Annotated in this window: 41 protein-coding genes, 8 tRNA genes and 6 rRNA genes (1 of these 55 running past the window's edge); 33 read left to right on the top strand and 22 right to left on the bottom strand. The window is 53.1% G+C overall.

Features of this window, described 5'->3' with window-relative positions; all coding sequences use genetic code 11:
* The 9 genes from ACXAD4_RS28775 to ACXAD4_RS28815 form a co-directional block, all read left to right on the top strand.
* Positions 1-588, top strand: a 16S ribosomal RNA gene (locus tag ACXAD4_RS28775); the annotation flags it as partial.
* Positions 589-904: 316 nt separating this feature from the next.
* Positions 905-3,791 (top strand): 23S ribosomal RNA (locus ACXAD4_RS28780).
* Positions 3,792-3,875: 84 nt separating this feature from the next.
* Positions 3,876-3,991, top strand: a 5S ribosomal RNA gene (gene rrf, locus ACXAD4_RS28785).
* Between the two features lie 383 nt (positions 3,992-4,374).
* Positions 4,375-5,927, top strand: a 16S ribosomal RNA gene (locus ACXAD4_RS28790).
* Positions 5,928-5,998: 71 nt separating this feature from the next.
* Positions 5,999-6,075: transfer RNA gene (locus ACXAD4_RS28795), tRNA-Ile, on the top strand.
* 44 nt (positions 6,076-6,119) lie between these two features.
* Positions 6,120-6,195: transfer RNA gene (locus tag ACXAD4_RS28800), tRNA-Ala, on the top strand.
* A gap of 261 nt (positions 6,196-6,456) precedes the next feature.
* Positions 6,457-9,343, top strand: a 23S ribosomal RNA gene (locus ACXAD4_RS28805).
* An 84-nt stretch (positions 9,344-9,427) separates the two neighbouring features.
* A 5S ribosomal RNA gene (gene rrf, locus ACXAD4_RS28810) occupies positions 9,428-9,543 on the top strand.
* 42 nt (positions 9,544-9,585) lie between these two features.
* A tRNA-Asp gene (locus tag ACXAD4_RS28815) sits at positions 9,586-9,662 on the top strand.
* A gap of 258 nt (positions 9,663-9,920) precedes the next feature.
* Here the strand turns inward: ACXAD4_RS28815 and ACXAD4_RS28820 are convergent.
* Positions 9,921-11,126, bottom strand: a complete 1,206-nt coding sequence (locus ACXAD4_RS28820; protein ID WP_475245707.1) for a Rossmann-fold NAD(P)-binding domain-containing protein — start codon at positions 11,124-11,126, stop codon at positions 9,921-9,923.
* Between the two features lie 20 nt (positions 11,127-11,146).
* The gene (ilvY, locus tag ACXAD4_RS28825; protein ID WP_475245708.1) at positions 11,147-12,025 is read right to left on the bottom strand and encodes an HTH-type transcriptional activator IlvY; all 879 of its coding nucleotides are present in this window, start codon (positions 12,023-12,025) and stop codon (positions 11,147-11,149) included.
* A gap of 131 nt (positions 12,026-12,156) precedes the next feature.
* Between ilvY and ilvC the strand changes: the two genes are divergently transcribed.
* A complete protein-coding gene (ilvC, locus tag ACXAD4_RS28830) occupies positions 12,157-13,641 on the top strand; it encodes a ketol-acid reductoisomerase (protein ID WP_475245709.1) in 1,485 nt (494 codons plus the stop codon).
* A gap of 72 nt (positions 13,642-13,713) precedes the next feature.
* On the opposite strand, the gene ubiK is transcribed toward ilvC, so the two are convergent.
* The 4 genes from ubiK to ACXAD4_RS28850 all read right to left on the bottom strand — a co-directional run bounded on the left by ubiK (position 13,714) and on the right by ACXAD4_RS28850 (position 18,954).
* Entirely contained in the window at positions 13,714-13,983 is a 270-nt protein-coding gene (gene ubiK / locus ACXAD4_RS28835) for a ubiquinone biosynthesis accessory factor UbiK (protein WP_317525318.1), read from the bottom strand.
* Between the two features lie 131 nt (positions 13,984-14,114).
* Entirely contained in the window at positions 14,115-17,234 is a 3,120-nt protein-coding gene (locus ACXAD4_RS28840) for a multidrug efflux RND transporter permease subunit (RefSeq protein WP_475245710.1), read from the bottom strand.
* A 12-nt stretch (positions 17,235-17,246) separates the two neighbouring features.
* Positions 17,247-18,353 carry an efflux RND transporter periplasmic adaptor subunit gene (locus ACXAD4_RS28845; RefSeq protein ID WP_475245712.1) on the bottom strand — a complete coding sequence of 369 codons (1,107 nt, stop codon included), beginning with the start codon at positions 18,351-18,353 and terminating at the stop codon, positions 17,247-17,249.
* Between the two features lie 34 nt (positions 18,354-18,387).
* On the bottom strand, positions 18,388-18,954 hold the full coding sequence (locus tag ACXAD4_RS28850) for a TetR/AcrR family transcriptional regulator (RefSeq protein WP_222939658.1): 567 nt from the start codon (positions 18,952-18,954) through the stop codon (positions 18,388-18,390).
* A gap of 185 nt (positions 18,955-19,139) precedes the next feature.
* Here ACXAD4_RS28850 and rep point away from each other — a divergent pair, with 185 nt between their 5' ends.
* On the top strand, positions 19,140-21,155 hold the full coding sequence (rep, locus tag ACXAD4_RS28855) for a DNA helicase Rep (protein ID WP_475245714.1): 2,016 nt from the start codon (positions 19,140-19,142) through the stop codon (positions 21,153-21,155).
* An 80-nt stretch (positions 21,156-21,235) separates the two neighbouring features.
* Here rep and ACXAD4_RS28860 read toward each other — a convergent pair whose 3' ends face one another.
* The gene (locus tag ACXAD4_RS28860; protein ID WP_475245715.1) at positions 21,236-21,646 is read right to left on the bottom strand and encodes a c-type cytochrome; all 411 of its coding nucleotides are present in this window, start codon (positions 21,644-21,646) and stop codon (positions 21,236-21,238) included.
* A 290-nt stretch (positions 21,647-21,936) separates the two neighbouring features.
* Here ACXAD4_RS28860 and ACXAD4_RS28865 point away from each other — a divergent pair.
* The 11 genes from ACXAD4_RS28865 (at position 21,937) to hemB (ending at position 30,389) form a co-directional block, all read left to right on the top strand.
* Positions 21,937-22,013, top strand: a tRNA-Arg gene (locus ACXAD4_RS28865).
* 34 nt (positions 22,014-22,047) lie between these two features.
* A tRNA-His gene (locus ACXAD4_RS28870) sits at positions 22,048-22,123 on the top strand.
* A 61-nt stretch (positions 22,124-22,184) separates the two neighbouring features.
* Positions 22,185-22,261, top strand: a tRNA-Pro gene (locus tag ACXAD4_RS28875).
* Positions 22,262-22,270: 9 nt separating this feature from the next.
* Positions 22,271-22,346: transfer RNA gene (locus ACXAD4_RS28880), tRNA-His, on the top strand.
* A gap of 44 nt (positions 22,347-22,390) precedes the next feature.
* Positions 22,391-22,467, top strand: a tRNA-Pro gene (locus ACXAD4_RS28885).
* A 573-nt stretch (positions 22,468-23,040) separates the two neighbouring features.
* A complete protein-coding gene (locus ACXAD4_RS28890) occupies positions 23,041-24,759 on the top strand; it encodes an ABC transporter ATP-binding protein (RefSeq protein WP_475245716.1) in 1,719 nt (572 codons plus the stop codon).
* A gap of 101 nt (positions 24,760-24,860) precedes the next feature.
* The gene (locus ACXAD4_RS28895; protein WP_475245717.1) at positions 24,861-26,417 is read left to right on the top strand and encodes an ABC transporter substrate-binding protein; all 1,557 of its coding nucleotides are present in this window, start codon (positions 24,861-24,863) and stop codon (positions 26,415-26,417) included.
* Positions 26,418-26,503: 86 nt separating this feature from the next.
* Positions 26,504-27,481 (top strand): ABC transporter permease, encoded by a 978-nt coding sequence (locus tag ACXAD4_RS28900; RefSeq protein ID WP_475245718.1) that lies wholly within the window; start codon positions 26,504-26,506, stop codon positions 27,479-27,481.
* A 3-nt stretch (positions 27,482-27,484) separates the two neighbouring features.
* Positions 27,485-28,426, top strand: coding sequence for an ABC transporter permease (locus ACXAD4_RS28905; RefSeq protein WP_475245719.1), 942 nt, complete (start codon positions 27,485-27,487; stop codon positions 28,424-28,426).
* Positions 28,427-28,489: 63 nt separating this feature from the next.
* Positions 28,490-29,287, top strand: a complete 798-nt coding sequence (gene tatD / locus ACXAD4_RS28910) for a 3'-5' ssDNA/RNA exonuclease TatD (RefSeq protein ID WP_475245720.1) — start codon at positions 28,490-28,492, stop codon at positions 29,285-29,287.
* 49 nt (positions 29,288-29,336) lie between these two features.
* Positions 29,337-30,389: a porphobilinogen synthase gene (gene hemB / locus ACXAD4_RS28915; protein ID WP_475245721.1), complete on the top strand. Its 1,053-nt coding sequence runs from the start codon at positions 29,337-29,339 to the stop codon at positions 30,387-30,389.
* A gap of 96 nt (positions 30,390-30,485) precedes the next feature.
* Here hemB and asnC read toward each other — a convergent pair whose 3' ends face one another.
* The gene (gene asnC, locus ACXAD4_RS28920; RefSeq protein ID WP_107300322.1) at positions 30,486-30,947 is read right to left on the bottom strand and encodes a transcriptional regulator AsnC; all 462 of its coding nucleotides are present in this window, start codon (positions 30,945-30,947) and stop codon (positions 30,486-30,488) included.
* 137 nt (positions 30,948-31,084) lie between these two features.
* On the opposite strand from asnC, the gene ACXAD4_RS28925 reads away from it, so the two are divergent.
* The 3 genes from ACXAD4_RS28925 (at position 31,085) to ACXAD4_RS28935 (ending at position 35,603) form a co-directional block, all read left to right on the top strand.
* Positions 31,085-34,216, top strand: a complete 3,132-nt coding sequence (locus tag ACXAD4_RS28925; RefSeq protein ID WP_475245722.1) for an EAL domain-containing protein — start codon at positions 31,085-31,087, stop codon at positions 34,214-34,216.
* Between the two features lie 60 nt (positions 34,217-34,276).
* The gene (locus ACXAD4_RS28930) at positions 34,277-35,047 is read left to right on the top strand and encodes a class I SAM-dependent methyltransferase (RefSeq protein WP_475245723.1); all 771 of its coding nucleotides are present in this window, start codon (positions 34,277-34,279) and stop codon (positions 35,045-35,047) included.
* 82 nt (positions 35,048-35,129) lie between these two features.
* Entirely contained in the window at positions 35,130-35,603 is a 474-nt protein-coding gene (locus tag ACXAD4_RS28935; RefSeq protein WP_475245724.1) for a hypothetical protein, read from the top strand.
* 349 nt (positions 35,604-35,952) lie between these two features.
* Here ACXAD4_RS28935 and ACXAD4_RS28940 read toward each other — a convergent pair whose 3' ends face one another.
* Genes ACXAD4_RS28940 through hemC form a run of 4 tightly spaced genes read right to left on the bottom strand, consistent with a single transcriptional unit; the run spans position 35,953 to position 40,070 of the window.
* Complete coding sequence (locus tag ACXAD4_RS28940) at positions 35,953-37,140, bottom strand: heme biosynthesis HemY N-terminal domain-containing protein (RefSeq protein WP_475245725.1); 1,188 nt, start codon at positions 37,138-37,140, stop codon at positions 35,953-35,955.
* On the bottom strand, positions 37,137-38,378 hold the full coding sequence (gene hemX, locus ACXAD4_RS28945; protein WP_475245726.1) for a uroporphyrinogen-III C-methyltransferase: 1,242 nt from the start codon (positions 38,376-38,378) through the stop codon (positions 37,137-37,139). Before hemX ends, ACXAD4_RS28940 begins: the two co-directional genes overlap by 4 nt.
* Positions 38,371-39,138: a uroporphyrinogen-III synthase gene (locus tag ACXAD4_RS28950; protein ID WP_317525027.1), complete on the bottom strand. Its 768-nt coding sequence runs from the start codon at positions 39,136-39,138 to the stop codon at positions 38,371-38,373. Before ACXAD4_RS28950 ends, hemX begins: the two co-directional genes overlap by 8 nt.
* On the bottom strand, positions 39,138-40,070 hold the full coding sequence (gene hemC, locus ACXAD4_RS28955; protein ID WP_475245728.1) for a hydroxymethylbilane synthase: 933 nt from the start codon (positions 40,068-40,070) through the stop codon (positions 39,138-39,140). The genes ACXAD4_RS28950 and hemC overlap by 1 nt, the downstream gene beginning before the upstream one ends.
* A gap of 411 nt (positions 40,071-40,481) precedes the next feature.
* Here hemC and ACXAD4_RS28960 point away from each other — a divergent pair, with 411 nt between their 5' ends.
* Complete coding sequence (locus ACXAD4_RS28960) at positions 40,482-43,040, top strand: class I adenylate cyclase (protein WP_475245730.1); 2,559 nt, start codon at positions 40,482-40,484, stop codon at positions 43,038-43,040.
* An 83-nt stretch (positions 43,041-43,123) separates the two neighbouring features.
* Here the strand turns inward: ACXAD4_RS28960 and cyaY are convergent, their stop codons facing one another.
* Positions 43,124-43,435 (bottom strand): iron donor protein CyaY, encoded by a 312-nt coding sequence (cyaY, locus tag ACXAD4_RS28965; RefSeq protein WP_475245731.1) that lies wholly within the window; start codon positions 43,433-43,435, stop codon positions 43,124-43,126.
* Positions 43,436-43,513: 78 nt separating this feature from the next.
* Between cyaY and lptM the strand changes: the two genes are divergently transcribed.
* The 6 genes from lptM to yigB are packed head-to-tail and all read left to right on the top strand — an operon-like array spanning position 43,514 to position 48,117.
* The gene (gene lptM / locus ACXAD4_RS28970; protein ID WP_107300312.1) at positions 43,514-43,633 is read left to right on the top strand and encodes an LPS translocon maturation chaperone LptM; all 120 of its coding nucleotides are present in this window, start codon (positions 43,514-43,516) and stop codon (positions 43,631-43,633) included.
* Positions 43,634-43,659: 26 nt separating this feature from the next.
* On the top strand, positions 43,660-44,913 hold the full coding sequence (lysA, locus tag ACXAD4_RS28975; RefSeq protein WP_475245733.1) for a diaminopimelate decarboxylase: 1,254 nt from the start codon (positions 43,660-43,662) through the stop codon (positions 44,911-44,913).
* A 14-nt stretch (positions 44,914-44,927) separates the two neighbouring features.
* Positions 44,928-45,758 (top strand): diaminopimelate epimerase, encoded by an 831-nt coding sequence (dapF, locus tag ACXAD4_RS28980; RefSeq protein ID WP_107300310.1) that lies wholly within the window; start codon positions 44,928-44,930, stop codon positions 45,756-45,758.
* Positions 45,755-46,459 carry a DUF484 family protein gene (locus ACXAD4_RS28985; RefSeq protein WP_475245734.1) on the top strand — a complete coding sequence of 235 codons (705 nt, stop codon included), beginning with the start codon at positions 45,755-45,757 and terminating at the stop codon, positions 46,457-46,459. The genes dapF and ACXAD4_RS28985 overlap by 4 nt, the downstream gene beginning before the upstream one ends.
* A complete protein-coding gene (xerC, locus tag ACXAD4_RS28990) occupies positions 46,456-47,367 on the top strand; it encodes a tyrosine recombinase XerC (RefSeq protein ID WP_475245736.1) in 912 nt (303 codons plus the stop codon). Before ACXAD4_RS28985 ends, xerC begins: the two co-directional genes overlap by 4 nt.
* A gap of 27 nt (positions 47,368-47,394) precedes the next feature.
* Positions 47,395-48,117, top strand: coding sequence for a 5-amino-6-(5-phospho-D-ribitylamino)uracil phosphatase YigB (yigB, locus tag ACXAD4_RS28995; RefSeq protein WP_475245737.1), 723 nt, complete (start codon positions 47,395-47,397; stop codon positions 48,115-48,117).
* Between the two features lie 183 nt (positions 48,118-48,300).
* Here the strand turns inward: yigB and ACXAD4_RS29000 are convergent, their stop codons facing one another.
* The 5 genes from ACXAD4_RS29000 to ACXAD4_RS29020 are packed head-to-tail and all read right to left on the bottom strand — an operon-like array spanning position 48,301 to position 50,951.
* The gene (locus ACXAD4_RS29000; RefSeq protein ID WP_317525036.1) at positions 48,301-48,756 is read right to left on the bottom strand and encodes a DoxX family protein; all 456 of its coding nucleotides are present in this window, start codon (positions 48,754-48,756) and stop codon (positions 48,301-48,303) included.
* On the bottom strand, positions 48,750-49,526 hold the full coding sequence (locus tag ACXAD4_RS29005; protein WP_475245739.1) for an HvfC/BufC family peptide modification chaperone: 777 nt from the start codon (positions 49,524-49,526) through the stop codon (positions 48,750-48,752). The genes ACXAD4_RS29000 and ACXAD4_RS29005 overlap by 7 nt, the downstream gene beginning before the upstream one ends.
* Positions 49,507-50,352 (bottom strand): MNIO family bufferin maturase, encoded by an 846-nt coding sequence (gene bufB, locus ACXAD4_RS29010; RefSeq protein ID WP_475245805.1) that lies wholly within the window; start codon positions 50,350-50,352, stop codon positions 49,507-49,509. Before bufB ends, ACXAD4_RS29005 begins: the two co-directional genes overlap by 20 nt.
* A 24-nt stretch (positions 50,353-50,376) precedes the next feature.
* Positions 50,377-50,637 (bottom strand): BufA1 family periplasmic bufferin-type metallophore, encoded by a 261-nt coding sequence (locus ACXAD4_RS29015; RefSeq protein ID WP_475245740.1) that lies wholly within the window; start codon positions 50,635-50,637, stop codon positions 50,377-50,379.
* A 47-nt stretch (positions 50,638-50,684) separates the two neighbouring features.
* Positions 50,685-50,951 carry a BufA1 family periplasmic bufferin-type metallophore gene (locus tag ACXAD4_RS29020; protein ID WP_475245742.1) on the bottom strand — a complete coding sequence of 89 codons (267 nt, stop codon included), beginning with the start codon at positions 50,949-50,951 and terminating at the stop codon, positions 50,685-50,687.
* Positions 50,952-51,290: 339 nt separating this feature from the next.
* Here ACXAD4_RS29020 and uvrD point away from each other — a divergent pair, with 339 nt between their 5' ends.
* The gene (uvrD, locus tag ACXAD4_RS29025) at positions 51,291-53,462 is read left to right on the top strand and encodes a DNA helicase II (protein ID WP_475245743.1); all 2,172 of its coding nucleotides are present in this window, start codon (positions 51,291-51,293) and stop codon (positions 53,460-53,462) included.
* An 81-nt stretch (positions 53,463-53,543) separates the two neighbouring features.
* On the opposite strand, the gene ggt is transcribed toward uvrD, so the two are convergent.
* The 4 genes from ggt to rarD form a co-directional block, all read right to left on the bottom strand.
* Positions 53,544-55,310 (bottom strand): gamma-glutamyltransferase, encoded by a 1,767-nt coding sequence (gene ggt / locus ACXAD4_RS29030; protein ID WP_475245745.1) that lies wholly within the window; start codon positions 55,308-55,310, stop codon positions 53,544-53,546.
* A gap of 117 nt (positions 55,311-55,427) precedes the next feature.
* Positions 55,428-56,087, bottom strand: coding sequence for a LysE family translocator (locus ACXAD4_RS29035; RefSeq protein WP_475245806.1), 660 nt, complete (start codon positions 56,085-56,087; stop codon positions 55,428-55,430).
* A 125-nt stretch (positions 56,088-56,212) separates the two neighbouring features.
* Positions 56,213-57,007 (bottom strand): helix-turn-helix domain-containing protein, encoded by a 795-nt coding sequence (locus tag ACXAD4_RS29040; RefSeq protein WP_475245746.1) that lies wholly within the window; start codon positions 57,005-57,007, stop codon positions 56,213-56,215.
* A 124-nt stretch (positions 57,008-57,131) separates the two neighbouring features.
* Positions 57,132-57,671 carry the 3' portion of an EamA family transporter RarD gene (rarD, locus tag ACXAD4_RS29045; RefSeq protein WP_475245748.1) on the bottom strand. It continues 372 nt past the right edge of the window, so 540 of the gene's 912 nt are visible here — the last part of the coding sequence; its start codon lies off the right edge, out of view; its stop codon occupies positions 57,132-57,134.

Here is a 57,671-nt window from a genome sequence, read left to right on the forward strand (position 1 = left end):
TTAATTCGATGCAACGCGAAGAACCTTACCTACTCTTGACATCCAGAGAACTTTCCAGAGATGGATTGGTGCCTTCGGGAACTCTGAGACAGGTGCTGCATGGCTGTCGTCAGCTCGTGTTGTGAAATGTTGGGTTAAGTCCCGCAACGAGCGCAACCCCTATCCTTGTTTGCCAGCGCGTAATGGCGGGAACTCCAGGGAGACTGCCGGTGATAAACCGGAGGAAGGTGGGGACGACGTCAAGTCATCATGGCCCTTACGAGTAGGGCTACACACGTGCTACAATGGCGTATACAGAGGGCGGCCAACTTGCGAGAGTGAGCGAATCCCAGAAAGTACGTCGTAGTCCGGATTGGAGTCTGCAACTCGACTCCATGAAGTCGGAATCGCTAGTAATCGTGGATCAGAATGCCACGGTGAATACGTTCCCGGGCCTTGTACACACCGCCCGTCACACCATGGGAGTGGGCTGCACCAGAAGTAGATAGCTTAACCTTCGGGAGGGCGTTTACCACGGTGTGGTTCATGACTGGGGTGAAGTCGTAACAAGGTAGCCCTAGGGGAACCTGGGGCTGGATCACCTCCTTAACGATATGACTGCGTTTTATGCAGTGTCCACACAGATTGCTTGGTGAAATGGTTTTAGAAATAGCAAAAGTGCTAATGAATAACGTCAGTTATTGATTAACGCTTTTGCGTTATGCTCTTTAACAATCTGGAAAGCTGACTAGTAAATTGAATTCTTCGAATTCAATACTAATAGTTTCATCGAAAGATGAAACGAGTTCTCAAGCAACACACATTCAAGTGTCTTGTGTAAGAGTCCGGCGAAACACAGTCCATCAATACTCAGATGGACAACCTTGGTTGTTGAGCCATACGAACAGACCCCTTGGGGTTGTATGGTTAAGTGACTAAGCGTACACGGTGGATGCCTGGGCAGTCAGAGGCGATGAAGGACGTGCTAACCTGCGATAAGCCAAGAGAAGATGGTAAGAATCACAATACTCTTGGATTTCCGAATGGGGAAACCCAGCTGCATAAGCAGTTATCGTAACGTGAATACATAGCGTTGCGAGGCGAACCGGGGGAACTGAAACATCTAAGTACCCCGAGGAAGAGAAATCAACCGAGATTCCGGCAGTAGCGGCGAGCGAACCCGGATTAGCCCTTAAGCTAGTTTTGCGACAGGTGAATGAGCTGGAAAGCTCAGCGATACAGGGTGATAGCCCCGTAACCGGTAGCGCATTTCGAGTGAAATCGAGTAGGACGGGACACGTGATATCCTGTCTGAACATGGGGGGACCATCCTCCAAGGCTAAATACTCCTGACTGACCGATAGTGAACCAGTACCGTGAGGGAAAGGCGAAAAGAACCCCTGTGAGGGGAGTGAAATAGAACCTGAAACCGTGTACGTACAAGCAGTAGGAGCCCTTCGGGGTGACTGCGTACCTTTTGTATAATGGGTCAGCGACTTAATTTTAGTAGCAAGGTTAACCGTTTAGGGGAGCCGTAGGGAAACCGAGTCTTAACTGGGCGTTCAGTTGCTAGGATTAGACCCGAAACCAGGTGATCTAGCCATGGGCAGGTTGAAGGTGAGGTAACACTTACTGGAGGACCGAACCGACTAATGTTGAAAAATTAGCGGATGACTTGTGGCTAGGGGTGAAAGGCCAATCAAACCTGGAGATAGCTGGTTCTCCCCGAAAGCTATTTAGGTAGCGCCTCGGACGAATACTACTGGGGGTAGAGCACTGTTAAGGCTAGGGGGTCATCCCGACTTACCAACCCTTTGCAAACTCCGAATACCAGTAAGTACTATCCGGGAGACACACGGCGGGTGCTAACGTCCGTCGTGGAGAGGGAAACAACCCAGACCGCCAGCTAAGGTCCCAAAGTTATAGCTAAGTGGGAAACGATGTGGGAAGGCTCAGACAGCCAGGATGTTGGCTTAGAAGCAGCCATCATTTAAAGAAAGCGTAATAGCTCACTGGTCGAGTCGGCCTGCGCGGAAGATTTAACGGGGCTAAGCTATACACCGAAGCTGCGGCAATGCCTTTTAGGTATTGGGTAGGGGAGCGTTCTGTAAGCGGTTGAAGGTGCATCGTAAGGTGTGCTGGACGTATCAGAAGTGCGAATGCTGACATGAGTAACGATAAAGGGAGTGAAAAACTCCCTCGCCGGAAGACCAAGGGTTCCTGTCCAACGTTAATCGGGGCAGGGTGAGTCGACCCCTAAGGCGAGGCCGAAAGGCGTAGTCGATGGGAAACGGGTTAATATTCCCGTACTTCTTACTATTGCGATGGGGGGACGGAGAAGGCTAGGTGGGCCTGGCGACGGTTGTCCAGGTTCAAGGGTGTAGGCTGTAATCTTAGGCAAATCCGGGATTACACTAGGCTGAGACCCGATGTCGAGGCACTACGGTGCTGAAGTCATTGATGCCATGCTTCCGGGAAAAGCCTCTAAGCTTCAGATAGTAAGGAATCGTACCCCAAACCGACACAGGTGGTCGGGTAGAGAATACCAAGGCGCTTGAGAGAACTCGGGTGAAGGAACTAGGCAAAATGGTACCGTAACTTCGGGAGAAGGTACGCTGCCGGCGGTGAAGAGACTTGCTCTTGGAGCTGCTGGCAGTCGCAGATACCAGGTGGCTGCAACTGTTTATTAAAAACACAGCACTGTGCAAAATCGAAAGATGACGTATACGGTGTGACGCCTGCCCGGTGCCGGAAGGTTAATTGATGGGGTTAGACTTCGGTCGAAGCTCTTGATCGAAGCCCCGGTAAACGGCGGCCGTAACTATAACGGTCCTAAGGTAGCGAAATTCCTTGTCGGGTAAGTTCCGACCTGCACGAATGGCGTAATGATGGCCACGCTGTCTCCACCCGAGACTCAGTGAAATTGAAATCGCAGTGAAGATGCTGCGTACCCGCGGCTAGACGGAAAGACCCCGTGAACCTTTACTACAGCTTGGCACTGAACATTGACCCTACATGTGTAGGATAGGTGGGAGGCTTTGAAACCGAGTCGCTAGATTCGGTGGAGCCGTCCTTGAAATACCACCCTTGTAGTGTTGATGTTCTAACGTCGCCCCGTTATCCGGGGTGCGGACAGTGCCTGGTGGGTAGTTTGACTGGGGCGGTCTCCTCCCAAAGCGTAACGGAGGAGCACGAAGGTGGGCTAATCACGGTCGGACATCGTGAGGTTAGTGCAATGGCATAAGCCCGCTTGACTGCGAGACTGACAAGTCGAGCAGGTGCGAAAGCAGGTCATAGTGATCCGGTGGTTCTGTATGGAAGGGCCATCGCTCAACGGATAAAAGGTACTCCGGGGATAACAGGCTGATACCGCCCAAGAGTTCATATCGACGGCGGTGTTTGGCACCTCGATGTCGGCTCATCACATCCTGGGGCTGAAGTCGGTCCCAAGGGTATGGCTGTTCGCCATTTAAAGTGGTACGCGAGCTGGGTTTAGAACGTCGTGAGACAGTTCGGTCCCTATCTGCCGTGGGCGTTGGATGATTGAGAGGGGCTGCTCCTAGTACGAGAGGACCGGAGTGGACGAACCTCTGGTGTTCGGGTTGTGTCGCCAGACGCATTGCCCGGTAGCTAAGTTCGGAATCGATAACCGCTGAAAGCATCTAAGCGGGAAGCGAGCCTCAAGATGAGTCATCCCTGAACCTATAAGGTTCCTGAAGGGTTGTTGGAGACTACGACGTAGATAGGCAGGGTGTGTAAGCGTTGTGAGGCGTTGAGCTAACCTGTACTAATTGCCCGTGAGGCTTAACCATACAACACCCAAGGGGTTTTAGCGGACTCCACGAACACTTGGATGAGTGTTGAGAACATCAGCTTTTTAGATTGTAACGAATTTGCTTGGCGACCATAGCATTATGGACCCACCTGATCCCATGCCGAACTCAGTAGTGAAACGTAATAGCGCCGATGGTAGTGTGGGGCCTCCCCATGTGAGAGTAGGACATCGCCAGGCTTTGATTTATAGGAAGCCCGCTGGGTACAGCGGGCTTTTCTTTCGCTCCGACTGATTGCAATGTGAGCGACGTCAACAGAAGGTTTTTACTTTTTCGCCAGTTGCGAAAAAAGATGAAAATTTTGTCTTGACTGGATATCAGAAACGCGTATTATACGCCTCCTGACTTGCTGAAGCGCACAGCGCCAAGGCATTGAAAGTCAACGTTCTTTAACAATTTGACCATGCAATCTGTGTGGGCACTCGTGAAATGATAGTCAACAAAAGCATTATCAATGAAACTGAGTGACCAATACAAATTTTAAGTTTACTTATTATTTGGCACAGTCAATTCAATCATTACTTCGGTAATGGTTTAACAGTATTTCATTGAGCCAAAACTTTAATTGAAGAGTTTGATCATGGCTCAGATTGAACGCTGGCGGCAGGCCTAACACATGCAAGTCGAGCGGCAGCGACATAAACAATCCTTCGGGTGCGCTTATGGGCGGCGAGCGGCGGACGGGTGAGTAATGCCTGGGAATATGCCCTGATGTGGGGGATAACCATTGGAAACGATGGCTAATACCGCATAATCTCTTCGGAGCAAAGAGGGGGACCTTCGGGCCTCTCGCGTCAGGATTAGCCCAGGTGAGATTAGCTAGTTGGTGAGGTAAGAGCTCACCAAGGCGACGATCTCTAGCTGGTCTGAGAGGATGATCAGCCACACTGGAACTGAGACACGGTCCAGACTCCTACGGGAGGCAGCAGTGGGGAATATTGCACAATGGGGGAAACCCTGATGCAGCCATGCCGCGTGTGTGAAGAAGGCCTTCGGGTTGTAAAGCACTTTCAGTCGTGAGGAAGGCATATGCGTTAATAGCGCATGTGTTTGACGTTAGCGACAGAAGAAGCACCGGCTAACTCCGTGCCAGCAGCCGCGGTAATACGGAGGGTGCGAGCGTTAATCGGAATTACTGGGCGTAAAGCGCATGCAGGCGGCTTGTTAAGCCAGATGTGAAAGCCCGGGGCTCAACCTCGGAATAGCATTTGGAACTGGCAGGCTAGAGTCTTGTAGAGGGGGGTAGAATTTCAGGTGTAGCGGTGAAATGCGTAGAGATCTGAAGGAATACCGGTGGCGAAGGCGGCCCCCTGGACAAAGACTGACGCTCAGATGCGAAAGCGTGGGGAGCAAACAGGATTAGATACCCTGGTAGTCCACGCCGTAAACGATGTCTACTTGGAGGTTGGTGTCTTGAACACTGGCTTTCGGAGCTAACGCGTTAAGTAGACCGCCTGGGGAGTACGGTCGCAAGATTAAAACTCAAATGAATTGACGGGGGCCCGCACAAGCGGTGGAGCATGTGGTTTAATTCGATGCAACGCGAAGAACCTTACCTACTCTTGACATCCAGAGAACTTTCCAGAGATGGATTGGTGCCTTCGGGAACTCTGAGACAGGTGCTGCATGGCTGTCGTCAGCTCGTGTTGTGAAATGTTGGGTTAAGTCCCGCAACGAGCGCAACCCCTATCCTTGTTTGCCAGCGCGTAATGGCGGGAACTCCAGGGAGACTGCCGGTGATAAACCGGAGGAAGGTGGGGACGACGTCAAGTCATCATGGCCCTTACGAGTAGGGCTACACACGTGCTACAATGGCGTATACAGAGGGCGGCCAACTTGCGAGAGTGAGCGAATCCCAGAAAGTACGTCGTAGTCCGGATTGGAGTCTGCAACTCGACTCCATGAAGTCGGAATCGCTAGTAATCGTGGATCAGAATGCCACGGTGAATACGTTCCCGGGCCTTGTACACACCGCCCGTCACACCATGGGAGTGGGCTGCACCAGAAGTAGATAGCTTAACCTTCGGGAGGGCGTTTACCACGGTGTGGTTCATGACTGGGGTGAAGTCGTAACAAGGTAGCCCTAGGGGAACCTGGGGCTGGATCACCTCCTTAACGATATGACTGCGTTTTATGCAGTGTCCACACAGATTGCTTGGTTAATAGTAAAAGAACGTGAAAGACTTGGGTCTGTAGCTCAGGTGGTTAGAGCGCACCCCTGATAAGGGTGAGGTCGGTGGTTCAAGTCCACTCAGACCCACCACTTTCTCTCCCAGAGGAAGTGAGTGTGAAGTCTTTCGAATCGTTGGGGCTATAGCTCAGCTGGGAGAGCGCCTGCCTTGCACGCAGGAGGTCAGCAGTTCGATCCTGCTTAGCTCCACCACTCTCTAAGGTTTCTTCCTTAAGAATCTTTAGAAAGTGGTTATCTGACGATAAACACATGCTCTTTAACAATCTGGAAAGCTGACTAGTAAATTGAATTTTCGAATTCAATAACTAATAGTTTCATCGAAAGATGAAACGAGTTCTCAAGCAACACACATTCAAGTGTCTTGTGTAAGAGTCCGGCGAAACACAGTTCATCAATACTCAGATGAACAACCTTGGTTGTTGAGCCATACGAACAGACCCCTTGGGGTTGTATGGTTAAGTGACTAAGCGTACACGGTGGATGCCTGGGCAGTCAGAGGCGATGAAGGACGTGCTAACCTGCGATAAGCCAAGAGAAGATGGTAAGAATCACGATACTCTTGGATTTCCGAATGGGGAAACCCAGCTGCATAAGCAGTTATCAATGCGTGAATACATAGCGCATTGAGGCGAACCGGGGGAACTGAAACATCTAAGTACCCCGAGGAAGAGAAATCAACCGAGATTCCGGCAGTAGCGGCGAGCGAACCCGGATTAGCCCTTAAGCTAGTTTTGCGACAGGTGAATGAGCTGGAAAGCTCAGCGATACAGGGTGATAGCCCCGTAACCGGTAGCGCATTGCGAGTGAAATCGAGTAGGACGGGACACGTGATATCCTGTCTGAACATGGGGGGACCATCCTCCAAGGCTAAATACTCCTGACTGACCGATAGTGAACCAGTACCGTGAGGGAAAGGCGAAAAGAACCCCTGTGAGGGGAGTGAAATAGAACCTGAAACCGTGTACGTACAAGCAGTAGGAGCCCTTCGGGGTGACTGCGTACCTTTTGTATAATGGGTCAGCGACTTAATTTTAGTAGCAAGGTTAACCGTTTAGGGGAGCCGTAGGGAAACCGAGTCTTAACTGGGCGTTCAGTTGCTAGGATTAGACCCGAAACCAGGTGATCTAGCCATGGGCAGGTTGAAGGTGAGGTAACACTTACTGGAGGACCGAACCGACTAATGTTGAAAAATTAGCGGATGACTTGTGGCTAGGGGTGAAAGGCCAATCAAACCTGGAGATAGCTGGTTCTCCCCGAAAGCTATTTAGGTAGCGCCTCGGACGAATACTACTGGGGGTAGAGCACTGTTAAGGCTAGGGGGTCATCCCGACTTACCAACCCTTTGCAAACTCCGAATACCAGTAAGTACTATCCGGGAGACACACGGCGGGTGCTAACGTCCGTCGTGGAGAGGGAAACAACCCAGACCGCCAGCTAAGGTCCCAAAGTTATAGCTAAGTGGGAAACGATGTGGGAAGGCTCAGACAGCCAGGATGTTGGCTTAGAAGCAGCCATCATTTAAAGAAAGCGTAATAGCTCACTGGTCGAGTCGGCCTGCGCGGAAGATTTAACGGGGCTAAGCTATACACCGAAGCTGCGGCAATGCCTTTTAGGTATTGGGTAGGGGAGCGTTCTGTAAGCGGTTGAAGGTGCATCGTAAGGTGTGCTGGACGTATCAGAAGTGCGAATGCTGACATGAGTAACGATAAAGGGAGTGAAAAACTCCCTCGCCGGAAGACCAAGGGTTCCTGTCCAACGTTAATCGGGGCAGGGTGAGTCGACCCCTAAGGCGAGGCCGAAAGGCGTAGTCGATGGGAAACGGGTTAATATTCCCGTACTTCTTACTATTGCGATGGGGGGACGGAGAAGGCTAGGTGGGCCTGGCGACGGTTGTCCAGGTTCAAGGGTGTAGGCTGTAATCTTAGGCAAATCCGGGATTACACTAGGCTGAGACCCGATGTCGAGGCACTACGGTGCTGAAGTCATTGATGCCATGCTTCCGGGAAAAGCCTCTAAGCTTCAGATAGTAAGGAATCGTACCCCAAACCGACACAGGTGGTCGGGTAGAGAATACCAAGGCGCTTGAGAGAACTCGGGTGAAGGAACTAGGCAAAATGGTACCGTAACTTCGGGAGAAGGTACGCTGCCGGCGGTGAAGAGACTTGCTCTTGGAGCTGCTGGCAGTCGCAGATACCAGGTGGCTGCAACTGTTTATTAAAAACACAGCACTGTGCAAAATCGAAAGATGACGTATACGGTGTGACGCCTGCCCGGTGCCGGAAGGTTAATTGATGGGGTTAGACTTCGGTCGAAGCTCTTGATCGAAGCCCCGGTAAACGGCGGCCGTAACTATAACGGTCCTAAGGTAGCGAAATTCCTTGTCGGGTAAGTTCCGACCTGCACGAATGGCGTAATGATGGCCACGCTGTCTCCACCCGAGACTCAGTGAAATTGAAATCGCAGTGAAGATGCTGCGTACCCGCGGCTAGACGGAAAGACCCCGTGAACCTTTACTACAGCTTGGCACTGAACATTGACCCTACATGTGTAGGATAGGTGGGAGGCTTTGAAACCGAGTCGCTAGATTCGGTGGAGCCGTCCTTGAAATACCACCCTTGTAGTGTTGATGTTCTAACGTCGCCCCGTTATCCGGGGTGCGGACAGTGCCTGGTGGGTAGTTTGACTGGGGCGGTCTCCTCCCAAAGCGTAACGGAGGAGCACGAAGGTGGGCTAATCACGGTCGGACATCGTGAGGTTAGTGCAATGGCATAAGCCCGCTTGACTGCGAGACTGACAAGTCGAGCAGGTGCGAAAGCAGGTCATAGTGATCCGGTGGTTCTGTATGGAAGGGCCATCGCTCAACGGATAAAAGGTACTCCGGGGATAACAGGCTGATACCGCCCAAGAGTTCATATCGACGGCGGTGTTTGGCACCTCGATGTCGGCTCATCACATCCTGGGGCTGAAGTCGGTCCCAAGGGTATGGCTGTTCGCCATTTAAAGTGGTACGCGAGCTGGGTTTAGAACGTCGTGAGACAGTTCGGTCCCTATCTGCCGTGGGCGTTGGATGATTGAGAGGGGCTGCTCCTAGTACGAGAGGACCGGAGTGGACGAACCTCTGGTGTTCGGGTTGTGTCGCCAGACGCATTGCCCGGTAGCTAAGTTCGGAATCGATAACCGCTGAAAGCATCTAAGCGGGAAGCGAGCCTCAAGATGAGTCATCCCTGAACCTATAAGGTTCCTGAAGGGTTGTTGGAGACTACGACGTAGATAGGCAGGGTGTGTAAGCGTTGTGAGGCGTTGAGCTAACCTGTACTAATTGCCCGTGAGGCTTAACCATACAACACCCAAGGGGTTTTTACGGACTCCGCAAACACTTGGATGAGTGTTGAGAACATCAGCTTTCAAGATTGTAAGAATTTTGCTTGGCGACCATAGCATTATGGACCCACCTGATCCCATGCCGAACTCAGTAGTGAAACGTAATAGCGCCGATGGTAGTGTGGGGCCTCCCCATGTGAGAGTAGGACATCGCCAGGCTTCCAATTTAGATTATCGCAGTGAACGTGCGGTGATTTGAGTGGAGCGGTAGTTCAGTTGGTTAGAATACCGGCCTGTCACGCCGGGGGTCGCGGGTTCGAGTCCCGTCCGCTCCGCCACTTATTAAGAAGCCTCGTCGAAAGACGGGGCTTTCTTGTATCTGACGCTCCCGAAAGTGCTGTGTACTTTGGTCGCGTACGGAAGCCCGGCGCGTTGAGTCCCGGTAGTGCGCGACCCCGGCTCTCCGTCACTTATACTAAGCCCAAGCAGAAATGCTTGGGCTTTTTACGTTTCAGGCCAGAGGGCTAATGGCTTGGGGTGAGAGGTAGAGAACAGGGCTCTTGGAGGTGCAGGACCCAGGATCCAGGACCGCTTCCCTACTGATAATTATAAAAGTGCCTTAACCAGTGCTCGGCGATAGCAGTCTCGTCATTCTCACTCAAAGGCTGGATACCTGATTTGAATCTTTCTGGCTGGCAGAGCAACTGAAGCCCTGCCAGCATATGTGCTGCCTCAAACAGATACAGGGTTGGATCCCCCATCCCTGTTTTGAATGGTGTATTGGCCGATTCGCCGCCGGCCAATAGATAGAGGCGATGGCCCTTTCTGGTTTGGTATTCTCGGATCAGCTTATTACCTCCTACCTCAGTGAGCGCCCCATTGGCAATCAAGGTGGGTAGGTTAAGCTCATCGTCAGCTGAGGTCACAGTGGCAATAAAGCTATTATCACTGATGGTATCGAGCAGGTGCTCCGGAATAGCACCATTACCTGTACAGCAATAGATGAGGTTGCATTCTCGAACTAAGCGCTCTATTGAACAAACTTGAACACCGTTGCGGGGAAACTGGGTTAGCCTCCTTGGGTCGAGGTCGGCGACATAAATGTTACCTATAGCTTTGCCTTTTAGGTACTGGATCACCCCACAGCCGAGATTTCCAGCCCCAATCACTCCAACCTTGAGAAACCCATCATTATTGAGCTTGAGACCAAACTCTTCACGTAGGATCTGATCAGAATAGTGAACAATGCACTCCGAAGCTTCATAGTCGGCAGGCGCTTTGATACTAAGGTGGGAAACAGTCACCAGTGGATGGTTCATCGCTCGGTTAAGGTATTTGTACAAACCATTGGCGGTAAGCTCGGTGATACCGATGAGCTGTTCTTGGAAAACACTGCCGAGATGTTCGATGGCATGGGAGAAATATCCGCCATGATCGAGCAATAGGAATTTGCTGTCTGCTGTTATGTGTTGGCGAATAAAGGCTTCTGCGAAAAGAGGATCACGCAATTGTTCTTTGGTAACGGTATCGTTGGCTATCGTGCAGCTTGGCAACTTTTCTATGGTCTTTTTGATGGTGCTGTTGCCACTGGCGGTTGCGCCCTTTGGAACAAATATGAGTTGATGGGCAAGCTCTGCCAGTACGTTGATATAAGGCAAGGAGCCTTCGTAGCAATGCATGACTGAAAAAATAATTAGGTTTGGCGGAGTGCGGTAGCTCTGCGCGACTTGTTTTAGAAAGTCATAGCCCTTGGCTGCGTAAAAATCAGAGTAGTACGAATGAGTTAAGATTGGTTGAGGCATTATTATTATTCCATTGAAAATTAATTGCAGCCAAACAGATTGAGTAGCGCATAGAGTAACGGCTCATTTTGTCGGCTTTGTTTACAACACAGCCCTAATTGCATCGGATGCACTTTTTCTTTTTCTAGCCGCTTGACCTTGTTTCCTACCGGGCTGTTTTCTATCACCACATCAGGGGCTATACCGATACCACAGCCCAGCGCGACCATACTGACAATCGCTTCGTGGCCACCGACCTGGGCATAAATTTGTGGCTTTATTTTTTTTGTTTTTAGCCATTTGTCGGCTTTATCTCTTGCCGTCCCGGACTCTGGCAAAATAAAAGGTAGGCTGGCCCAGTTAGGTGGGTCTGCTAAGGCTTTTTGTAAGCTCGGTGGCGGTAGTAGAGGTGTGATAACCGACATCGAGACATTGTCGAGCTCTGTATAGGCGAGCTTGCCCGGCAAGGTGTCAGGTTTGGCTGCAATTGCTATATCGGCCTCATCGTTCTGAACTTTATCGATGGCTTGGGCTGGGTCGCCAGTAAGCAGTTGTATTTCTACTTGGGGGTAGAGTTGGCGGAAGCGGTTGAGGATATCTGGCAGGTGACTGTAACTGGCCGTGACGGAACAAAATAGCTTGAGCTTACCCTGCAGCTTGTGGTGGTGGTCAGCAAGCTCGGCTTTTACTTCCAGCCAGTTGGACACAATTAGCGAGGCGGTTGGCAACAGGGTTTGTCCTGCAGAGGTCAGCTCGACACTTCGGTTATCACGGACGAACAGGGTTTGCCCTAAATCTTCTTCTAGTCGCTGGACGATCCGGCTAAGAGCGGATGGGCTGATATGCATGGCCTGGGCGGTTTGGCTGAAGCTTTTTGATTCGCACAGGTGAAGGAATAACTGCAAGGTTTTTATGTTCATCTTCCATGTTGCACTTTTTGCAATGACTTATTGTGAATATATCACTTTGCGCAATTTACTGCGTGATCTACTATCGGATTATTCGACAAGCACTGTCGGCCCAAGGAATAGAATTCACGGAGTTTGCTGTTATGGCTAATTATTTCAACACCCTAAATCTTCGCCAGCAATTAGATCAACTAGGCCGTTGCCGATTCATGGATCGCAACGAGTTTGCCAACGAGGCTGATTACCTAAAAGGTAAGAAAGTCGTTATTGTTGGCTGTGGCGCACAGGGCCTTAACCAAGGTCTGAACATGCGTGATTCTGGTCTTGATGTGGCTTATGCCCTGCGTCAGGCTGCTATCGACGAGCAGCGCCAGTCTTACAAGAATGCAAAAGAAAACGGTTTTGAAGTAGGTAGCTACGAAACGCTGATCCCGCAAGCAGATTTGGTTGTTAACCTGACGCCGGACAAGCAGCACACCAATGTGGTTGAAACAGTGATGCCGCTGATGAAGCAAGGTGCGTCATTGGGTTACTCCCACGGCTTTAACATCGTTGAAGAAGGTATGCAGATCCGCCCTGATATTACAGTGGTGATGGTAGCTCCGAAATGTCCTGGTACAGAGGTACGTGAAGAGTACAAGCGTGGCTTCGGTGTGCCGACGCTGATTGCGGTTCACCCAGAGAATGATCCTCAGGGCGATGGCCTTGAAATCGCAAAAGCCTGGGCTGCTGCGACTGGCGGCCACCGTGCAGGTGTGTTGGAGTCATCTTTCGTTGCAGAAGTGAAATCTGACCTAATGGGCGAGCAGACTATCCTTTGTGGCATGCTGCAGGCTGGCTCGATTGTATGTTATGAGAAGATGATTGCTGATGGTGTGGATGCAGGCTACGCCGGCAAACTTCTTCAGTATGGTTGGGAAACTATCACCGAAGCACTGAAGTTCGGCGGTATCACCCACATGATGGATCGCCTGTCTAACCCGGCGAAAGTAAAAGCCTTTGAACTGTCTGAAGAATTGAAAGAGCTGATGCGTCCGCTTTACAACAAGCACATGGATGACATCATCACTGGTCATTTTTCTAGCACCATGATGGCTGACTGGGCAAACGACGATGCCAACCTGCTGGGCTGGCGTGGCGAAACCGCTGAAACCCAGTTCGAAAACTACCCTGATTCGGATGTTGAAATCGCTGAGCAAGAGTACTTCGACAACGGTATCTTGATGGTGGCTATGGTACGTGCTGGTGTTGAATTGGCGTTCGAAGCAATGACGGCTTCTGGCATCATCGAAGAGTCGGCTTACTACGAGTCGCTGCACGAGCTACCACTGATTGCCAACACTATCGCCCGTAAGCGCCTGTACGAGATGAACGTGGTTATCTCTGATACGGCTGAATACGGTAACTACCTGTTCGCTAACGTAGCTACGCCGCTACTGCGTGAGAAGTTCATGCCATCAGTTGGCACAGATGTTATCGGTAAGGGCCTAGGCGAGACATCTAACCAGGTAGATAACGCAACCCTGATTGCCGTGAACGACACTATCCGCAACCACCCGGTTGAGTATATCGGTGAAGAGCTGCGTGGCTACATGACAGACATGAAGCGTATCGCTGTGGGTGGCTAAGCCCCCTGAAGATTGAATATTAAAAAGCCCGGATGATTATCCGGGCTTTTTTGTTATTGGTTAGCAAAGCGCTTATTCTTGCTCAGTATCAGCCTTTGGTGCCATACGGCCTTCTAGCTCTTCAAGCTTCTGCTCAAGGGCTGATAGCTTTTGGCGGGTACGTAGCAGCACCTGGGTCTGTACATCAAATTCTTCGCGGCTAACCACGTCCAATTTACCAAGCTGTGCTTGGATCACTTGGCGAACTTTCTGTTCTACATCATTACCCAGCTCTTTGACTGGCTGAGGCATCGCGTCCTGGATCTGCTTGGCCACTTGCTCAAGTTTCTTTGGATCAAACATAGCTTAGTTAACTCCGTAACGGCATTTCATCTGTTGTCGTTATTTTATTCAAATATAACAGGATTGTCGTTGGTGTTGGTACAAAATAAAAGAGGCCGTCAAAACGGCCTCTTGGTTCGCAGTCTATTTGCTTAGCAATCGTGCGCTTCTTTCAGAGCGTTGCGTGCTTCATCGGCACGCTTAAGCTTTTCCAGATCTTTGTCTTCGACAAAGACTGGTAGCGGTTTGTGGATGCTAGCTAGGTAGGTGTAAATCACCGGCAATACAAACAGGGTGAATACCGTACCAATCGCCAGACCGGCAACGATAACAATACCGATACTGAAACGCTGAGCCGCACCTGCGCCTGTGGCGTAAAGTAGCGGGATCAAGCCGGCAATCATCGCCGCAGTGGTCATCAGGATTGGACGCAGACGAATTTTCGCCGCTTCCATGACGGCTGCCATACGATCTTTCTTGTGGTGCAGCTGCTCTTCTTTAGCTACCTCACAAATCAAGATACCGTGCTTGGTGATAAGACCAATTAGGGTGATCAAACCGACCTGTGAGTAGATGTTCATTGAGGCTGCGCCCCACGCCAGAGCGATTAGGGCACCACAGATAGCCAGCGGAACCGAGACCATGATAACCAGCGGATCGCGCAGCGATTCAAACTGGATTGCCAGAACCAGGAAGATGATCGCCAGTGCCAGGGCAAAGGTGGTGTACAGTGCGTTACCTTCGGTTACGAACTGACGGGCCTCACCCATGAAGTCATGTTGGTAACCGGCCGGTAGCGTGCTGGCCGCTTCGGTCTGGAACCAGTTGATCGCATCACCCATAGCGACGCCAGGTGCTGGAACCGCACCGACGGTTGCCGAGTTCAACTGGTTGAAGTGAGGCAGCGAGCGTGGCTCGGAGATCACTTCAATCGTCACTAGGCTACCCAGTGGGATGGCATTGCCGTCAGCCGCGCGGACATAGTAACCCTTGAGTGATTCCGGGTTGAGGCGGTATTTACGCTCAACTTGCGGGATCACCTCGTAAGAGCGGCCATTGAGGTCGATACGGTTAACATAACCGTCAGCCATCATGGTACTCAGGGTCATACCGATATCCTGCATGGTCACGCCATAGGCACCGGCCTTGTCCTTGTCGATCTTGATCTTCATCGTTGCCGAGTCGTAGTTCAGATCGAGATCCGAGTAGACGAACATCGGGTTGGTTTTCACCTTGCCCAAGATATCGCTACTGATCTGGAACAGGCTCTCGAAGCTGTTCGGCGTAGTGATCACGAACTGGATCGGCAGGCCAGAGCCCGCACCTGGTAGTTCAGGCATCTGGAATGCCGTTACTGCCATTTCCGGCACGTCCTTCACCAAGTCAGTGACACGCTTAACCACGTCAGCCTGGCTCGCTTCACGCTCGCTCCACGGCACCATAGAGGCGATACCAAAGGCTTGGTTGGAGTTCGGCACGCCGGAGAAGACCTGAGCGAAAGCCACTTCAGGTTGGTCAACCAGGATGCGGTTAACTTCACCCATGGTGTTCTCGATGTAATCAAGGTTGGCGTTAGACGGCGCCGTACCCATCATTACCAGTACGCCCTTATCTTCCGATGGTGCCAGTTCACTCGGGATGAATTTGAATAGCAGCGGTAGGGTACCGAATACGATCAGGGCGAATACAATCACGACCGGGCGCATTTTCATGATCCCGCCCAGCATCTTCTCGTAGCGGTTGGTCATGCGGTCGAGGAAGTGATGGACTGAGGTCTCGAACTTACTTGGCTTTTCGTTGGCCTTCAGCATCTTCGAACACATCATCGGCGATAGCGTCAGGGCAATGATCCCCGATACGAATACCGCACCGGCCAGAGTCAGGGCGAATTCCTTAAACAGCGAGCCGGTGATCCCACCCATCATGGCGATAGGGGCATATACCGCACCCAGTGTTAGGGTCATGGCGATAACCGGTACGGCGATTTCGCGGGTACCGATAATTGCTGCGCGGAACGGCGATTCCCCTTCTTTGATGTGACGGTCGACGTTTTCCAATACAACGATGGCGTCATCTACTACCAGGCCGATGGCCAGTACCATCGCCAGCAGGGTCATCAGGTTCCACGAGAAACCGAAGGACTGCATCACCATAGCAACACCAATCAGTGATAGCGGGATGGTCACAATCGGGATGATAACTGCACGCAGTGAGCCCAGGAACAGGGTGATCACCACCAGTACAATCAGCGCTGCTTCGGCAATGGTCTTGATAACCTCATTGATTGACTCGTTGATTGCAATGGTCGAGTCGTACATGATGTTCATCGAGATGTTGCTTGGCATGTTGCGCTGCAACTCAGGCAATAGCTCGTAGACATCTGCTGCGATGTTGATCGGGTTGGCACTTGGTGCCGCATTAATGGCGGCTACGACAGCCTCTTCACCGTTGGCAGAAGCACGGTAGACATCGTGGCTCTTCTCCAGGGTGACTTTGGCGATATCACCAAGGCGGATCACTTGGCCTTCCTGGGTAGAAACAACCAGTTTTTCCAGCTCGTCAGTGTTGGTTACCTGGGTATCGGCTGTCCCGTTGTACAGCACGAACTCGCCGGTAGCCTGGCCGGTTGCCGACTGGTAGTTGTTGGCATTCAGTACGTTCATCACGTCTGAGGCTGTCAGGCTATAGGCAGCCATTTTGGCCGGATCCAACCATACACGCAGGGCGTATTTCATACCGCCATAGAGGTCAACCTTGGATACACCGTTAACGGTGAATAGCTGCGGGTTGATCACACGCTCAAGGTAGTCGGTGATCTGGCTTGATACCAATTCATCACTGGTAAAACCTATATACATCACCGCCGTGGTCGAGCCGGTCGACATAGTTACGGTCGGGTCCTCGGCTTCCTTAGGCAGCTGCGAACGCACCGAGTTGGTCTTGGCCAGGATATCGGCCAGTGCCGCATTCGGATCGGTGTTCAGTTTCATGGTGACCGTAATGGTCGATGAACCCAGCACTGATGACGAGGTCATGAAGTCGATATTGTCAGCCTGTGCGATGGCCTGCTCCAGTGGCTGGGTAATAAAGCCCTGGATAAGATCAGCACTGGCGCCGTAGTAGCTGGTGGTTACCGTTACTACGGTATTGGTCATGTCAGGGTATTCCCGGACCTGCATTTTGAAGATTGCCTGCAGGCCAAGGAGGGCGATCAAAAAGCTGATCGATACCGCTAACACAGGACGTTTAATAAAAACATCTGTAAAGCGCATGTCTCCTCCGGATCACAGCATTGGGGTTTCTGCTGGAGCTTCCAGCGAGTTGCTTTCAACCACACGGACTTTGGCATGGTTACTCAGACGTACCTGACCTGATGTGACCACGGTATCGCCCGCTTTCACGCCGCCAAGGATATGGACGCTGTTACCTTTGCGCTCACCGACTTTGACCACGGATTGCTTAACGCGCAATACACCGTTTTCGTCTTCGCTAGCCAGATAGACGTTATCGCCATACAGGGTGTAGGTAATAGCTGTCTGCGGCAGGATGATCTGATCTTCCAGCGTTGGCAGGATAATGTGAGCACGGGCGAACATACCGCTGCGAAGCTGGCCTTCGTTATTCGGGATGTCAGCTTGGATCTGAACCAGGCCACTCTGGTAGTTGACCGCCGGCTCGATAGCACTGATTTCGCCGCTAAATGGCGTTTCCGGATAAGCATCAACAAAGATTTCTACTTTCTGACCCAAATGGATCTCAGAGATATCGGTTTGCGGCACGGTAAAGCGCAGTTTCATCAGGGAAGTATCTTCAAGACGTACCACGTCCTTGCCTGGCTGGATGTATTCACCCAGGAAGACATTGCGAAGACCAACAACGCCGTCAAACGGTGCCTTGATGGTGCGGCGCTCGATTGTCGCTTTCAGGCTTTCGATGTCAGCAACCAGTGAGAAGTATGACGCTTCAGCATCATCAAAGGCTTCTTTGGAGATAGAACCTTTTTTGAATAGGCCGCGGTAGCGCTCATATTTGGCTTTGGCGGCTGGAAGGCGCGCCTGGGAGCTCTTCAGGTTGGCAATTTCCACGTCTGAGTCCAAGGCCAGCAACTGCTGCTCGGCTTTGACGGTTGCACCAGATTCAAAATCGATGCTTTGGATCACACCAGATACTTCAGTGGTGATGGTGACACCCTGATTAGGCTCGATAAAGCCGATAGCTTCGATGGCTGGTACCCAATTGCTTGGAGCTGCTGTTGTTACCGTCACTGGAAAATCTGGCTCGGGCATATTGGCCATATACTCGGCGATTTTTTGTTGTTTGAAGAGATTGAAACCAATCACGCTGCCGAAAAGCAGAATCGCGACCAGTAGCATCACTATCCATTTTTTCATTGTTGGGTGTGCTCCGAAGTTAGCTAATGTAATGTTAATGCTGAATAATGGCGTCCCATGAGGCTTGGATTGCTGCTTCTAGGGCTTCGTCGCTGACCTGGTAAACGCCGTTTATATGTTTGCGGGCCAAGCAAGCGCTCGGCTCAAGGCTTAGTGCGCTCAAGATTTCGTTATCGAGGTTTTTGAACAGGCCAGAAGCCTTGCCCTCCTCGAATAACGTATTCACCTTGGCGAACATTTTCTTTTCTAATAGTTTTTGTTCATGGCTTTCGCGCCGGGGCAGGTTTTCGAACTGGCCTCGGTTGATCAGTGGGGCATCTTCCTGGGTTGCCATATTCCAGATGTTTAACCACATAGTGCGAAACCTATGCTGCAACGGCATGTCATCTGACACGTTCTGGCTGATTTTGTTCGCGACATAGGCCAAAATATGATCATGAAGCTGGTGCAACAGATCTTCTTTGTCCTCGAAGTAGCGATAAATCGTCCCTGCGGCTACCCCTGCCTCCTTGGCTACCATTTGCATCGAAATCCCGTGAAAGCCATGTTCCGCCAGCAACTTTTCTGTTGCTTGGAGGATGCGTTTTTTCTTGTCACTCATAAAAGGCAGTTGTAAAAAAAGATGGTGAATGAATGTTCATTCATCATTCTATGGTGCCTGATTATATGTGCAAGCAATTTTTTATGTCGTCGAGATAAGTAGGCTTGATTTGTAGTCGAATAGACAATGGCGGTGAACCCGCTACAATGCGCCTGCTGACCCGAAGATCAACACAGGATAAGTCAATGAAACTGAACCCAAGGCAAAACGAAGCGGTAAAATACGTCGCCGGACCGTGTTTGGTCCTTGCCGGCGCTGGCTCGGGCAAGACCCGGGTGATCACCAATAAAATTGCCTATCTGGTTCAGCAGTGTGACTATAAAGCCCGTAACATTGCGGCTCTGACCTTTACCAATAAGGCGGCCCGGGAGATGAAAGAGCGGGTTGGCCAGACGCTTGGCAAGCAAGAAGCCAAGGGCTTGATGGTCTCGACCTTCCATACCCTGGGGCTCAATATCATCCGTCGTGAGTACAAGGCTCTCGGGCTCAAGGCGAGCTTCTCTCTGTTTGATGACCAAGATCAGATGGCCCTGCTCAAGGAACTGACAGAGAAGCAGATTGATGGCGATAAGGATTTGCTCAAGCAGCTGTTGTCGACCATTTCTAACTGGAAGAATGACATGCTATCGCCGGCAGAGGCCAAGGCCCGCGCCTCGAGCGAGCGTGATCAGATGTTTGCCTATTGCTACGAGATGTACCAGCGCCAGATGAAGGCCTATAACGCCCTGGATTTCGATGATTTGATTTTGAAGCCGGTATTACTGCTGCGGGATAACCAGGAAGTGCGCCAGCGTTGGCAGAACAAGATCCGCTACCTGCTGGTGGATGAATACCAGGATACCAACACCAGCCAGTACATTTTCGTGAAATTGCTGGTGGGTGAGCGCGCCCGCTTTACCGTGGTTGGCGATGATGACCAGTCCATCTATTCTTGGCGCGGGGCCCAGCCGGAAAACCTGGTACAGCTCAATAAAGATTTCCCTACTTTGAGAGTGATCAAGCTGGAGCAGAACTACCGTTCGACCAGCCGTATTCTGCGCACCGCTAACATTTTGATTGCCAACAACCCGCACGTGTTCGAAAAGACCCTGTTTTCGGAGATCCCCGACGGTGAGATGCTCAAGGTGATCACGGCCAAGAACGAGGAGCACGAAGCGGAGAAAGTGGTGGGGGAATTGATTGCCCACCGCTTCCTGAATAATACCCAGTACAAGGATTACTCCATCCTCTACCGCGGTAACCACCAGTCACGGCTGTTCGAAAAGGCACTGATGCAAAACCGGATCCCCTACAAGATTTCCGGGGGCACATCCTTTTTCTCGCGCGCCGAGATCAAGGACATCATGGCTTACCTGCGCTTATTGACCAACCTAGATGACGACAATGCGTTTTTGCGTATCGTCAACACCCCGCGCCGTGAGATTGGCCCGGTGACGCTGGAGAAGCTCGGTACCTATGCCAACATGCGCGGAAAGAGCCTGTTTGCCGCCAGCTTTGAACTGGGGCTCGAGCAGCACTTGTCAGGCCGTGGCCTGGAATCCCTGCAGCGCTTTACCCGCTGGGTGGTCGAGCTGTCTGATAACGCCGAGCGCGGTGATACCGTGGCTGCGGTGCGCCAGCTGGTCCGTGATATCAATTATGAGGATTGGCTGTACGAAACTTCTGCCAGCCCGAAAGCGGCTGAGATGAGGATGAAGAACGTCTCGGATCTGTATAGCTGGATTACGGCCGATCTCGAAGGGGATAACTACGATCAGGAAGAGAAGACGCTCAAGGAAGTGGTTCAGCGTTTGACCCTGCGCGACATGATGGAGCGGGGCGAAGACGATGATGATGCTGATCAGGTCCAGCTGATGACGCTGCACGCTTCCAAAGGTCTTGAGTTCCCTTATGTTTACCTGGTTGGTACCGAAGAAGGCATTCTGCCCCATCAGACCAGTGTCGACGAGGATAATGTCGAGGAAGAGCGCCGCCTAGCTTATGTGGGTATTACCCGGGCCCAGAAGGAGCTGACCTTTACCTTGTGTAAGGAGCGCCGACAGTTTGGTGAGCTGATCAAGCCTGAGCCGAGCCGATTCTTGTTTGAGTTGCCGCAGGATGACTTGGAATGGGAAGCGGACAAAAAGCCGATGACCCAGGAGCAACGAATGCAAAAGGGCCAGGCCCACATCGCCAATATTCGGGCGATGTTCAAGAAATAAAGCAGTTAATACTGGTAGAGATAATAAAAAAGCGAGGGCCGCACGGCGCTCGCTTTTTTCGTTGTAGGGAAAAGGATTATTTATAGGCCTTCAATCATGTGGTCAATGGCGGCAATGATTTCGTCATCGCTACAGTCCATACATGAGCCTTTCGCCGGCATGGCATTAAAGCCATTGATGGCGTGGTCAGCCAACACATCGTTGCCCTTGGCAATACGAGCGCTCCAGTCTGTTGCATCACCAATCTTAGGTGCACCCATGACTCCCGTTCCATGACAGGCTGCACAGAAGGTACCGTAGACCGCATCACCGCTACGTGGGCCGGCAGCAACAGCTGGGCCAGCTGGGGCATCACCCTCAAGGTAAACGGAGCCTATCGGTTTGATACGTTCTGCGATAGCTTCGTCTGACATGTCGGCGGCCACAGCGGTGCCGGTAAATGCCAGGGCAGCAACGGCCGCTACCATAAGTTGTCGAAGAGAAAATTCCATTGAGCTCACCTTACACTTCCAGATCATTATGTGCGATTGCCACAGTCTTATTCGTGCTTGTTGTTAGTCAAACTGTTGAGACAAGGCAGTGATTATTTACAAAATGTTTAATATGTAAAAACATCGTGATTATATCCCCTATTTTCCTTGCGATAAACTAGGCGGCTGCTTTTGTATGATACGAATCAACAGTTATTTGCCTATATTTGCAGCGAACGAGAAAAAAACTAAAAAAAACACTTTACGACAGGGGCCCTGATCCGTAATATTCACCTCCGCCGATAGGGCATGCGCCCGTAGCTCAGCTGGATAGAGCGTTGGCCTCCGGAGCCAAAGGTCGAAGGTTCGAATCCTTTCGGGCGCGCCATTCCGGACAGGATCGTATTGGCAAAGAAACATTGGTGGCTATAGCTCAGTTGGTAGAGTCCCGGATTGTGATTCCGGTTGTCGCGGGTTCGAATCCCGTTAGCCACCCCATATTTTAGGGTATTGATTATAATATCAGTATCTAGGGGTGAAAACCTCAACAGAATTAAGTCGGTGAATAGCGCAGTTTGGTAGCGCATCTGGTTTGGGACCAGAGGGTCGGGGGTTCGAATCCCTCTTCACCGACCACTTACAGCGGTGGCTATAGCTCAGTTGGTAGAGTCCCGGATTGTGATTCCGGTTGTCGCGGGTTCGAATCCCGTTAGCCACCCCATTATTTCAGGTATATTGATACCTTGGCAGTAGCCTAAACATTGTCGGTGAATAGCGCAGTTTGGTAGCGCATCTGGTTTGGGACCAGAGGGTCGGGGGTTCGAATCCCTCTTCACCGACCACCATTGAAAGCCTCGTCAGAAATGACGAGGCTTTTTTCGTTTCTCCCATCTATTTCTCACTTCCTTTGTCGCTTGCTGTGGTATGCCAGCGAAAAAGTGACACCAATCTCTGGTCAAATCTCATAGTGTGATCTACTGCTAATAATCTTTTGTTACAGCTCACCCATCTACTTTATGTGGGTAATTCGGCATATCACGTTGCAGTATTTTAATAGTACGGTGTTTGTTTCTGTAATGTTAACTGCTGCTTTTTCTGAATTGACTATTTATGCAAACTTGAAAAGTGTTAGCTATATCATATAACCTGATTTCCAGTGTGTTTAACTGCTAGTTATCTGTGTTGTGTGTGGTGGTCATACCTGAATTTGCTCCTGACTTCCTATTGTTCTATCCAATATAATGATTATTTATTCTTTTTTTATTCGTTTTGATAGTTTTTACGAGTGCGTTGTTGATTTTTTGTGAAATATTTGACAGATTGTGTCCTGAACATATATTCAGCAAATTATGCTGAAAGAAGGGATTCAATTTTTCAGACAGGGCAGAACGCTGCCAAGCAGTTGGGGTCTGGTAATGGCTTTATTGGAAGTGAAAAACCTGCGTATCGAATACCCGTCTCGACATGGGGTTCATGCAGCAGTCAAATCACTCTCGTTTTCGATTGAACGAGGGGAGATCGTCGGTGTGGTCGGTGAGTCCGGTGCCGGCAAGTCAACCGTGGGCAATGCGGTCATTGATTTGCTCAGCCCTCCGGGCCGGGTAGCGAGTGGTGAAGTTTACCTCGATGGTAAGCTGATTTCGGGCCTGACACCGGAGCAGATGCGTTCGGTACGTGGTTCGAAAATCGGTTTTATCTTTCAGGACCCGATGACCTCGCTCAATCCGCTGTTTACAGTTGAGCAGCAGTTGACCGAGACCATAGTGACTAACCTGAAGGTCAGTCAGGAAGAAGCCGTTAAGCGTGCTATCAGCCTGATGGAGCAGGTTGGGATCCCGCAGCCTGAATTGCGTATCAAGCAGTATCCGCACCAGTTTTCCGGCGGTATGCGCCAGCGGGTGGTGATTGCGATTGCCTTGGCCGGCGAGCCGGATTTGATCATTGCTGATGAGCCAACGACGGCATTGGATGTTTCGATTCAGGATCAGATCCTTAACCTTATCCGTGAGCTGTGCCAGAAGAAAAACGTTGGTTGTATGTTGGTGACCCATGATATGGGGGTTGTTTCCAACGTGACAGACAGGGTTGCCGTAATGTACCGGGGTGATCTGGTCGAAATCGGCGAAACCGAGCAGGTACTTTGCCGCCCTAACCACCCTTATACCCAGAGCCTGATCTCTGCAGTGCCGCGCTCTGATATCAAGCTCAAGCGCTTCCCGCTGGTGAGCTATATCGAAGAAGCCCAGGAGATGAGCCAGTTGGACGTGAAGAACCACTGGCTGGGACAGAGTGAAGATCAACGCAGCTATACCGGTGCACTGCTGCAGGTCGAGAACGTTAACCTGCGATTTGTTACAAAGGATTCTTTCTTCGAGAGCCGCCGCGAATACGTCCAGGCCAACAATGATGTTAGCTTTGAGATCTTCGAGGGGGAAACCTTTGGCTTGGTGGGTGAGTCAGGCTCTGGTAAGTCGACAATTGCCCGGGCTATTACTGGTTTGTATCCGCCTAACTCCGGCAAAATTACCTTTGAAGGTGTCGATCTGACAGCCCTCAAGAATGAAGCTGAGCGCCGCCCGCTGCGACGCCAGATGCAGATGGTATTCCAGAACCCGTATACCTCGATGAACCCGCGGATGAAGATCGCCGATATCATTGCCGAGCCAATCCGCTTCCATAAACTGACCGACAACGAAAGCCAGACCCGCCAGATCGTCAATGATCTGCTTGATCACGTTGGTTTGGGCAGCGCCTCCGGCGTGAAGTACCCGCATGAGTTTTCCGGTGGCCAGCGCCAGCGGATCTCGATTGCTCGGGCATTGGCCACCCGTCCCCGCCTCTTGATTTGTGATGAACCGACATCGGCATTGGATGTCTCGGTTCAGGCGCAAATTCTCAACCTGCTCAAAGACCTGCAGGACGAGCTGAACCTGACCATGCTGTTCATCAGCCACGATTTGCCGGTGATCCGCCAGATGTGTGACCGCATCGGGGTGATGCAGAAAGGTACGTTGCTGGAGGTCGCCCCGACCGAGCAACTGTTTACCAACCCACAGCATGAATACAGCCGCCAGCTGATATCGCTGATGCCCGAATTCAAGGGCATGAGCCAGGAAGGACTCAAGTTAGCTTAATCCAAATTTACCGCTGCACTGAACTGTGCAGCGGGAATCGGACACAACAAAAGCAAACACAATAGCAAGGGAGTTACCTCCCCGCATAAAGGAGCTATGCAATGAAAACCATCAAGACCAAATTGGCTGTTGCCCTAATGGCTGCCGGCCTGAGCTTTAGTGCCGCTGCTGCCCAAATCAAAGTTGCCTACGATGCTGACCCGGTATCACTTGACCCGCATGAGCAACTATCTGGCGGTACGATGCAGCTATCTCACATGGTTTTTGATCCACTTATCCGCTTTACCCAGGATATGGAGTTCGAACCTCGTCTTGCAGAAAGCTGGGAGCGTGTTGATAACGAAACAATGCGCTTTAACCTGCGCAAAGGGGTGAAATTCCACTCTGGCAATGAGTTGACTGCTGATGATGTGGTATGGACGTTTGCCCGTCTGAAAGAATCCCCTGACTTCAAAGGTATCTTTGAGCCACTGCTGTCATTGACCAAGGTTGATGACTACACGGTTGAGATCAAAACTGACGGTACTTACCCGCTAGTAGAGAACGTAGCGACTTACATCTTCCCAATGGATAGCAAGTTCTACACAGGTAAAACGGCAGATGGCAAAGACAAGGCTGAGCTGGTGAAGCACGGTAACTCCTTTGCTTCTGGCAACATTTCAGGTACTGGTCCATTTATCGTTACATCCCGCGAGCAGGGTGTAAAAGTTGAGTTCGAACGCTTTGCCGACTACTGGGACAAAGGATCGAAGGGTAACGTCGACAAGCTGACCCTAGTTCCAATCAAAGAAGATGCGACCCGCGTAGCTGCGTTGCTGTCTGGTGGCGTCGATATGATTGCGCCGGTTGGCCCAAATGACTACAACCGTATCGAGCGTGCCAAGGATGTTGACCTGATCACCATGCCGGGTACCCGTATTATCACTTTCCAGATGAACCAGAACTCTAATGAAGCCCTGAAAGATGTCCGTGTTCGCCAGGCGATTGTCTATGCCATTAACAATGAGGGTATTGCCAAGCGTGTTATGAAAGGCGCAGCAACCGCTGCAGGCCAGCAGAGCCCTGTGGGTTACGCGGGCTACGAAGAAAGTCTTGCACCGCGCTTTGACGTTGAAAAAGCCAAGCAGCTGATGAAAGAAGCGGGCTATGAAGACGGCTTTACTTTGACGATGATGTCGCCAAACAACCGCTATGTGAATGATGACAAGATTTCACAGGCTGCGGCAGCCATGCTAGCGAAAATTGGCATCAAGGTTGACCTGAAAACCCTGCCAAAAGCCCAGTACTGGCCTGAGTTCGATGTCTGTGCGGCAGATATGATGATGATTGGCTGGCACCCGGATACAGAAGATTCAGCAAACTTTACTGAGTTCCTGACCATGACCCGTGACGAAGGCACAGGTAAAGGCCAGTACAACTGTGGCCACTACTCAAACAAAGAAGTGGATCAGCTGATTGTCGAAGCTAACAAAGAAACCGATCTTGAGAAGCGCAGCGCGATGCTCAAGAAGGTGGAAGAGCTGCTGTACAACGATGCCGCGTTCGTACCGCTGCACTGGCAGGACCCATCATGGGCTGCGAAAACTAACCTGAAGATTGGCTCGATCGTTAACGGTATGAACTTCCCGTACTTCGGTGATCTGGTAGTTGAAGAGTAATTGTAATACTGTCGCCGGGTAACCGGCGGCTTGCCAGCACCGGCAATGGCCGGTGCTGTTTTTAAGGATGAATAAAGGGGCAGGGAATGTTTACGTTTCTGGTCAAGCGCCTGTTTCAGGCACTGATAGTGATGTTTGTGATCAGTCTGGTGGCGTTTGCCATTCAGGATAACCTTGGCGACCCGCTGCGTGAGCTGGTGGGGCAGTCGGTATCAGAAGCTGAACGTCAACAACTTCGTGACGAGCTGGGTCTTAACGACCCGTTTATTGTCAAATACAGCCGGTTTGTCGGTGACGCGCTGCAAGGCGACTTGGGTACATCCTATTTCTTCAAGCGCCCGGCGGCAGAGGTGATCCTCGATAAACTCGTGCCTACCCTGGAGCTGGTGTTCGGGGCAACCCTGATTATTATCGTGGTGTCGATCCCGCTTGGGGTCTATTCGGCAATCCACCCCCATAGTTTTTTCACCAAAGTGGTGATGGCTTTCAGTAGTATCGGCATTTCCATTCCGGTCTTTTTGACCGCGATTATGCTGATGTATGTGTTTTCGATAGAGCTCGGCTGGCTGCCGTCCTACGGACGCGGCGAAACGGCCAACCTGCTGGGTTGGGAGTCGGGCTACTTTACCCTTGATGGACTGCGCCACTTGGTGCTGCCGTGTATTGCCTTGGCGTCTATCATGCTGCCGCTGTTTATCCGCCTGGTGCGCTCCGAGATGCTGGAGGTGCTGAGCTCGGAATACATCAAGTTTGCCAAGGCCAAGGGCCTGGCGATGAATAAAATTTATTACCAGCATGCGCTGAAGAACACCATGCTGCCGGTACTGACGGTCGGCGGCGTCCAGATCGGTACCATGGTCGCCTATACCATTTTGACCGAGACGGTATTCCAGTGGCCGGGCATGGGCTTCCTGTTCCTGGAGGCGATCAACCGGGTCGACACCCCGCTGATCACTGCCTACGTTATTTTTGTCGGCCTGATCTTCGTGGTCACCAACACCATTGTTGACCTGATGTATGGCCTGGTAAACCCAACAGTAAACCTGACTGGCAAGGGAGAGTAAGTCATGAGTAGTACCACAGCCGCTGCCCCAAGCCGTTGGGAGCGTTTCAAGCAGTCAGATTTTCTCTATTACTTCCGCCGTGACAAAGTGGCGATGGTCAGCTTTGCCGTCTTCATGGTGTTTGCCGTCTCGGCATTGCTGGCTCCAGTAATTGCCCCGACCAACCCCTATGATCTGTCGACCATTGATATTATGGACTCAGAGCTGCCGCCTTCCTGGATGGAGGAGGGTGACAGCCGCTTCCTGCTGGGCACTGATAACCAGGGCAGGGATATTTTCTCGACCATCCTGTATGGCTCGCGCCTGTCGCTGACTATTGGCTTGCTGGCGGTGGGCCTGCAGCTGGTGCTGGGTGTGGTGATTGGCCTGAGTGCCGGTTACTTCGGTGGTCGGGTTGACAGCTTCCTGATGCGCTTTGCCGATGTCCAGCTGTCATTCTCGACCATGATGGTGGCGATTATCGTCTCGGCGATTTTCCGTACCGCGCTTGGCTCAGAGCTGTTTGCCCAGTATGCGGTGGTGATGTTGGTGGTCATTATTGGTATCGCCGAGTGGCCGCAGTATGCGCGGACCGTGCGGGCATCGGTGCTGGCCGAGAAGAAAAAAGAATACGTTGAAGCGGCCAAGGTGATGGGCTTCAAGGCGCCACGGATCATGTTCCGCCATATCCTGCCGAACTGCCTGTCGCCTATCTTGGTGATCTCGACGGTACAGGTGGCCAATGCCATTATGTCCGAGGCTGCGCTGTCTTTCCTTGGCCTTGGCCTGCCTGTCGACCAGCCGTCGCTGGGCTCGCTGATCAGTATCGGCTTTAACTATATCTTCTCTGGTTCATGGTGGATCACCGCCTTCCCGGGGCTGGTATTGGTGACCTTGGTATTGGTTATCAACCTGCTGGGCGACTGGTTGCGTGATGTGTTCAACCCGAAAATTTACAAAGGGTGATAGCAATACGTAGCGATATTCATTAAGTTGTTTCCATTGCTAACAAAAAGAGTGGAAACAACGATGATTGATATCGGGGTCAACCTGACCAACAGCCGGTTCGACAAAGACCGCGACGAGGTCGTGGCACGCGCCAAAGCAGCGGGTGTCCACGGCCTTATTCTTACCGGTACCAGTATCGAGGAAAGCCAGCAGGCTTTGGCGATGGCCCGCCAGTGGCCGGGGTATACGTTTAGTACCGCAGGGGTCCATCCCCATGACGCCAAAAGCGTTCAGGATTTATCTTTGCCTGAAATCCGTGAGCTGGCCGCTCAGCCCGAAGTCGTGGCTATTGGCGAATGCGGCCTAGACTTCAACCGTGATTTCTCCCCCCGCCCACAGCAAGAAGCGGTTTTCGAGGCCCAGCTGGCGATGGCGGCTGAGCTCAAGATGCCGGTGTTCATGCACTGCCGCGATGCCCATGAGCGCTTTATGGCGATCCTCAAACCGTGGCGGGACAAGCTACCTGCCGCAGTCCTTCACTGTTTCACAGGCACCCGCGAGGAGTTGCACGACTGCCTGGCGCTGGATCTCCACATTGGTATCACCGGCTGGGTCTGCGACGAGCGCCGCGGCACCGAGTTGCGCGAGATTGTCGGCGATATTCCCGATAGCCGCTTGATGGTAGAAACCGACTGCCCTTATCTGCTGCCAAGGGATTACCGGCCAAAGCCAAAGTCTAGCCGCAACGAGCCTAAGTTCTTGCCTCATATCGCATCGGTGATTGCCGAGTGTCGAGGCCAGCAGCCCGAGCAGGTGATGGCCAATGCTTATGTTACCACTCAGGCATTTTTCAATATCGGATCACCTTCAGCACAATGAGAGTGATATGATCCAAATAAAGCGATTAAACCCATAAAAGGAGTATGCAGTGTCTGTATCTATCCAGGGCGCGTTTCCAGCACGCCGTATGCGTCGTATGCGTAAGCATGATTTCAGCCGCCGTTTAATGGCAGAAAATCAGATCTCTGTGAACGACCTGATTTACCCGATGTTTATCCTGATGGGTAAGAATCGTCGTGAGACCGTTGATTCAATGCCGGGGATCGAGCGCTTGTCTATTGACCTAATGCTTCAGGAAGCGGAATACCTGGCCACACTGGGTGTGCCGGCGATTGCCCTGTTCCCTGTCGTGTCACAAGATTTCAAATCCACCTGTGCTGCGGAAGCCTTCAACCCGGAAGGTTTAGTCCAGCGTGCCGTGCGTTTGCTTAAAGAGCATGTGCCGCAGATGGGCGTGATCACCGATGTTGCTCTCGACCCGTTCACTATCCACGGTCAGGATGGCATCATCGATGAAGACGGCTATGTCATCAATGACGTCACCACCGAGGTGTTGATCAAGCAGGCCCTGTCCCATGCCGAAGCCGGTGCCGATGTTGTTGCGCCGTCAGACATGATGGATGGCCGTATCGGTGCTATCCGCGAAGCACTGGAAGAAGCGGGTTATGTGCATACCCAAATCATGGCTTATTCCGCCAAGTATGCGTCGAACTACTACGGCCCGTTTCGTGATGCAGTCGGCTCGGCGGGTAACCTAAAAGGCGGTGACAAGAAGACCTACCAGATGGATCCGGCTAATACTGACGAAGCGCTGCATGAGGTAGCGATGGACGTTAACGAAGGTGCGGACATGGTAATGGTCAAGCCGGGTATGCCATACCTGGACGTGGTTCGCCGGGTGAAGAGCGAGCTGCAGGTGCCGACTTTTGCCTATCAGGTATCCGGTGAGTATGCGATGCATATGGCTGCGATCCAGAACGGTTGGCTCAAAGAGCGCGAGACCGTGATGGAATCGTTGCTGTGCTTCAAGCGTGCCGGTGCCGATGGCGTTTTGACTTACTTTGCCAAGGCGGTAGCCGAGTGGCTGGCAGAAGATGCCGCAGCACGCCAGGCTGAGCTGGACAAATTGAGCGAACAATAATGTAAGTATTCACTTACTGTTAGAGCATACAGGGCCAGCGCGAACGCGCTGGCCCTTTTTCTTGCTCAACCCTTACTTAATATCGGGGGCGGGGCTCTAAGGCTTAACGTTGCGGTTGATCGGGTTCTGGAGCGAGATCAGGGTTTCGGTCGACTGGACCTCGTCGATAGCCTGCAGCTTGTCGATAAGCACGTACTGCAGCTCTTCTATCGATTTGCACATCAGCTTGACGAAGATATTGTAGGCACCTGTGGTGTAGTAGGCTTCGACCACCTCGTCGAGCTCGTTGAGTTTGCGCAGGGCCGAGTGGTAGTCCCGGGCCGCATTGAGGTTGATGCCGATAAAGCAGCACACATCGTAACCGAGCAGCTTGGGATTGATGATCACCTCGGTACCGGTGATGATTTCGGCAGCACGCATTTTTTCGACCCGGACATGGACCGTCGCCGGGCTGACATTGAACCGCTTGGCCATTTCGGCATAGGGGGTGCGGGCATCGTTCATCAGGGTATTGAGGATTTCGCGGTCGAGATCATCAATTCGAATCTGGCTGGTCATGGTAGAAGCAATCCTTGGTTTATACGTGCTTGTTCATATCTTATACTGTCGCCCAGTTATGTCGCTAAATTATATTAAAAAATTATCGTTTGGCCTGCTTCTGGCCCTGCAACTGATAGACAGGACCCCTGATCTTTATGCGCTTGATTGCTTTTCTGTTTCTTCTTGGCTGGTTACCGCTTCAGGCGTCGGCCTATGACACCTTGGTGATCCACTCCTACCATAAGGGGATGCGCTGGACGGATGGGATCCAGGCCGGGTTGGAGTCGGTGGCAAGTACCGAGGGGGTCTCGCTCCATGTCAATTACATGGACAGCAAGCGCTACCAGTCGCCGGCGTACCTCAATGAGCTGCTGGATATCTACCGCACCAAGCTGTTGCGGGAGAATTACCGCGCTATCGTTGCCACGGATGACAATGCCCTGTGGCTAATCAACCAATTGTCGGAAGAGGTGGGAGAGACCCCGGTGATCTTGGCGGGTATCAATGACTACCACCCCCATAAACACAGGCGGCTGAAAAAGGTCATTGGGATCCTTGATCAAACCGATGCCGCGGCCAATATCAACTTGGCGCTATCGGTTCAGCCGGATCTGCAAACCATGTATGTCCTGGCTGACAATACAGTGACCGGGCGGGCGCTGTGGAAAGGGATCCGGGAGTTTCTGGACGTTAATTTTCTCAACCTCGATGTCGTCCGCATTCAGGATGGCAGCTTCGAAACCGTACTCTCTGAATCAGAGAACCTACCTTCCCGCTCAGCTGTATTGTTCTTGAGTTATTTCCAGGATAGTGAGGGCCATTACATGGACAGTGGTGAGTTTCTCGAGCATTTGACCGATCGTGCTGCAGCCCCGGTATACGCCTCCTACAAATACATGCTCAACCATGGTGTGGTTGGTGGTGTGATGGTAGGTGGTTATGAAAAAGGCCTCCAGATTGGCAAGATGCTGGTCAAACTGTTCGATGGCAAGGTCACCCGTTTTCCGACCTTTATCCGCAGTACGGGCAAGGAAATCTTTAACTACCCTGAGGTCGCCCGATGGGGGTTGGAAATTGATAACAACGAAACCTTGATCATTAACCAGCCCCAGAGTTGGTTCCACCGCTACCAGAATGAAATTCGCGTACTGACCGTTGCACTGAGTGTGATGGGTGGGGTGATTGCTTTGCTGGTAATGGTTATTCGCAGGCTGCGCAAAGGAGAGCAACGCCTGCAGCAGAGCCGGGCTTTGTTCGAAGGGGTATTTGATCAGAGTTTCCAGTTCATCGGTATCTTCGACAAGGCGGGGATGCTGGTTTCGGGCAATTTGGCCCTGCATGAGCTGGTGGGGCGCTCGGTGGTCAAGTATGACCGGCCACTGTGGCGTTGGTTTTGCTGGAGCCCGGAAGCGGCCCTGAAATTAAGTCGCGAGGTGACCCAGGCCTGTAGCCAGCCGGTGCGGATGGAAATCGATATCCAGAGCCACGAGGATGGCAGCCGGATGCTGGATATTGTGATCAAGCGATTGCCAGCAGGGGAGAGCGGCGAAGTGCAGTTGCTGCTAGAAGCCCGTGATGTCACGGCCCGTCACCAGATGGAGGAAAAGCTGCGTGAGCGTGAGGCGAGTTATCGATTGCTCTACGAGCAGCAGCCAGTGATGCTGCTGACGGTGGATCGCCAGTCCCGGATCCAATCGGTCAATCAGTTTGCCGCCGATCTGCTGGGCTACAGCAAGCGGGATTTGCTTGGCCACAAGATTGCCAGTTTCTATGAAGGGGATGAGCCTGTTCCGCAGCGCTATATTAGTTCGGCGCTGGATAATGTTGGCCAGCGGGTATGGCGACGACAGCTACGCTATTGCTGCGAGGATGGCCGCACGGTATGGATCCGAGAGACGATTCGCCAAGCCCAGAACCGCCAGCTGCTCGTTGTAGGGGAAGATATTACCTCTACCCGTGAGCTGGAAGAGCAGCTGGCCTATCAGGCCTGCCATGATTACCTGACTGATTTGTACAACCGTAATCATTTTGAACAGTCACTTGAGAAGGCGCTGGCCGAGGCCCGAGAGCATCGCGCTCAGCATGCTATGCTCTACATTGATTTGGACCAGTTCAAAATTATTAACGATACCGCCGGCCATGAAGCCGGTGATGAGGCGCTCAAGCAAGTGGCTATGCTGCTCAAGGGGATCACTCCGCAGCAGGCAGTATTGTCGCGCCTTGGTGGGGATGAGTTTGCCGTGATCCTGACCGACTGCCAGCTGGTTGAAGCGGTGGCATTCGGGCGCGAGATCTTGCACTTGCTCGAAGAGAGCGAGTTCTACTGGCAGACAGCCCGCTTTAGTTTCAGCGCTTCTATAGGCCTGCGGATGATTGATGAAACAGCAGGCTCAAGTCAGCAGGTTCATGCCCAAGCAGATACCGCGTGTTACGCCGCCAAGGATGAGGGCCGTAACCGTCTCCATGTCTATCACCCGGATGATGAGGAGCTGCGCCGTCGCGAGCTGGAAATGGAGTGTGTCAGCCTCATCCGCCGTGCATTGTCCGAGCAGCGGCTTGAGCTTTATGCCCAGCCAATCTCCCCCTTGGGGTCGAGCGACCAGGGTCAGCACTATGAAATCCTGGTCCGGATCCGCAACGATGACGGCGAGATGATTTCCCCCGGCTTGTTTATGCCGGCAGCGGAGCGTTATAACCTGGCCCATCGGATTGACCGCTATGTTGTGAGTGCGGCGATAGATTGGCTGGAGTCTCACCCTGATGCCGTTGCGTCGTTGGATATGTGCGCTATCAACTTATCGGGGCAGTCGATTGGCGATCGTGACTTTGTCCATTTCCTGCAGGACAAAATCCGCCACTCCTCCCTACCGGCGCAGAAACTGTGTCTGGAAATCACCGAAACGGCCGCTATTGGCAATATGAGTGAGGCGATCCGCTCGTTTACCTTGCTCAAGGAGCTGGGTTGTCGGATCTCCCTCGATGATTTTGGCTCTGGGCTATCATCATTTGGCTACTTGAAGCGGATGCCGGTCGATATCATCAAGATAGACGGTATGTTTGTCCGGGATATCGCCGATGACGAAGTGGATTTTGCCATGGTGAAGGCGATCAATGAGCTGGCCAAGAAGATGGGCAAGCAGACGGTGGCGGAGTTTGTCGAGAACGAGGCAATCCTTGCCAAACTTGGCGAGCTGGGCGTCGACTACGCCCAGGGTTACCTGTTCGGCCGCCCGCAGCCTCTGTCTCAGTTGGTGGCTCAATTGAGCCAGCGTGAAGAGGTGGTATAATCCGCCGCCTAACGCTTGCCGTGTATCGCTGGCAGGTACTGTATTTTCCGGAGTGTGCGTGTGCAACTAGCCTTAATTTGTGAGTCCCCTGAACGTCAATCTGAACTGGAGCTGCTGGCAGAGCGCTGGGGGCTATCCCATGATCCTGACAGCGTGTTTGCGTTGGTGCTGACAGCTGAGCGGTTGGAGCTGCGCAAGCTCGATGAACCTAAGCTGGGCGCGGTATATGTTGACCTTGCTGGTGGAGCGGTGGCACACCGGCGCAAGTTCGGTGGCGGTCGTGGGCAGGCAATTGCCAAGGCGGTAGGTCTTAAGGGCGGTGTGACCCCAACTGTGGTGGATGGCACCGCAGGACTGGGGCGTGATGCCTTTGTGCTGGCGTCGCTCGGTTGTAAGGTGCAGATGGTCGAGCGCCATCCGGTGGTTGCGGCATTGCTGGATGATGGTTTGGCGCGTGCCAAAGCTGACAGCGAAATCGGTGGCTGGATCAGCGAGCGTCTGACTCTTTTGCATGCTTCGAGCCATAATGCTTTGGAGCAACTGACTGCAGATCCAAACTTCGTCGCGCCGGATGTGGTGTACCTCGATCCTATGTATCCACACAAGAAGAAATCGGCTTTGGTGAAAAAGGAAATGCGGGTGTTCCAGACTCTGGTCGGTGCTGATCTCGATGCTGATGGCTTGCTGGCCCCTGCATTGGCATTGGCGACCAAGCGGGTCGTGGTTAAGCGTCCTGACTATGCCGAGTTTTTGGCGGGGCAAAAACCTGCCATGGCCATTGAGACTAAGAAAAATCGCTTTGATGTTTATGTAAAAGCAGCGATGAAGTAGCGATCCTTCGATGACGGCGGTATATTGTAAATGAGAATAGTTACTCCGGTCTGAAGTTGGCCGGGCAGCCGGAGATGAGGGAATGGCAAAGTCGTTGTGTAAATACCGCCGGGTTGAAATCGCAGCCCAGTTTTCCACTATCAGCCGGATTGTCAGTACTGCCAATTATATGTGCAGCAGCTGTACCCGGGTGGCGTCAGAGAAAGCTTATTTGTGTAAGCCCAGTGCTCTGAAACGGCCTACCGACATGACCCATGTGGTGAAGCCGAGCCTGACCTCGGTAGAGACGGCAACAGTGTCTGAACTGCCTAAGATCGCCCCCTTGCCTAGAGGCGCAGTCCAGGTTGCTGCTGTGGCGGCTGAGCTGGATACCCCGGCGCCGGTTATTGCTTCCCACCCGGCAGTGGCTGCGGGCCGCAAAGAGGCCAAGAAAAAAGCCAAGCAGCTTAAGAAATTGAAGAAACTGGCGAAAAAGCAGAAGAAGCAACTCAAGAAAGCCATGAAGACGACCCGTCGCTACCACAAGGCGCTGGAGAAGGTACAAGCGTCGATCTAACCGTGAATTACAGATATAAAAAAACCTCCTGGCGGAGGTTTTTTTGTTCTGGGCAATTATGATTCTTTGATCAGTACTGCTGTCATTAGGCAGGTGATCACAGAAACAATGATGCCAGAAACGATCAACCAAGGAAGCATATCCATAGTTAAGTATCCATCTGTTGAGCAACGGGAGCCCTATTGAAACCTGTTTACAAAATGCTAGCAATGGGATGGATATAGGTTGAAACGCCTGTTAACAATTAGAAACACATATCCGCAATAGGACACATAAACTATTGCTTTTGAGTATAAAAAAGCACCCGTTCGGGTGCTTTTTATTTGCAAAATGTTATGTTGCTTTTTTGTTAGCTTTTGGCTGGTAGCGCCAATGTTAGAGCCTGACGGGATAGCTCGGCAGCGCCTTGCTTGTCATCCAGTTGCTCCATCACCTCAACTAGGTAGCCGTAGTCAGCTACATCGCTGCGTAGTGCGATAGCTTTCTCGAAATGCTCCTTGGCTTCTTCCAGTTTGCCTTCACGCATGAACAGCTGCCCTAGGGCACTGTGGGTGCTCGGGTTGCTGCTGTCATAGCGAAGCAAGTCCTGCAGGCGAACAATGGCAGGGTGGTTGTCAGCCAGCTTCAGGGCTGGAACAAGATTGATCAGCGATTCGTCATTGTTCTTCTTCAGTGCATCACGAAGCACGGTATACGCTTCGCTGTCAGCGTTGTACTGGCTCATTAGCTTGACGAAACACGCCACTAGATCTGGGCGAGCCTTGGTTTTGCGGCTCAGGCTGTTCCAGTGACCCATCAGGCCTTCACTACCTTGCTGCTTGGCAATATGGTGCATGATGCCACATTCGGCTTTCGCTTCGAGCTTGGCGGCTTCTTCTGCATCTATCACCCCGGCTTTCTCTAGCTGAGGCAGCAGGGTTAGCAGTGGTTTCCAGTCTTCCAGGCGGATGTAACAGTCTTTGAGCAGGGTCAGCAGTACCGGGTTACGGCTGTGATCGCGCTTGATGTCCTGCAAGGTAGCCACAGCTTGTTCGAATTGCTGTTGGCGGTACTGAAGCTTGGCACGGGTCAGGGCCACAGCCAGGCTCTGGCCATCGATTTCAGCGGCCAGTTTCAGGTACTCGTCACGCTGGCTGGCATCACCTTGGCCTTGGGCAGCTTCGGCAGCGGCCAGGTAGTTCAGCAGCGGTGCATCACTGTGTTTGGCTGATTTGACGACCAGCTTTTCCGCTTGCTTCCAATCACCTTCGATAACCTTGGTCAGGCCTTCAGAGGTTTGCAGGCGTGCTTTGCGGGTCTTGCGGCCCGAGAACCAGCCGCGGGTTGAGCTACCCAGCGAGAACAGACGCTTGAGAATATTCTCCAATAGGAAAAAAGCACCGAACAGGACAACCACCAAGATGATCAGGGTAGTCAGGCTCATTTCCACTGTTTGGTTGGCCGCGGAGATCAGCACGTAACCTTGGTTACCGGCCAGCATTGGACCGACAACGATACCGGCGATCAGTGCGGCTACCAGCAATAGCAGTTTGATCATGCAGGGTTCTCCTCTGTGCTAAGCGGTTTCACCTGCTGGCGTAGGCGCTCGCTGATGGTATCGGTGATCAGCGCCTGGGACTGCAGCTTGCTTGGGTAGTCGGCTTCGATATTCTCTTGGCCAAGTGCTTCTAGTGTTTCGATGAAGCTCTGAACCGCAGGATCTTCCATGTTGTAGAACTGCTCAGCCCAGTCTTTGGCCATCGCCAGAGATGTGGTGTACAGCTCGCCCTGCTCGCGGTAAACCGACTTGATAGCGGTTTCCAGCTTGGACTTGATATTTTCCTGCAGGTAGAAGTCTTGCTTCGGTGTCAGTAGTGGGATCACGCTGCCGTCGCGCTTGCGGTAAGTGATGAAGTGGTCACTGAAGTTTTTCAGCGAGGTCTTTAGGTTTTGCTTCCAGTCATCCACCGATGCAGAGACTTCGGTGGTCTCGACCGCTTCCGCTTCAGGCAGGATGGCATTGGCCAATGGTAGTTTGCCAATCTCTTCCTGTAGGCTGGTCAGGCGCAGAACGAGACCGTCACGGTCAACGCGGGCGACAGCTTTCAGCGCGGTAATGTCAGTATGCATTGCCTGGCGAATAGGGGTGAGGCTAGGGTCGTTTAGCTCGGCAATACGGTGGTCTGCAGATTCTAGCAAGATAGTGGCACTGACAGTGTCGTGCTCAAGCCACAGCTTGCGCCCCGCCATCTTGACCAGGTAATCCGCTTCAGCCAGTAGCCAGTCGTTCGGGCGGCGGCCTTTCATTTCAGACAGCGCCATCTGCAGTCCGGTAATGGATTTTTCCTGCTGCTCGATAGACGTCTCGGTACGCTGAAGGCTGTTGTTCACTTGGCTTAGCGTTTCTTGCTGGGAGGTCTTGAGAGATGACTGGAGCTGGGATTGAAGCTGGGAGATTTCCTGCTTCAGTGCCGTCATTTGGCTGTTTTGGGTGAGGGTTTGCTGGTGGCCGTGGTAGTAAAGGCCGGCACCTAACGCAATGACCAGGGCGATAGCGATCGCGCCGGTTTTGCTGCCACCCTGTTTTTCGCTCGGTTGACTGGCAGGGGCAGCGGCTGGCTGGGCTGCTTGTTCTTGTTTTTCAGCTGCTGGCTTTTGCTCAGGAGCCGGCTTTTTTTCAGCGGCTGGCTTAGGCGCTTGTGCCTTGGCACTGGCTTGTCCTTGCTTATTGGTATTGTTCGCTGCGGATTGTTGCTTATCTGCAGGGTTTTCATTATTGGTTTTTTTATCAGTCATCCGATTTTCCCATTGTGCCTATTTTGCTTAGGGTCGTGAACAGTGGGCCGTTGGCCGCACTTCCCACATTGGAAATTAAACGAAAACCAAGCCCGAGGGCTTGATCGGCGATTCGCTGGCTTGGTACGAATAGCTGGCAGTTAAGAAACCAAGCCTTGGCGCTGTCTGGTATGAGCTTGATCAGCTGGTCAAGTTGTTCACCACTGGTGACCACCAGGGTGTCAACATCGGCCTGCTGCCAATTCCGGCTCAGGGCCGGGCCATCAAGCGGTAACCAGCTGCGCTGGTAAGTCTCGCAATAGGAGACATCGGCCCCACTTTGGCATAGGCGCTGGTAGATCAACTCGCGCCCGCCGTTGCCGCGTAGAATGAGCGCTCTGCGCCCAGCCACATCAGACAATATCGGTAAGGCCAACAGCCCCTCACTGTCGCTGCGCTCGGACGGGGTCAGGACGGGTTGTCCTGTATAGTCTTGCAGCGCGGCGGCGGTTTTCTGGCCGACCGCTATATAATGCACGTTTTTTGGCCAGCTGGCACCTACCGACATCATGTAATTGTGCGCTAGGTTGGCTGCGTGAACACTGACGGCAATCAGGAAATCGCCACTTTGCAGTTGTGAGAGGGCATTGGGTAGGTCTTGCAATTGCTGCCCCGGCTGAATTTCCAGCAGGGGCTGGGCAATGGCACTGATCCCCGCAGCAGTCAGCTGTTGGGTTAGCTGGTGGCATTCTGGTGCCGGGCGGGTGATCAGTATGGTCATCAGGCGTTGCCGTACAGCTCGTCGAGAATCGCCTTGGCACCGTCGCCTAGCAACTGGTCGGCCAGCTGGACACCGAGCTGCTCGGCATCATCGCGGTGGCCACGGATCTCGCCGCGCACAATCTGGCTGCCATCTGGCTCGCCAACCAGGGCGCGAAGCCAGATCTGGTCGCCTTCCAGCACCGAATAGCTGCCGATTGGCACCTGACAGCCGCCTTGCAGGCGGTTGTTCATCGCGCGCTCGCACAGTACGCGGGTTTCTGTGTCACGGTGGTTAAGGGCATCCAGCAATTGCCGGACACGCTGGTCATCCAAACGGCATTCGATACCGACGGCACCCTGGCCAACCGCTGGTAGGCTGGTTTCTGGAGCTATGGCATCACGGATACGGTCTTCCATCTTCAGGCGCATGAGGCCAGCACAGGCCAGGATAATGGCATCGTATTCACCATCATCCAGCTTGCGCAGGCGGGTATTGACGTTGCCGCGCAGATCTTTGACAACTAGATCAGGGCGCTGGGCGCGCAGCTGGCATTGGCGGCGCAGGCTCGAGGTGCCGACTACGGCACCGGCTGGCAGCTGCTCCAGGTTTTCGTATTGGTTGGACACGAAAGCATCTCGCGGATCTTCGCGTTCGCAGATGGTGACCAGTCCCAACCCTTCCGGGAACTCAACCGGGACATCTTTCATCGAGTGCACGGCAATATCGGCCCTGCCTTCCAGCATCGCGACTTCCAGCTCTTTGACAAACAGCCCCTTGCCACCCACTTTGGCAAGCGGGGTATCGAGAATAATGTCGCCTTTGGTGACCATAGGAACCAGTTCAACCTGTAGGCCCGGGTGGGCTTGTTCCAAGGCAGCTTTGACAAATTCGGCTTGCCACATAGCCAATGGGCTCTTGCGTGTGGCAATACGGATTGGGGTATCGGTCATAGGATTGGATCCATATATTAAGTTGGGCACTGTCATTATTGCTTCTAATCCTACCACTACTGGGCAGTGATGGTAATTGATGTGTTGCTGTCAGTGCGTTGGGGCAATATTGTCTTGCCATAAACTGCAATTAATGTGATATTGGTCACATATATCCTTGGCAACATACAGATAACCGATCGTAAAGTGGCGGTTTGGCGAACATGTACTAGCTTGAGGGGAGGCGACTACGGAAAGGTCAGCTGGCAACATTTCAGTCCATTCATAATTTGTCATAAAACGGCACTATCTTTACGGTTAATACAAAAACTGTTAGATTGATCACGTTTTTACTCCTAGGTCGAGCCATCTCAACCGCTTTAATGACAAGATTTGGGCCGCTCTCAAGCTGGTAGCTCTTGGAAGAGTAATTTGCAGAACTATATCGAAACGCTTAAAGGTAGACTGGATCAGCTCAACGAGCTAAGACTCGAGCGGGCGCGTGCTGCTATGACGCCTCAGTCTGTGCAGGTTTTTAACCTGTTACCGGTTCTACTTCACTATAATCACCCGGCGGTGCCTGGCTATCTTGATCAGGATGTTCCGGTGGGGATTGCGTCTTTTACTGCCTCCGAGCAGCAGCAACAGTTAATCGATGACTGTGGCTTGGCTTGTGCTACCCCAATTTCTCCTCCTGTTGTTGATATTTTCCCTATCCAGGGCCTCTATGCCATGGGCAGTACAGCCTCGTTGGGCCAGAGCCTGACCAGTGATCTGGATATCTGGGTATGTATCCGCACCGATATGCCTGCAGACAGCCGCCAGGCGCTGGAAGCCAAGTGTGCGGTGATCTCTGAGTGGGCATTGGCGCAGGGCGTTGAAGCTAACTTCTTCCTTATTGACGAAAACCGTTTCCGAGATAACTTCTCCGAGCAGATGACCGGCGAGAACTGTGGTTCGAGCCAGCACCTGTTGTTGTTGGATGAGTTTTACCGCTCAGCGGTGAACCTGGCTGGACAGCGTCTGCTGTGGTTCATGGTGCCGCCAGAAATGGAGGAGTGTTACGATGACTACATCTGCTATCTGGAAAATGGCGGGTATATCCATCGTGATGAATGGATTGATTTTGGTGGTCTGTCACGTATTCCGGCCGAGGAATACTTTGGCTCCAGCCTGTGGCAGCTCTACAAGAGTATCGATTCGCCGTACAAATCGGTATTGAAAGCGATCCTGCTTGAAGCCTATTCGTGGGAATATCCGCATACCCAGCTGCTCAGTGTTGATGGTAAACGTCGCTTCTTTGCGATCGACCGCACTGAGTTCTGTATGGACGCGTATTACCTGATGTTGGAGAAGGTGACCCGTTACCTTGAGCGTATCGACGATCACCGTCGCCTCGACTTGGTCCGTCGCTGTTTCTACCTCAAAACCCATGAGAAGCTGACCCGCGAGCCTGCGTCTGGCTCGGTGCCGTGGCGCCGTAAGGTGTTGCAAGAGCTGACTGATGAGTGGCAGTGGCCGCAAGAGGTGCTTGTCGAGCTGGACCGTCGCCGCGACTGGAAGGTCGAGCAGGTTAAGAGCGCGCACAACGAATTGCTTGATGCCCTGATGCTCAGCTATCGTAACCTGATCCGCTTTGCTCGTCGCAACAACATTACCTCGGCGATCAGCCCGGAAGATATCAGTATTCTGGCGCGTAAGCTGTATGCCGCGTTCGAGGTGCTGCCGGGTAAGGTAACCTTGCTCAACCCGCAGCTGTCTCCGGATTTGCACGAGCAGGATTTGAGCCTTATTCAGGTACCGGCTGGGCGTACCAACACCGCAGGGTGGTATCTCTACAAGCAGTCGCTCGATCCGATCGCCATTATGGGGCGTCCGGCGCTGGAGCATAACCGTTACCTCAGCAAACTGGTGGCTTGGGCCTATTTCAATGGCTTGCTGACTGAATCTACCTGCCTGCATAGCGTGGTGCGCAATTCGGCGGTGGATATCGACAAGCTCTACCAGCTGGTGAGCGATATTCGCAACACCTTCCCGATCCGCCGCCCGCAGCCGAGTTTGCAGGCGCTGTCGAGCCCATGTGAGATCCGCCAGCTTGGCTTGTTCATCAACTTGGAAAACGATCCGACCACCCGGCTTCGCAACCGCTCGGTTAAGTTCGATTTCAAGAACACCGATATCTTCAGCTACGGTCCTGAGCAGATGTGCCTGGTCGGCAGTGTCGATTTGGTGTATCGCAACTCGTGGAACGAAGTACGTACCCTGAATTTTACCGGCGACAATGCCATGCTTGATGCGTTGAAGACGGTGCTGGGCAAGATGCACCAGGATGCGCTGCCACCGGAGTCGGTGGACGTATTCTGTTACAGCAAGCACATGCGTGGTTTGATCCGTAACTTGGTGTACCAGCTGGTGGCCGAGTGTATCGAGATGCGCCTCAAACCGGTTGAGCAGGAAAAACGCCGTCGCTTCAAGGCGATCCGTATTGCCCGCCAGACCCATGGTTTGTTCTTCGAGCGCCGTGGTGTATCGGTGCAGAAGCTGGAAAACTCGGTCGATTTCTACAGTTGTATCTCGACCAACAAGCTATTGGGTTCGGCTAATTTGGTGATGGGCAAGACTGATGAGCCGCATCCGCCGGAAATCGTTGATGCTTATGCCAGTGAGGGGTTGATCCAGTTCTTTTTCGAAGACTGTGATTCAGGCTTCAATATCTATATTCTCGATGAGTCGAACCGGATTGAGGTATACCGCCAGTGCAGCGGCGATAAAGACGAGATGGTACACGGGGTGAACCGTTTTTATACCTCGGCCCACGATCGTTTCAGCTACAGTGCGAACTTTATCAACTTCAACCTGCCGCAGTTCTACGACATTGTTCACAGCGAAAGCGGTGAGCCGCAGGTACTGCCGTTCAAGAGTGGCCAGCAGCCTTCGCGACGTCCGTTGGTAGCGCCCCAGCCGTTGATGAATGCCAATATGACGCGCTAGAAAAATGAACTCAGAAACACAAAGCGGAAGCCAAGGCTTCCGCTTTTTTGTACCGGCTTTGTATCAGTGGCCTGCTGGTGAGATCACCAGTCGACGGTCTCACCGGCGTGCAGCGAACATTCCTGTTTGACCAGGGCGATCAGCTCGTTACCGCTGCGGGTACAGTGCCATTCGCCATCTTTGTACTTGAAGTGGTAGCCACCGGATTTCGACGCCAGCCAGATCTCGTGCAGCGGCTCCTGGCGGTTGATCACGATTTGGCTGCGGTTTTCAAATTCCAGCGTCAGTACGTTGCCGGTGGTCTCGTATTCGATGTCGGCACCGGATTCGTCGATGCCTTCTTCGATGCTCATCAGCACTTCATCTGCTAACTTATGAAATTCTGTATCATTCATCCCCGATCGTCCTATTGCTTTTCCTAGTGTGGGTGCGATTATAGAGGGCAATGAAATGATAATCACTGGCTTTCAAAAATGCGTAAAGGTTTATTAGCAATTTTGGTGTTGGGCGTACTGGCCCTCACCGGTTGTGGTCAGAGCGGGCCACTGTACATGCCTGACGACAGCGAGCAGCAACAGCAAAACGATCAATAAACGGTTCAGACAGGGAAGAGACTACATTGGATTACTTTAATTATCAGCAAGATGGCCAATTATGGGCCGAAGACATTCCACTGGCCGAACTGGCTGACCGTTTTGGTACACCGCTGTATGTGTATTCGCGTGCGACGCTTGAGCGTCATTGGCATGCGTTTGACCAGGCGGTGGCCGATCATCCCCACCTGATTTGCTATGCCGTCAAGGCTAACTCCAACATCGGTGTGCTTAACGTGTTGGCACGGCTAGGCTCGGGTTTTGATATCGTCTCGGGTGGCGAGCTGGAGCGGGTGGTTGCTGCCGGAGGCGATCCGGCAAAGGTGGTGTTCTCTGGTGTCGGCAAGACTGCAGCGGAAATGAAACGGGCCCTGGAGCTTGGCATCAAATGCTTCAATGTAGAATCCGAACCTGAGCTGGAGCGCCTCAACCAGGTAGCTAGCGAGTTGGGCAAGGTGGCGCCGATTTCACTGCGTATCAACCCGGATGTTGATGCCCAAACCCACCCGTATATCTCGACTGGTCTGCGCGATAACAAGTTCGGTATTGCCTTTGACCGGGCGCCGGATGTGTACCGCTTGGCCCACAGCCTGCCTCATCTTGAAGTTACGGGTATGGACTGCCATATAGGCTCACAGCTGACAGCTATTGACCCGTTTATCGATGCTACCGATCGCCTGCTGGCGTTGATTGATACCCTTAAGGCGGAAGGCATTGTTATCCACCACCTTGATGTGGGTGGCGGTTTGGGCGTGACTTACAGTGACGAGCGCCCGCCTCAGCCTTCGGAATACGCCAAGGCGCTGATGGAGCGTTTGACCGAGCATCGTGATCTTGAACTTATCTTCGAGCCGGGCCGTGCAATCGCAGCGAATGCAGGGGTAATGCTGACACAGGTGGAATACCTCAAGCATACCGAGCACAAGAATTTTGCCATTGTCGATGCCGCGATGAACGATATGATCCGTCCGACGCTGTACCAGGCGTGGCAAGACATCGTGCCGGTAGCCCCACGCGAAGGTGAAAAGGTGACCTATGATTTGGTGGGGCCTATCTGTGAGACCGGCGATTTCATCGGTAAGGATCGCCAGCTGCGCCTTGAGACCGGTGATTTGCTGGCGGTGCGTTCGGCGGGTGCCTATGGTTTTGTTATGTCATCGAACTACAACACCCGTGCCCGTGCGGCAGAGATCATGGTCGATGGTAACCAGGCCCATGTGGTGCGTGAGCGTGAAGAGCTGGCGCAGCTGTGGCAGTCCGAGCATTTGTTGCCGGAATAATGAGAAGGAACATCATGCAGGTCAATTTTTCGAAAATGCATGGGTTGGGCAACGATTTCATGGTCGTTGACTGTGTTACCCAGAACGTGTTCTTCTCGCCGGATGCTATCCGGCGCTTGGCTGATCGCCACCGCGGGGTGGGGTTCGATCAGCTGCTGGTGGTAGAGCCGCCCTATGATCCTGAGACGGATTTCCACTACCGGATCTTCAATGCCGATGGCAGCGAGGTCGAGCAGTGCGGCAATGGTGCGCGCTGCTTTGCCCGTTTTGTCTGGATGAAGGGGCTAACCAATAAATACCACATTTCGGTCAGCACCAAAGCCGGCAAGATGGTGCTCAAGCTGGAGAACGACAATCAGGTTACCGTCAACATGGGCGTCCCTGAGTTTGATCCGGCGAAAATCCCATTTCGTGCCAAGCAAAGTGAGAAAACCTATATTTTGCGTGCTGGCGAAAAAACCGTGTTCTGCGGTGCCGCGAGCATGGGTAATCCTCACTGTGTCACTGTAGTGGATGATGTTGATACTGCGGATGTCGAGACTCTGGGGCCGCTGTTGGAATCCCATGAGCGTTTCCCTGAGCGGGTCAATGCGGGATTTATGCAGGTGATCAATCGCAATGAAGTTAAGCTGCGGGTTTATGAACGCGGTGCCGGTGAAACTCAGGCCTGTGGCAGCGGGGCTTGTGCCGCAGTTGCCATCGGCCGGATGCAAGGGCTGCTGGATGACAATGTGAAGGTGTCGCTTCCGGGTGGTGATTTGCAAATCCGCTGGCCGGGAGAGGGTAAACCTTTGTATATGACAGGTGCGGCAACGCATGTGTTTGATGGACAAATTGTATTATGACCGATATTTCTCAGCTGGACGTGTGCAGTCCTGAACAGGACGCCGTCTCGTTGGACGAGCAGGCGGTGGCAGATTTTTTGCTGGCCAACCCTGATTTCTTTGTTCGCCATCCGGCACTACTAAGCCGGATACAGGTCCACCATGCCGACCGCGGTGTGGTGTCGTTGGTGGACATCCAGCTTGAACGCCTGCGTAGCAATGTCGGCGAACTGGAAGAGAAGATTACCGGTTTGGTTGGAGCGGCAACCAAGAACAGCCAGCTCTTCCATACCTTTGCCAAGGCGCAGCAGCAGCTATTCCAGACCCATAATATCTACCAGGCACTGTGTGTGTTGGAGACCTTGGCCGATGAGCTGGGGCTTGATGTTAGCTTGCGTCTATTCGATAGCCTGGATGATAACCTGTTCCTTGAGCGCCGTAGCTTCGATAGCTTCAGCCGCTCTCGTTTGTCATCTCGTCCGGTCTATCTTGGCCGCCTGCGCAAGCATGAGGCGGAAATGTTGTTTAACCAGCCACCACAGCTGGGCTCTTTTTTGGTATTGCCGCTTGGCAATGACAGGCCGTTTGGTGTCCTGAGCTTCGCCAGTGTTGATGGCGGCCATTTCCAGCCGGAGATGGATACCTTGTTTGTCGAGCAGTTGGCAATGGTGCTGGCTAAACTCATTCACCACTGGGAATACACTCGTGAGGTGATTGAATGAGTCTGCCTTCTGGCTTGGAAAAGCCGTTGCAGCGATTCTATGAATACTTGCGCAGCGAGCGAGAGCTTAGCTTGCATACCCAGCAGAACTACAAGCGTCAGCTGACGACATTGGCTGAGCAGCTGGTCTCCTTGGGAGTCGATAATTGGCAGGCGGTGGATGCCGGATGGGTACGCCAGTTGGCCTCCAAGGGCATGCGTGATGGTCTCAAGGCCAGCAGCCTGTCGATGCGCCTGTCGGCGCTGCGTAGCTTCTTCGATTATCTGGTGCAGCAAGGCGTGCTTAAGGCCAACCCGGCCAAGGGCGTGTCGGCGCCGCGCAAGGCGAGACCGCTGCCAAAGAACCTTGATGTCGATGAAATGGATCAGCTACTCAGTGTCGATGAGGATGATCCGCTGGCTATCCGTGATCGGGCTATGATGGAGCTGATGTATGGTGCCGGCTTGCGTTTGTCGGAGCTGGTCAGCCTGGATGTCAAAGATGTTAGCCTGCGCAAGGGCGATTTGCGGGTGATCGGTAAGGGCGACAAAGAGCGTGTAGTGCCGTTTGCTGGCTTGGCCCGCGAATGGGTCGGTCATTGGCTCAAGGTGCGCGGTCAACTGGCGGCGGCTGGTGAGCCGGGGCTGTTTGTCTCCAAACTCGGGCAGCGCATCTCCAACCGCAATGTCCAGAAACGGATGGCGGAATGGGGCCAGAAACAGGCTGTTTCCAGCCATATCAACCCACACAAATTACGCCATAGTTTTGCGACCCATATGCTCGAGTCTTCGGGAGATTTGCGGGCCGTCCAGGAATTGCTGGGCCATGCTAACCTCTCGACCACTCAAATTTATACCCACCTGGACTTCCAGCACCTGGCACAGGTGTACGATGAAGCCCATCCCCGAGCCAAGCGTAACAAGCGCTGAGCCGGGGTTTTTCGAGAGTAACCGCTGATGCAGTTTTACCGCCGCTTGTCTGCGCCCAAAGCGCTGACCTTCGATCTTGACGATACCCTCTATGATAACCGTCCGGTGATCCGTCGCGCCGAGCAGGCGATGCATGATTGGTTGGCGGCTTATCACCCGCGCACGCAAGGTGTCGGGACAGCGGGTTGGTTGCAGCTGAAAATGCGCCTTGCCAAGGCGGACCCAATGCTGCGCCATGACGTGACCCAATGGCGCTTCGAGTTGCTCAAAATTGGCTTTATGCAGTTGGGCTATTCCTTGTCGGCAGCTGAGCAGGCGGCGACCGAGGGCGTGGCGGTGGTACTGGAGGTCAGGAACCAGGTTGATATTCCTGACGAGACCCACCGGGTGCTGGCCTTGCTCAAGCAGCAGCTGCCATTGGTGGCGATTACCAATGGCAATGTCGATGCGGGTAAAATTGGGCTGGCGCAGTATTTTGATAGCGTCTTGATGGCCGGCCGTGATGGGCTATCAAAGCCCGAGCCGGATTTGTTTGCCAGTGCAGCGGCAGGACTTGGTCTGGCACCGGGCGATATCCTCCATGTCGGCGATCACCTAGTGACCGATGTCGGCGGGGCCAAGCGCATTGGCTTCAAAGCCTGCTGGTTCAACGACCAGCAACGGGTACTGAGCCGCGAGCCGCGCGCCAAGTGGCTGCCGGATGTCGAAATCAGCCAGCTTTCACAACTGTTGGCGTTGGTGTCTGAGTGATGCTTAATTTCTGGCTTCGGTAGCAGGATAAAATCACAAAACCTACCCGACACGGACGTCGGGTTGGAGCGACATGGATGTCTTGATTGCGTTTTTGGGATTTTCGTTCTGCTATCGAAGCTGTGGCGTAGATTGGTAGAGGGGACAGTTTATGGTGCTGTCCCCTTTTTGCTGGGTGAGGTTTTATTGCAACAGGGACTGCTTCGGTTTGCTGCTTATCAAATGGTCGACCGAGATCATCCCTGCCCCCCAGAATACGTTGACCAGCATCATCATGCCCCACAGCTGGTGGTCGAAGAACCCTTTCTCCCACAATAGTGGGTATGACACCACCGCAATGATATTGAATACAAACAAAGCTAGCGCCATCGGGCGGGTAAACAGGCCCAGCGCCAAGAATACCGGCAGGATCAGCTCGGCTGCGGTACCCATGTAGGCAGCTATTTGCCAGGGCAGCAGCGGCACCTGGTACTCATACTCGAACAGGTAAAGGGTACTGTCCCAGCTGTTGTATTTCACCATGCCCGATTTGAAGAAGACCCAGGCGACCCAAAGCCGGGTGAACAGCAGCAGGAATGGGATCAGTGGCTCGGTGATCCGCTGGGACGTTGTGTCGATTTGTTTGAGAAAATTCAGCATGCGCATTCTCCCTCAGGCAAGCCGTGGATACGGGTAAAGAATTGTTGTTGGATAAGTTCGCCGAGAATGGCCAGCATGGCTTCATCGGCTTCTCCCAATGGTTTTCCTTGCTGACATAGGCGCAGCAGCGCTGTAGCCGACGGGGCCGTTGACAATACCTGCATCCCCTGCGGGCGGTGCTGGATAATGACCGACTCCGGCTGGTTGAGGTCAATTTGCTCAATCTGGTCCTGGGTGATCATCTGCCACAGGCTGGCGACTGGGTACTGGGCGTCGAAGCTGTAGACTGGCTCGGCCACTTCCATCACCAACTGGGCCAGATTGTCCTCGGTGATCAGTGCTAGTTGCTCGAACGGAAAATTCGAGTTGATCGGAACATGCTGGCTGGCACGGTCTACCAGCCATTCAAGGCGGGCCAGATCAGCTAAATAGGGGACAGCTTCAACCAAGGCAGGTTGGTTGTTGATGGTGTCGCTAAACCCGTCACCGTAGTCGGTGACATTACCTTCGCCAAGCGGTTGGTTGAGGACATGTTGGCGGGCAATCTGGGCAAAGCACTCCTCGCCAACGATTGCTAGGCAGCATGGGTAGGTGGCTTCCAACACCTCTGACAGGCTGATAATAAAATTATTTCGATAAACCTGAATCAGTTGTTCCGAGCCGAATGTACTATCAGCGATTTTGTCGCTGGCCGAGCTGGACCTGTAATGCAGCGCTTCGGCGAAATCCTGCTGCAACTGATGGAGGTTGTTAGGCTGCGGAGATCCCATCACTGGCCTCCTTGGCGATAATCTGTTGCGCTTTTTTTGCCTCTCCAAGTAATACATCAAGCTCAGGAATATCGAGATCCCACTCTATCAGTGTTGGCACCCCGCCTAGTGCGGCGAAATGTTGGCGTACCCACTGGCGGTAGAGTTGCCACACCGGTTCGCTGACCGGTTTGCTGTGAGTATCTATCCAGATCTCCCCTTGCTCGAACTGCTTGACCGTAAAACCAGCTAGGTGGATTTCCTTAACGGTTCGCGGGTCGATGGCATCGAGATAGGTCTGACAGTCAAAGCCATGGTTGAAGCTGCTGACATAGATGTTGTTGAGATCAAATAACAAACCACAGCCGGTACGTTGCTGGACTGCCCGCAGAAACTCCCACTCAGGTATGGTTGAGTGGTTGAAGCTCAGATAGCTGGACGGATTCTCGACCAACAGTTGGCGTCCGAGGGTATCCTGTACCTGCTCGACTTTGCGGCAGAAGTGGGATAGGGCTTCTTCGGTATAGGGAAGCGGTAGCAGATCATTGAAATATTGGCCGTCGACCGAACTCCAACTCAGGTGATCGGAGACCGCTATAGGGTCGATTTCCTCTACCAGCTGCTTGAGCTGGCTGAGGTGTCGCATGTCCAACTCGTCGGCGGAGCCGAGGGACATTCCGATCCCGTGACAGCTGATGGGGTAGTAGTTGGCAATATCCCGGAGCTGTTGACGGGCCGGTGAGTTGGCCGTGAAATAATTCTCGCTGTGAATTTCCAGCCAGCCGATATCTGGCTGTTCGGCGAGAAATTGATGGATGTGGGGGGAGCGAAGCCCCACCCCTACCATCTTGTCATAAGGCAACCTGCTCAATTATTTAGCCTCTTTTGAGCTACCGACCAGGCGATCACAAAGGCCTTTAGGCACCATGACGAAAGCATCTTTCTGACCATCGGTTTTCGAGGTGCCGGCACAAGAGCTGGTTTTGGTCGCACAGTCGTTTTTACCGGCTTTGACCACTCCGTAGCACTTCTCTTTGTCTGCTGCGACCGCAACAGAAGGAGTTAAAGCAGTACCCGCAAGGGCAAGTAGACCTGAAACCGCGGTAGCTACAGCAAGATTAGACTTTTTCATAATGATTCCTTCATTTAAGTGTTATCAAGTTGGTAGGTGGTTAAGGGTTATGATGAGCTGGTTGAGCCGCCGGCTAGGCGATCACATAAACCTTTGGGAACCATCACGAAGGCATCTTTCTGGCCATCAGTTTTCGAGGTACCGGCACAAGAACTGGTTTTGGTGGCACAGTCATTCTTACCGGCTTTTACAACGCCGTAGCACTTCTCTTTCTCGTCGGCGGCTACCGCTGCTGTGGTGGTCATGGCGGTACCGGCTAGAGCAAGTAGGCCAGTTACGGCAGTGGCGAGTGCGATGTTGGTGGTCTTTTTCATGTTCATTCCTCTTAAATACGCTGACTGTTGCTGGAAAATGCAACGTTTCCTTTTTGATTAACTGGCACCTCTTGGTGCTCTCGGTACATAAGAAAGGGCGAGTTGGGAATAACTTTCACGCTTTCTTAAATTTTTTTAACTTTCCGTTAACTTGCGTAATTCCAAGCATAGAACAAAACAATCCGGCAAGAGGTTGATAAGGTGAAATTTTTGTCGCCCATTATTGACGGGTTTGTCATCTATAGAGGGTGGTATCTCGGCGGTTAGGGAGGTTTCTCGCATCGCAGGGGGCTTTGTGGTTATAATCATCACCATTGTATAAATAACCAGTAGAGAGCGATGGACGTTTCACTTCTGTTAGATGGCCTGAATGACAAACAACGCGAGGCGGTGGCAGCACCGTTGGGTAACCACCTGGTTTTGGCCGGCGCCGGGAGTGGCAAGACCCGGGTCTTGGTCCATCGCATTGCTTGGTTGATGACGATAGAGCAGGCCTCGCCGTACTCCATCATGTCGGTGACCTTTACCAATAAGGCGGCCGCAGAGATGCGTGGCCGAATTAACGAGCTGATGCACGGTTCGTCGGCCGGGATGTGGAACGGTACATTCCACGGCCTGTGTCACCGTATGCTGCGTGCCCACTATCTTGATGCAGGTCTGCCGGAAGACTTCAATATCCTCGATTCCGAAGATCAGATGCGTCTGCTGCGCCGTTTGATCAAGGCCCAAAACCTAGACGAAAAGCAGTGGCCAGCCCGTCAGGCAGCGTGGTATATCAACGAGAAAAAAGACGAGGGACTACGACCACAGCACATTGATACCTTCAATGATCCGGTCGAGCAGACTTGGTTACGCCTCTATACCGCCTATCAGGAAGCCTGTGATCGTGCCGGCTTGGTTGATTTTGCCGAGTTGCTGCTGCGTGCTTTCGAACTGCTGCAGCGCAGCAAGCATATTCGCGAGCACTACCAGGCGCGTTTCAAGCATATTTTGGTGGACGAGTTCCAGGATACCAACAACATCCAGTTTGCCTGGCTGCGCTTGATGGCAGGCCCTGATTGTAACGTGATGATTGTGGGTGATGATGACCAGTCTATCTATGGCTGGCGCGGTGCCAAAGTGGAAAACATCCAGCGTTTCTTGAATGACTTCAAGGGCGCGAGCTCTATCTTCCTTGAACAGAACTACCGTTCTACCGGCAATATCCTAAAAGCGGCCAACGGCCTGATCGCCAACAACAACGAGCGTATGGGCAAGAACCTGTGGACCGATGGTGCAGAGGGTGAGCTGATCTCGATTTACTCGGCTTTCAATGAGCTGGACGAAGCCCGTTTTGTGGTTGGCAAAATCAAAGAACTGCGTGATCAGGGCGGTGCGCTGAGCGAAGCGGCCCTGCTTTATCGCAGCAATGCCCAGTCGCGGGTATTGGAAGAAGCGTTGATCCAGGCCGGGATGCCATACCGCATCTATGGCGGTATGCGCTTCTTCGAACGTCAGGAAATTAAGGATGCTCTGTCCTACCTGCGTTTGATCGCCAACCGCAATGATGACGCCTCGTTCGAGCGGGTTGTGAACACCCCGACTCGCGGCTTGGGTGACCGCACCCTGGAAACTATCCGCATGGCAGCCCGCGACCGTGGCGCCACGATGTGGCAGGCCAGTGTTGCCCTGCTGGAAGAGCAAGTGCTGGCTGGCCGTGCCGCCAACTCCTTGCGCCGCTTTATCGAGTTGGTCAACGCACTGGAAGACGACACCCGCGAGCTGCCGCTCTACCAGCAGACCGATGAGGTGATCCGCAACTCCGGACTGCGCGCCATGTACGAGCAGGAGAAAGGCGAAAAGGCCCAGGCCCGTATTGAAAACTTGGAGGAGCTGGTAACGGCAACCCGCCAGTTCGAGATCCCGGAAGAAGCCGAGGAGATGAGCCCGCTGTCGGCGTTCTTGTCCCATGCTGCGCTGGAAGCCGGCGAAGGCCAGGCCGATGACTTCGAGGATGCGGTCCAGCTGATGACCATGCACAGCGCCAAGGGCCTGGAGTTCCCAGTGGTGTTCATGGTCGGTGTCGAGGAGGGCATGTTCCCGAGCTCGCGTACGACCGAGGAAGTGGGCCGTTTGGAAGAGGAGCGCCGCCTGTGCTACGTGGGGATGACCCGTGCGATGCAGAAGCTCTACATCTCGTATGCGGAAATGCGCCGCCTCTACGGCAAGGATAACTTCCACAAGCCGTCACGCTTTATTCGCGAGATCCCGGAAGAGTTCATTGAAGAAGTGCGGATGAAGGCCAAGGTCTCCCGCCCGGCCAGCAGCGGCCGCTTCAGCCAGAGCCAGGTCAACGAGAACTTCAACCAGACCGGATACAGCCTTGGCCAGCGAGTCCAGCACCCGAAATTCGGAGAAGGGACAATCATCAACTTCGAGGGCAGCGGTGCCCAGAGCCGGGTCCAGGTCGCCTTCAATGGCGAGGGGATCAAATGGCTGGTCACCCAGTATGCCAAGCTTGAGCCGATGTAATTACCGGCTGGCACAGTGTCGATATTGAAACAAAAACCGTGGCAGGAGCCACGGTTTTTTTGTGGGAGGTACACAGGCTTTTTATTCCGCGATGACCTTGCCTTCGCGGCGCGGGTCGGCAGCGCCGGTGAGGGCTTTGTCGCTGAGCTTGATGGCCTGAACACCCGAGTTGAGCTCCTTGACCTGGACTTTGAAGCCGAGGGCTTCCATTTTCGGTGCCCATTGCTCGGCTGCGGTATTGGCTTCTAGCTCATACGGACCGAAGCGGTTGTTCATGTTCGGCAGGTTGATGGCCTGTTGCAGATCCATGCCCCAGTCGAGGTGGGCCACCAGGGTTTTGGCGACATAACCGATGATCTGGCTGCCGCCTGGTGAGCCGATGGCAAGGTATGGCTTACCTTTTTGCATCACGATGGTCGGTGCCATCGAGGAGCGAGGCCGCTTGCCCGGCTCGACCCGGTTGGCTATCGGCATGCCGTTGTCATGGCTGCGGAAGGAAAAGTCGGTCAGCTCGTTGTTGAGTAGGAAGCCGCGTACCATCACCCGCGAGCCGAAGCCGTTCTCAATGGTGGTGGTCATCGAAATTACGTTACGGCCCTTGTCGACAATCGAAAAGTGGCTGGTTGAGGGCAGCTCGAGTGATTCGTCCATGGCATAGCGCATGGCGTGATCCCATGGCGGATTGCCAGCTTCGGCCTTAGCCAGGGCTTGGTCGCTGTTCAGCAGGGCGGCACGCTGCTGGAGGTAGTCATCGGCCAGCAACCCTTTGGTCGGCATAGGTACATAATCACTGTCGGCCATGTATCGGCCGCGATCGGCAAAGGCGAGGCGCGAGGCATCACCGAGCAAGCGCCAGCTGGTGAGGTTATCCGGCCCTAACTCGCCAAGCGGGTAGTGGCTGAGCATGCCCATGATCTGCCCCAGTGTCAGTGCTCCGGAGCTTGGCGGCCCCATCCCACAGATCTCATACTGGCGGTATGGCGCGCAGACGGCAGGGCGCTCCTTGACCTGGTAAGTCGCCAGATCCATAGTGCTGAGCACGCCCGGGTTTCCGGGGGCGGTACGGACCGCCTTGACGATGTCTTTGGCAATCTCACCGGTGTAGAAGGCGCTGGCACCGCGCTCGGCAATCTGCCGCAGGGTGTCGGCATACTCTGGGTTCTTTAAGGTTTGCCCGGCTTGAATAGCCGTGCCGTCTTCATTGAAAAAATAAGCTTTGGTCGCGGTGAAACGCTGCAAGTGGGCTTTGTCCTTTTCCACTAATGCCGCCAGCCTAGGGCTCACAATAAAGCCCTCTTTGGCGAGTTTGATGGCAGGCTCGAACAGCTTCTTCCAGTCCAGCTTGCCGTGGCGCTGGTGGGTATACCACATTAACCTAACAGTACCCGGGGTGCCGACCGAGCGGCCACCGACCACGGCATCGAAGAATTTAAGCGGTTGGCCTGTTTCATCTTGGAATAACAGCGGGGTGACAGCAAACGGGGCGGTTTCGCGGCCGTCGAAGGTGGTCAGGGCTTTTTTCTTTTGATCCCAATAGACCATGAATGCGCCGCCGCCAATGCCGGAGGATTGCGGCTCGGTCAGGCCCAGCACCAGCTGGGTAGCCACCATGGCATCGATGGCGTTGCCACCCTGGCGCAGGATCTCCGCACCTGCTTCGCTGGCATAAGGATTGGCAGAGGCAACCATCCAGTCTTTGCCGGTCACGGCTTGCTGCTCGGTCCGGCCGGTTGCCGCTTCCGGGGCAAGCTGATCAGCAGTTTGCTGGCTGTCTTTGGCAAGGGAGGTAACAGGCAGGGTCAGCAGGCAAGCTGACAACAAGGCAATCCGGTGTTGGTTCCATTCCATGGTCAATTTACTCCTTACTTAGGCTGTAGTTAGCCTAAGTAAGGACTGGGGGCAATGTCTAACCGTTGGTTGTTTTTTGTGCTGCGGGTCAACCTGTGCGGCAGTCAGCATCAATGATCACGATGAAATGATGCTGACTAGGATCAGGCTGCCGATCACGGTGAACAGGGCACCGCAGGTTGCATCAATCCAGGGTGTCCATTGCTTGAGTTTTTGCTGCAGGCGGGCTCCGGTCAGCAGCCAGGCCAAAAGGGCAAACCACAGGAACGAGGTGATCCACAGCAGACCGATGGCTGTGGCCTTGCCACCTAGGGACATACTGGCTGGTACCAGTGTCGATAGCAGGCTGATGAAAAAGACCAGAGCCTTGGGATTGAGGATGTTGGTGGTAAAGCCTTTGGCTAGAGCTTGTTTGCGGTTAGCAAGCACTCGCTGCGAAGATTTACTTGGCTGTCCTGCCTCGGCTTGGTGGCGCTGCTGCCAGTGTTGCCATGTGCCTTTCAGGGCACCGATCCCGAGCCACAGCAGGTAGCTGCCGCCAGCGGCTTGCAGAAGGGCAAACAGCATCGGGTGCTGGTGGATCAGCAGGCTGGCCCCGGTCAAGCTGAGAATGGAATGGAGCAGGATCCCGAGCGACAGGCCAAGGGCGATCATGATGCCGGTTTGACGGCCGTAGCGGCCGGCATTTTGTACCACTAAGGCGAAGTCGGGTCCCGGGCTCATCAAGGCGACGATATGAACGGTGACTAGGGTGGCAAGGGTGGTTACTTCGTTGATCATAGTGTGTACGTTATCCTTCAAATATCAGGGCACAATGCCCAGCAAGGCTTAGCATGCCTTAGCTGTGTGGTGGAAGCTTGTAAAAAAATGACAGTTATTCGATGCCGTGAATTTAAGGCTGGTTATTTGATATGTGAAGGGGCGATGCCGAAGGTTTGCTTGAAGGCATGGGCGAAGTGAGCCTGATCGTAAAAACCCACGTGGTAGGCCACTTCGGTACTGGTGTAACCTGCTTTCAGCAGTGCCATGGCATGTTCCAAGCGAAGCCGGGCCAACCAGGCGTAGGGGGTCATACCGGTGGCTTTTTTGAATTGGCGCAGCAATTGTGACGGGCTGAGATCGCACAGGCTGGCCAGTTGTTCGAGGCTGATTTTCTGATCCAGATGAGCCATTACATAGTCGCGCAGCTGAGCTAAGTCTTTGGAGCCCAGAGCCGTGACATTGGCTTCGCGAACCTTGCCGTAGTGGGTCAACAAATAGGAAAAGGACTCGATCGGCAAGCTGTCTTTGGCCAGTTGTGACACCAGCGGATTGTCCAACTGTTGGTGAAGCATAGTCAGTTGCTGGAACAGGGCATGATCAGCGATCTTATTTTGCGGGAAACTATAGTGGCTCTTGCCCGAGACGTCGTTGGCCTGCTGGCTGAGCCAGTCGGGGGTTATGCTGAAGACCTTAACTTGGTATCCCGTTTGCTCGTTGGGTTGGCCGTCGTGGATTTCGTCCGGTGGCATGATCACCAGCTGTCCGGCACCGGCGATGTGTTTGCTGCCGTTGTAGAAATATTGCTGTTGGCCCTGGGTGATCAACCCGACATGGTAATCGAGGTGATAATGGCGCTTGAACGCAAAGCTTTGGTAATGGGCATCAATCAGACTGATGTCATCAATGGGGCTTTTGCGATGGCTGATTTTATTCATATCTCGCTCCCCTTTGCGGCTCATGGTCGGTTATGAGTACACCATAGCCATGGCGGCAGCGCTTGTAAAAAATCAACAGTGCTGCATGCCAATATGCAGCACTGTTTTTTAGTTCGTTGAAAATTTAGCTGACAGCTGCTTGTTTTTTATTGCTGCGATGGTTACGCAAACCTTCGAAGCTGAACACGATCAGTGCCGCCCAGATAAAGGCAAAGGTATAGCCTTTGTCGGCGGTGAAGCTCTCGCCGTAAACGGTGATAGCCAGCAGGAACATCAGGCTCGGACCAATGTACTGGAAAAAGCCCAGGGTTGAGAGCTTGAGCTTGGTGGCGGCTCCGGTAAAGCACAGCAATGGCAGGGTGGTGACAATACCGGCTGCCATCAGCAGCAAGTTGGTATTCATCGGGTTGGCTGACCAGTCAGAGGTTGCGCTGTTGGCAAAGATAAACACGTAGCCGAGTGCTAGAGGCAGCAACAGACTGGTTTCCATGAACAATCCGGTTGCTGCATCGAGGTTGACCTTCTTGCGCAGCAAGCCGTAGAGGCCGAAGCTGGCGGCCAGTGCCAGGGCAATCCAAGGTAGGGAACCAAATTGGATCAGCTGGACAGCAACCCCGGTGGCAGCCAGGGCAACGGCGATCCATTGCAGCGGACGCAGGCGCTC

The organism is Photobacterium sp. AWH4_225, assembly GCF_056158405.1.

What these genes read in the sequence shown, in the direction of transcription:
- xerC (WP_475245736.1), top strand. Translation starts at nt 46,456, where the DNA reads ATGAGTCTGCCTTCTGGCTTGGAAAAGCCGTTGCAGCGATTCTATGAA.
- ACXAD4_RS28985 (WP_475245734.1), top strand. Translation starts at nt 45,755, where the DNA reads ATGACCGATATTTCTCAGCTGGACGTGTGCAGTCCTGAACAGGACGCC.
- ACXAD4_RS28940 (WP_475245725.1), bottom strand. Translation starts at nt 37,140, where the DNA reads ATGATCAAACTGCTATTGCTGGTAGCCGCACTGATCGCCGGTATCGTT.
- uvrD (WP_475245743.1), top strand. Translation starts at nt 51,291, where the DNA reads ATGGACGTTTCACTTCTGTTAGATGGCCTGAATGACAAACAACGCGAG.
- ACXAD4_RS28850 (WP_222939658.1), bottom strand. Translation starts at nt 18,954, where the DNA reads ATGAGTGACAAGAAAAAACGCATCCTCCAAGCAACAGAAAAGTTGCTG.
- ACXAD4_RS29015 (WP_475245740.1), bottom strand. Translation starts at nt 50,637, where the DNA reads ATGAAAAAGTCTAATCTTGCTGTAGCTACCGCGGTTTCAGGTCTACTT.
- ilvY (WP_475245708.1), bottom strand. Translation starts at nt 12,025, where the DNA reads ATGAACATAAAAACCTTGCAGTTATTCCTTCACCTGTGCGAATCAAAA.
- ACXAD4_RS28820 (WP_475245707.1), bottom strand. Translation starts at nt 11,126, where the DNA reads ATGCCTCAACCAATCTTAACTCATTCGTACTACTCTGATTTTTACGCA.
- ACXAD4_RS28845 (WP_475245712.1), bottom strand. Translation starts at nt 18,353, where the DNA reads ATGAAAAAATGGATAGTGATGCTACTGGTCGCGATTCTGCTTTTCGGC.
- ACXAD4_RS28890 (WP_475245716.1), top strand. Translation starts at nt 23,041, where the DNA reads ATGGCTTTATTGGAAGTGAAAAACCTGCGTATCGAATACCCGTCTCGA.
- yigB (WP_475245737.1), top strand. Translation starts at nt 47,395, where the DNA reads ATGCAGTTTTACCGCCGCTTGTCTGCGCCCAAAGCGCTGACCTTCGAT.
- ACXAD4_RS28950 (WP_317525027.1), bottom strand. Translation starts at nt 39,138, where the DNA reads ATGACCATACTGATCACCCGCCCGGCACCAGAATGCCACCAGCTAACC.
- hemC (WP_475245728.1), bottom strand. Translation starts at nt 40,070, where the DNA reads ATGACCGATACCCCAATCCGTATTGCCACACGCAAGAGCCCATTGGCT.
- ACXAD4_RS29020 (WP_475245742.1), bottom strand. Translation starts at nt 50,951, where the DNA reads ATGAAAAAGACCACCAACATCGCACTCGCCACTGCCGTAACTGGCCTA.
- hemX (WP_475245726.1), bottom strand. Translation starts at nt 38,378, where the DNA reads ATGACTGATAAAAAAACCAATAATGAAAACCCTGCAGATAAGCAACAA.
- ACXAD4_RS29040 (WP_475245746.1), bottom strand. Translation starts at nt 57,007, where the DNA reads ATGAATAAAATCAGCCATCGCAAAAGCCCCATTGATGACATCAGTCTG.
- bufB (WP_475245805.1), bottom strand. Translation starts at nt 50,352, where the DNA reads ATGGTAGGGGTGGGGCTTCGCTCCCCCCACATCCATCAATTTCTCGCC.
- dapF (WP_107300310.1), top strand. Translation starts at nt 44,928, where the DNA reads ATGCAGGTCAATTTTTCGAAAATGCATGGGTTGGGCAACGATTTCATG.
- ACXAD4_RS28925 (WP_475245722.1), top strand. Translation starts at nt 31,085, where the DNA reads ATGCGCTTGATTGCTTTTCTGTTTCTTCTTGGCTGGTTACCGCTTCAG.
- ACXAD4_RS28860 (WP_475245715.1), bottom strand. Translation starts at nt 21,646, where the DNA reads ATGGAATTTTCTCTTCGACAACTTATGGTAGCGGCCGTTGCTGCCCTG.
- ubiK (WP_317525318.1), bottom strand. Translation starts at nt 13,983, where the DNA reads ATGTTTGATCCAAAGAAACTTGAGCAAGTGGCCAAGCAGATCCAGGAC.
- ggt (WP_475245745.1), bottom strand. Translation starts at nt 55,310, where the DNA reads ATGGAATGGAACCAACACCGGATTGCCTTGTTGTCAGCTTGCCTGCTG.
- ACXAD4_RS29005 (WP_475245739.1), bottom strand. Translation starts at nt 49,526, where the DNA reads ATGGGATCTCCGCAGCCTAACAACCTCCATCAGTTGCAGCAGGATTTC.
- ilvC (WP_475245709.1), top strand. Translation starts at nt 12,157, where the DNA reads ATGGCTAATTATTTCAACACCCTAAATCTTCGCCAGCAATTAGATCAA.
- cyaY (WP_475245731.1), bottom strand. Translation starts at nt 43,435, where the DNA reads ATGAATGATACAGAATTTCATAAGTTAGCAGATGAAGTGCTGATGAGC.
- ACXAD4_RS28895 (WP_475245717.1), top strand. Translation starts at nt 24,861, where the DNA reads ATGAAAACCATCAAGACCAAATTGGCTGTTGCCCTAATGGCTGCCGGC.
- tatD (WP_475245720.1), top strand. Translation starts at nt 28,490, where the DNA reads ATGATTGATATCGGGGTCAACCTGACCAACAGCCGGTTCGACAAAGAC.
- rep (WP_475245714.1), top strand. Translation starts at nt 19,140, where the DNA reads ATGAAACTGAACCCAAGGCAAAACGAAGCGGTAAAATACGTCGCCGGA.
- ACXAD4_RS28840 (WP_475245710.1), bottom strand. Translation starts at nt 17,234, where the DNA reads ATGCGCTTTACAGATGTTTTTATTAAACGTCCTGTGTTAGCGGTATCG.
- ACXAD4_RS28905 (WP_475245719.1), top strand. Translation starts at nt 27,485, where the DNA reads ATGAGTAGTACCACAGCCGCTGCCCCAAGCCGTTGGGAGCGTTTCAAG.
- ACXAD4_RS28935 (WP_475245724.1), top strand. Translation starts at nt 35,130, where the DNA reads ATGGCAAAGTCGTTGTGTAAATACCGCCGGGTTGAAATCGCAGCCCAG.
- ACXAD4_RS29000 (WP_317525036.1), bottom strand. Translation starts at nt 48,756, where the DNA reads ATGCTGAATTTTCTCAAACAAATCGACACAACGTCCCAGCGGATCACC.
- ACXAD4_RS28900 (WP_475245718.1), top strand. Translation starts at nt 26,504, where the DNA reads ATGTTTACGTTTCTGGTCAAGCGCCTGTTTCAGGCACTGATAGTGATG.
- lptM (WP_107300312.1), top strand. Translation starts at nt 43,514, where the DNA reads ATGCGTAAAGGTTTATTAGCAATTTTGGTGTTGGGCGTACTGGCCCTC.
- asnC (WP_107300322.1), bottom strand. Translation starts at nt 30,947, where the DNA reads ATGACCAGCCAGATTCGAATTGATGATCTCGACCGCGAAATCCTCAAT.